The organism is Bdellovibrio bacteriovorus (genome assembly GCF_001592735.1).
GTDB lineage: Bacteria > Bdellovibrionota > Bdellovibrionia > Bdellovibrionales > Bdellovibrionaceae > Bdellovibrio > Bdellovibrio bacteriovorus_D.
Genome location: NZ_LUKE01000003.1, coordinates 230,687 through 288,357, shown reverse-complemented (window position 1 = coordinate 288,357; position 57,671 = coordinate 230,687). Strand labels below are relative to the sequence as shown.

56 protein-coding genes, 1 tRNA gene and 1 riboswitch (2 of these 58 running past the window's edge) are annotated in these 57,671 nt (G+C 45.4%); of the genes, 19 read left to right on the top strand and 38 right to left on the bottom strand.

Features of this window, described 5'->3' with window-relative positions:
- On the top strand, positions 1–284 hold the final stretch of the coding sequence (locus AZI86_RS13805) for an RNA methyltransferase (protein ID WP_253715953.1). The gene continues 859 nt to the left of window position 1, outside the view; only the last 284 of its 1,143 coding nucleotides appear in the window; its start codon lies beyond the left edge, outside the window; its stop codon occupies positions 282–284.
- Here AZI86_RS13805 and AZI86_RS13800 read toward each other — a convergent pair.
- From AZI86_RS13800 to AZI86_RS13785, 4 genes are all read right to left on the bottom strand, one after another.
- Positions 267–890 (bottom strand): RDD family protein, encoded by a 624-nt coding sequence (locus AZI86_RS13800; RefSeq protein WP_061835781.1) that lies wholly within the window; start codon positions 888–890, stop codon positions 267–269. The two genes, AZI86_RS13805 and AZI86_RS13800, sit on opposite strands and share 18 nt — an antisense overlap.
- A 9-nt stretch (positions 891–899) precedes the next feature.
- On the bottom strand, positions 900–2,699 hold the full coding sequence (locus AZI86_RS13795; RefSeq protein ID WP_061835780.1) for a hypothetical protein: 1,800 nt from the start codon (positions 2,697–2,699) through the stop codon (positions 900–902).
- A gap of 64 nt (positions 2,700–2,763) precedes the next feature.
- Positions 2,764–3,507 carry a PilZ domain-containing protein gene (locus tag AZI86_RS13790; RefSeq protein ID WP_061835779.1) on the bottom strand — a complete coding sequence of 248 codons (744 nt, stop codon included), beginning with the start codon at positions 3,505–3,507 and terminating at the stop codon, positions 2,764–2,766.
- A 137-nt stretch (positions 3,508–3,644) separates the two neighbouring features.
- Positions 3,645–5,198, bottom strand: a complete 1,554-nt coding sequence (locus AZI86_RS13785; protein WP_172798010.1) for a hypothetical protein — start codon at positions 5,196–5,198, stop codon at positions 3,645–3,647.
- A gap of 111 nt (positions 5,199–5,309) precedes the next feature.
- On the opposite strand from AZI86_RS13785, the gene AZI86_RS13780 reads away from it, so the two are divergent.
- A complete protein-coding gene (locus AZI86_RS13780) occupies positions 5,310–6,374 on the top strand; it encodes a mechanosensitive ion channel family protein (protein WP_061835778.1) in 1,065 nt (354 codons plus the stop codon).
- Complete coding sequence (gene ttcA, locus AZI86_RS13775) at positions 6,349–7,200, top strand: tRNA 2-thiocytidine(32) synthetase TtcA (RefSeq protein WP_061835777.1); 852 nt, start codon at positions 6,349–6,351, stop codon at positions 7,198–7,200. The genes AZI86_RS13780 and ttcA overlap by 26 nt, the downstream gene beginning before the upstream one ends.
- Here the strand turns inward: ttcA and AZI86_RS13770 are convergent.
- Both AZI86_RS13770 and AZI86_RS13765 read right to left on the bottom strand, forming a co-directional pair.
- On the bottom strand, positions 7,127–7,744 hold the full coding sequence (locus AZI86_RS13770; RefSeq protein WP_061835776.1) for a glutathione S-transferase family protein: 618 nt from the start codon (positions 7,742–7,744) through the stop codon (positions 7,127–7,129). The two genes, ttcA and AZI86_RS13770, sit on opposite strands and share 74 nt — an antisense overlap.
- A gap of 97 nt (positions 7,745–7,841) precedes the next feature.
- On the bottom strand, positions 7,842–8,918 hold the full coding sequence (locus tag AZI86_RS13765; protein WP_061835775.1) for a hypothetical protein: 1,077 nt from the start codon (positions 8,916–8,918) through the stop codon (positions 7,842–7,844).
- 200 nt (positions 8,919–9,118) lie between these two features.
- On the opposite strand from AZI86_RS13765, the gene AZI86_RS13760 reads away from it, so the two are divergent.
- Both AZI86_RS13760 and AZI86_RS13755 read left to right on the top strand, forming a co-directional pair.
- Complete coding sequence (locus AZI86_RS13760; protein ID WP_061835774.1) at positions 9,119–9,925, top strand: TIGR02147 family protein; 807 nt, start codon at positions 9,119–9,121, stop codon at positions 9,923–9,925.
- A 94-nt stretch (positions 9,926–10,019) separates the two neighbouring features.
- On the top strand, positions 10,020–10,598 hold the full coding sequence (locus AZI86_RS13755) for a GNAT family N-acetyltransferase (protein WP_081111937.1): 579 nt from the start codon (positions 10,020–10,022) through the stop codon (positions 10,596–10,598).
- Between the two features lie 40 nt (positions 10,599–10,638).
- Here AZI86_RS13755 and AZI86_RS13750 read toward each other — a convergent pair whose 3' ends face one another.
- The 11 genes from AZI86_RS13750 to AZI86_RS13700 all read right to left on the bottom strand — a co-directional run bounded on the left by AZI86_RS13750 (position 10,639) and on the right by AZI86_RS13700 (position 20,376).
- Complete coding sequence (locus tag AZI86_RS13750; RefSeq protein ID WP_081111936.1) at positions 10,639–11,205, bottom strand: GNAT family N-acetyltransferase; 567 nt, start codon at positions 11,203–11,205, stop codon at positions 10,639–10,641.
- A gap of 57 nt (positions 11,206–11,262) precedes the next feature.
- A tRNA-Val gene (locus tag AZI86_RS13745) sits at positions 11,263–11,338 on the bottom strand.
- A gap of 83 nt (positions 11,339–11,421) precedes the next feature.
- The gene (locus tag AZI86_RS13740; protein ID WP_061835771.1) at positions 11,422–11,973 is read right to left on the bottom strand and encodes a hypothetical protein; all 552 of its coding nucleotides are present in this window, start codon (positions 11,971–11,973) and stop codon (positions 11,422–11,424) included.
- Between the two features lie 25 nt (positions 11,974–11,998).
- Positions 11,999–12,796 (bottom strand): hypothetical protein, encoded by a 798-nt coding sequence (locus tag AZI86_RS13735; protein WP_061835770.1) that lies wholly within the window; start codon positions 12,794–12,796, stop codon positions 11,999–12,001.
- 10 nt (positions 12,797–12,806) lie between these two features.
- On the bottom strand, positions 12,807–13,385 hold the full coding sequence (locus AZI86_RS13730; RefSeq protein WP_061835769.1) for a hypothetical protein: 579 nt from the start codon (positions 13,383–13,385) through the stop codon (positions 12,807–12,809).
- Positions 13,386–13,538: 153 nt separating this feature from the next.
- On the bottom strand, positions 13,539–14,264 hold the full coding sequence (locus tag AZI86_RS13725; RefSeq protein WP_061835768.1) for an ABC transporter ATP-binding protein: 726 nt from the start codon (positions 14,262–14,264) through the stop codon (positions 13,539–13,541).
- The gene (locus AZI86_RS13720; protein ID WP_061835767.1) at positions 14,257–16,089 is read right to left on the bottom strand and encodes a branched-chain amino acid ABC transporter ATP-binding protein/permease; all 1,833 of its coding nucleotides are present in this window, start codon (positions 16,087–16,089) and stop codon (positions 14,257–14,259) included. Before AZI86_RS13720 ends, AZI86_RS13725 begins: the two co-directional genes overlap by 8 nt.
- A 5-nt stretch (positions 16,090–16,094) precedes the next feature.
- Positions 16,095–16,991 carry a branched-chain amino acid ABC transporter permease gene (locus AZI86_RS13715; RefSeq protein WP_061835766.1) on the bottom strand — a complete coding sequence of 299 codons (897 nt, stop codon included), beginning with the start codon at positions 16,989–16,991 and terminating at the stop codon, positions 16,095–16,097.
- Positions 16,992–17,004: 13 nt separating this feature from the next.
- Positions 17,005–18,180: an ABC transporter substrate-binding protein gene (locus tag AZI86_RS13710; protein WP_061835765.1), complete on the bottom strand. Its 1,176-nt coding sequence runs from the start codon at positions 18,178–18,180 to the stop codon at positions 17,005–17,007.
- An 84-nt stretch (positions 18,181–18,264) separates the two neighbouring features.
- Positions 18,265–19,062, bottom strand: coding sequence for an alpha/beta fold hydrolase (locus AZI86_RS13705; RefSeq protein ID WP_157684713.1), 798 nt, complete (start codon positions 19,060–19,062; stop codon positions 18,265–18,267).
- Between the two features lie 27 nt (positions 19,063–19,089).
- Entirely contained in the window at positions 19,090–20,376 is a 1,287-nt protein-coding gene (locus AZI86_RS13700) for an acetyl-CoA C-acetyltransferase (RefSeq protein ID WP_061835763.1), read from the bottom strand.
- 116 nt (positions 20,377–20,492) lie between these two features.
- On the opposite strand from AZI86_RS13700, the gene AZI86_RS13695 reads away from it, so the two are divergent.
- Positions 20,493–21,068: a TetR/AcrR family transcriptional regulator gene (locus AZI86_RS13695; RefSeq protein ID WP_061835762.1), complete on the top strand. Its 576-nt coding sequence runs from the start codon at positions 20,493–20,495 to the stop codon at positions 21,066–21,068.
- A gap of 8 nt (positions 21,069–21,076) precedes the next feature.
- Here the strand turns inward: AZI86_RS13695 and AZI86_RS13690 are convergent, their stop codons facing one another.
- Genes AZI86_RS13690 through AZI86_RS13675 form a run of 4 tightly spaced genes read right to left on the bottom strand, consistent with a single transcriptional unit; the run spans position 21,077 to position 27,753 of the window.
- Positions 21,077–22,009, bottom strand: coding sequence for a hypothetical protein (locus AZI86_RS13690; protein WP_061835761.1), 933 nt, complete (start codon positions 22,007–22,009; stop codon positions 21,077–21,079).
- Positions 22,010–22,020: 11 nt separating this feature from the next.
- The gene (locus tag AZI86_RS13685) at positions 22,021–23,187 is read right to left on the bottom strand and encodes a hypothetical protein (protein ID WP_061835760.1); all 1,167 of its coding nucleotides are present in this window, start codon (positions 23,185–23,187) and stop codon (positions 22,021–22,023) included.
- 2 nt (positions 23,188–23,189) lie between these two features.
- Positions 23,190–26,729: a DNA polymerase III subunit alpha gene (gene dnaE, locus AZI86_RS13680; RefSeq protein ID WP_061835759.1), complete on the bottom strand. Its 3,540-nt coding sequence runs from the start codon at positions 26,727–26,729 to the stop codon at positions 23,190–23,192.
- A gap of 58 nt (positions 26,730–26,787) precedes the next feature.
- On the bottom strand, positions 26,788–27,753 hold the full coding sequence (locus AZI86_RS13675; protein ID WP_061835758.1) for a hypothetical protein: 966 nt from the start codon (positions 27,751–27,753) through the stop codon (positions 26,788–26,790).
- Positions 27,754–28,047: 294 nt separating this feature from the next.
- Between AZI86_RS13675 and AZI86_RS13670 the strand changes: the two genes are divergently transcribed.
- Positions 28,048–28,392, top strand: a complete 345-nt coding sequence (locus tag AZI86_RS13670) for a PadR family transcriptional regulator (protein ID WP_061835757.1) — start codon at positions 28,048–28,050, stop codon at positions 28,390–28,392.
- Positions 28,393–28,408: 16 nt separating this feature from the next.
- On the opposite strand, the gene AZI86_RS13665 is transcribed toward AZI86_RS13670, so the two are convergent.
- The 7 genes from AZI86_RS13665 to miaB form a co-directional block, all read right to left on the bottom strand.
- Entirely contained in the window at positions 28,409–28,774 is a 366-nt protein-coding gene (locus AZI86_RS13665; RefSeq protein ID WP_061835756.1) for a hypothetical protein, read from the bottom strand.
- A gap of 2 nt (positions 28,775–28,776) precedes the next feature.
- On the bottom strand, positions 28,777–30,297 hold the full coding sequence (guaA, locus tag AZI86_RS13660) for a glutamine-hydrolyzing GMP synthase (protein ID WP_061835755.1): 1,521 nt from the start codon (positions 30,295–30,297) through the stop codon (positions 28,777–28,779).
- A 4-nt stretch (positions 30,298–30,301) separates the two neighbouring features.
- Entirely contained in the window at positions 30,302–31,762 is a 1,461-nt protein-coding gene (guaB, locus tag AZI86_RS13655) for an IMP dehydrogenase (protein ID WP_061835754.1), read from the bottom strand.
- Between the two features lie 65 nt (positions 31,763–31,827).
- On the bottom strand, positions 31,828–32,337 hold the full coding sequence (locus tag AZI86_RS13650) for a gamma carbonic anhydrase family protein (protein WP_061835753.1): 510 nt from the start codon (positions 32,335–32,337) through the stop codon (positions 31,828–31,830).
- Positions 32,338–32,369: 32 nt separating this feature from the next.
- Positions 32,370–34,601 carry a cation:proton antiporter gene (locus tag AZI86_RS13645; RefSeq protein WP_061835752.1) on the bottom strand — a complete coding sequence of 744 codons (2,232 nt, stop codon included), beginning with the start codon at positions 34,599–34,601 and terminating at the stop codon, positions 32,370–32,372.
- 18 nt (positions 34,602–34,619) lie between these two features.
- Complete coding sequence (locus AZI86_RS13640; RefSeq protein ID WP_061835751.1) at positions 34,620–35,177, bottom strand: bifunctional nuclease family protein; 558 nt, start codon at positions 35,175–35,177, stop codon at positions 34,620–34,622.
- Between the two features lie 3 nt (positions 35,178–35,180).
- Positions 35,181–36,542 carry a tRNA (N6-isopentenyl adenosine(37)-C2)-methylthiotransferase MiaB gene (miaB, locus tag AZI86_RS13635; protein WP_253715949.1) on the bottom strand — a complete coding sequence of 454 codons (1,362 nt, stop codon included), beginning with the start codon at positions 36,540–36,542 and terminating at the stop codon, positions 35,181–35,183.
- A gap of 83 nt (positions 36,543–36,625) precedes the next feature.
- Here miaB and AZI86_RS13630 point away from each other — a divergent pair, with 83 nt between their 5' ends.
- Both AZI86_RS13630 and AZI86_RS13625 read left to right on the top strand, forming a co-directional pair.
- Positions 36,626–37,243 carry a hypothetical protein gene (locus AZI86_RS13630; RefSeq protein WP_061835749.1) on the top strand — a complete coding sequence of 206 codons (618 nt, stop codon included), beginning with the start codon at positions 36,626–36,628 and terminating at the stop codon, positions 37,241–37,243.
- A 115-nt stretch (positions 37,244–37,358) separates the two neighbouring features.
- Positions 37,359–38,627 carry an ATP-binding protein gene (locus AZI86_RS13625; protein WP_061835748.1) on the top strand — a complete coding sequence of 423 codons (1,269 nt, stop codon included), beginning with the start codon at positions 37,359–37,361 and terminating at the stop codon, positions 38,625–38,627.
- Between the two features lies 1 nt (position 38,628).
- Here the strand turns inward: AZI86_RS13625 and AZI86_RS13620 are convergent, their stop codons facing one another.
- Positions 38,629–39,108, bottom strand: coding sequence for a hypothetical protein (locus AZI86_RS13620; protein WP_061835747.1), 480 nt, complete (start codon positions 39,106–39,108; stop codon positions 38,629–38,631).
- A riboswitch (purine riboswitch) is annotated at positions 39,102–39,199 on the bottom strand. (Overlaps the previous gene by 7 nt.)
- A 106-nt stretch (positions 39,200–39,305) precedes the next feature.
- On the opposite strand from AZI86_RS13620, the gene AZI86_RS13615 reads away from it, so the two are divergent.
- Together AZI86_RS13615 and AZI86_RS13610 are read left to right on the top strand one after the other, a co-directional pair.
- Complete coding sequence (locus AZI86_RS13615; RefSeq protein ID WP_061835746.1) at positions 39,306–39,944, top strand: hypothetical protein; 639 nt, start codon at positions 39,306–39,308, stop codon at positions 39,942–39,944.
- A gap of 130 nt (positions 39,945–40,074) precedes the next feature.
- Positions 40,075–41,583 carry a L,D-transpeptidase family protein gene (locus tag AZI86_RS13610; RefSeq protein WP_061835745.1) on the top strand — a complete coding sequence of 503 codons (1,509 nt, stop codon included), beginning with the start codon at positions 40,075–40,077 and terminating at the stop codon, positions 41,581–41,583.
- A gap of 59 nt (positions 41,584–41,642) precedes the next feature.
- Here AZI86_RS13610 and AZI86_RS13605 read toward each other — a convergent pair whose 3' ends face one another.
- Together AZI86_RS13605 and AZI86_RS13600 are read right to left on the bottom strand one after the other, a co-directional pair.
- Complete coding sequence (locus tag AZI86_RS13605) at positions 41,643–42,554, bottom strand: hypothetical protein (RefSeq protein ID WP_061835744.1); 912 nt, start codon at positions 42,552–42,554, stop codon at positions 41,643–41,645.
- Positions 42,555–42,661: 107 nt separating this feature from the next.
- Entirely contained in the window at positions 42,662–43,639 is a 978-nt protein-coding gene (locus tag AZI86_RS13600) for a DUF4097 family beta strand repeat-containing protein (protein ID WP_061835743.1), read from the bottom strand.
- Between the two features lie 83 nt (positions 43,640–43,722).
- On the opposite strand from AZI86_RS13600, the gene AZI86_RS13595 reads away from it, so the two are divergent.
- The 5 genes from AZI86_RS13595 (at position 43,723) to AZI86_RS13575 (ending at position 48,219) form a co-directional block, all read left to right on the top strand.
- The gene (locus AZI86_RS13595) at positions 43,723–44,898 is read left to right on the top strand and encodes a thiolase family protein (RefSeq protein WP_061835742.1); all 1,176 of its coding nucleotides are present in this window, start codon (positions 43,723–43,725) and stop codon (positions 44,896–44,898) included.
- A 9-nt stretch (positions 44,899–44,907) separates the two neighbouring features.
- Positions 44,908–45,609, top strand: coding sequence for a CoA transferase subunit A (locus tag AZI86_RS13590; RefSeq protein WP_061835741.1), 702 nt, complete (start codon positions 44,908–44,910; stop codon positions 45,607–45,609).
- 6 nt (positions 45,610–45,615) lie between these two features.
- Positions 45,616–46,272 carry a CoA transferase subunit B gene (locus AZI86_RS13585; RefSeq protein ID WP_061835740.1) on the top strand — a complete coding sequence of 219 codons (657 nt, stop codon included), beginning with the start codon at positions 45,616–45,618 and terminating at the stop codon, positions 46,270–46,272.
- Between the two features lie 53 nt (positions 46,273–46,325).
- Complete coding sequence (locus AZI86_RS13580) at positions 46,326–47,129, top strand: transporter substrate-binding domain-containing protein (protein WP_061835739.1); 804 nt, start codon at positions 46,326–46,328, stop codon at positions 47,127–47,129.
- A gap of 106 nt (positions 47,130–47,235) precedes the next feature.
- Positions 47,236–48,219 (top strand): Crp/Fnr family transcriptional regulator, encoded by a 984-nt coding sequence (locus tag AZI86_RS13575; protein WP_061835738.1) that lies wholly within the window; start codon positions 47,236–47,238, stop codon positions 48,217–48,219.
- Between the two features lie 37 nt (positions 48,220–48,256).
- Here the strand turns inward: AZI86_RS13575 and pyk are convergent, their stop codons facing one another.
- From pyk to AZI86_RS13555, 4 genes are all read right to left on the bottom strand, one after another.
- A complete protein-coding gene (gene pyk / locus AZI86_RS13570) occupies positions 48,257–49,744 on the bottom strand; it encodes a pyruvate kinase (RefSeq protein WP_061835737.1) in 1,488 nt (495 codons plus the stop codon).
- A gap of 2 nt (positions 49,745–49,746) precedes the next feature.
- Complete coding sequence (locus AZI86_RS13565) at positions 49,747–51,423, bottom strand: hypothetical protein (protein WP_061835736.1); 1,677 nt, start codon at positions 51,421–51,423, stop codon at positions 49,747–49,749.
- Between the two features lie 97 nt (positions 51,424–51,520).
- Positions 51,521–52,255, bottom strand: a complete 735-nt coding sequence (locus AZI86_RS13560) for a hypothetical protein (protein WP_061835735.1) — start codon at positions 52,253–52,255, stop codon at positions 51,521–51,523.
- Positions 52,255–52,932: a tetratricopeptide repeat protein gene (locus AZI86_RS13555; protein WP_061835734.1), complete on the bottom strand. Its 678-nt coding sequence runs from the start codon at positions 52,930–52,932 to the stop codon at positions 52,255–52,257. Before AZI86_RS13555 ends, AZI86_RS13560 begins: the two co-directional genes overlap by 1 nt.
- A gap of 197 nt (positions 52,933–53,129) precedes the next feature.
- Between AZI86_RS13555 and AZI86_RS13550 the strand changes: the two genes are divergently transcribed.
- Positions 53,130–53,402 carry an HU family DNA-binding protein gene (locus AZI86_RS13550; protein ID WP_061835733.1) on the top strand — a complete coding sequence of 91 codons (273 nt, stop codon included), beginning with the start codon at positions 53,130–53,132 and terminating at the stop codon, positions 53,400–53,402.
- Between the two features lie 6 nt (positions 53,403–53,408).
- On the opposite strand, the gene AZI86_RS13545 is transcribed toward AZI86_RS13550, so the two are convergent.
- Positions 53,409–53,825, bottom strand: coding sequence for a DUF4339 domain-containing protein (locus AZI86_RS13545; protein ID WP_061835732.1), 417 nt, complete (start codon positions 53,823–53,825; stop codon positions 53,409–53,411).
- Positions 53,822–55,453 (bottom strand): ChaN family lipoprotein, encoded by a 1,632-nt coding sequence (locus tag AZI86_RS13540; protein ID WP_253715948.1) that lies wholly within the window; start codon positions 55,451–55,453, stop codon positions 53,822–53,824. Before AZI86_RS13540 ends, AZI86_RS13545 begins: the two co-directional genes overlap by 4 nt.
- A gap of 84 nt (positions 55,454–55,537) precedes the next feature.
- On the opposite strand from AZI86_RS13540, the gene AZI86_RS13535 reads away from it, so the two are divergent.
- Entirely contained in the window at positions 55,538–56,734 is a 1,197-nt protein-coding gene (locus AZI86_RS13535) for a DsbA family protein (protein WP_061835731.1), read from the top strand.
- 91 nt (positions 56,735–56,825) lie between these two features.
- On the opposite strand, the gene AZI86_RS13530 is transcribed toward AZI86_RS13535, so the two are convergent.
- Positions 56,826–57,386, bottom strand: a complete 561-nt coding sequence (locus tag AZI86_RS13530) for a hypothetical protein (RefSeq protein ID WP_061835730.1) — start codon at positions 57,384–57,386, stop codon at positions 56,826–56,828.
- Positions 57,387–57,519: 133 nt separating this feature from the next.
- Here AZI86_RS13530 and AZI86_RS13525 point away from each other — a divergent pair, with 133 nt between their 5' ends.
- A protein-coding gene (locus AZI86_RS13525) for a hypothetical protein (protein ID WP_061835729.1) crosses the window boundary here: on the top strand, positions 57,520–57,671 show its 5' end (the start). Its footprint extends 961 nt past the window's final position; the window shows 152 of its 1,113 coding nt (coding positions 1–152); its start codon is at positions 57,520–57,522; the stop codon falls past the right edge of the window.

Here is a 57,671-nt window from a genome sequence, read left to right as displayed (position 1 = left end):
GCGGCGACTTTCAGCGCAAACTCTTGCAAGACTTTGCCAACTTTGATGGCGCTTTGGTCAACCCACCGCGCTCTGGGTTAATGGGCTTTTTAGATCCATTAGAAAAAATGGCCGCAGAAAAAAGGCCGAAGTTTTTTATTTACATGTCTTGTTTTCCAGAATCGATGATGACGGATTTAAAACGACTTAAAAATGTGGGTTATTCTGTGAATGACATCAAAATTGTCGATCAGTTTCCACAAACGTCGCACTATGAAGTGCTCGCTTTACTTCAAAGAAAATAGACGAAGGCCTGAAAGAACACCGGCTAAATCACGACCGAAAATCAAAGAACAAATAGGTAAAGTGATCACACCCGTAAGAACGATGATCGTACTGCGCCAAATAACACGCAAGACGTAACCTGATTTTAATCGCTCTTGAGGCTGTCCCAGACGCAATTCACAGGCCCACTCCCCAATGGTTGACCCCATCAGAGTGCGCACGCCAATCAGGTACATCCATCCGGCGACAGCAAAGATTTCGGCAAATAAGATGAGACGATGTTGATGATGAAATGTTTCTTGAACAAAAGAACCGACCGACGTGTTTACGATCAACGCGAAAGCCATCATAAACACACTTGAAAGAGAAATTAAAATAAGACCATCGATGATAGATGCCAGCATCGACCACAAAGCCAAGCGATAGCCTTTGCGTCTGGCTGAAGGCCCCCCGTGGAAGCCCGTATTTTGATCAAAATTAACCGGGGATTTTTTTGGGAAAATATCAAGCACCCCCGGAGGAACCAAAGGAGTTCTTTGAATTCCCGGGCTCTCTAACGGACGAGGGGCTTCTCTTTCCAGAGGAGCCCGCTCAAGGTTTGAAGACTTGATCTCTTCTTTATTCATCCCTGTCCTTTATTGGGTCGCTTTCATTCGAACCCCGCCACCGATATCGGTCACCGGAGTTTTCGTTCCACCCTCAGTGTCTGGCTGAACAATCACTGGTGGAGTACAGACTCCGTTAACGATGGTGTTCGGAGCTTCACAGTTTGTAGGGGGCGGCGTCACTGTTGGAGACGGGCTCGGAGTCGGCTCTAACGGTGGATTGGGCGTAACATGCGTTGGGGGATTCTTGTCGCCTTTTTTGTTTTTAAAGATCAAGAAGGCGCCAACACCCACCACACCCAGGATGGCAAGAATTGGCAGAAGATTTGATTTCTTCTTCTCTTTCTTTTCTACCGGACCTTCATTTTGGTCCATGAAAGTACAAACTGTTTGCCCATCTTTGTTTTCTTGTAAAGCGTCTTGCGGACACTCACAACCACCACCGTCAACTTGCACGGAGCCGGGTTTTTCTTCTTCACAGTTTTTGCCACCAAGATCTGGTTGCGGCGCCACCGGGAAGGCCTCTAAAGCCAAACGACGGATGCTGATCTCTTGACAAGCCGAAGCTTGGTCGTTGCGGGCTTGCTGAGTTTCGCTTAATGGCACTTGACCACACTTCGCTTCTGCCGCCCCGATATAGCTACTTAAATCATCAAAGAAACCTTTAACTTGTTCGTATTGTTCCATTGAGATGTGATTTTTATCATCAACGACAAGATTGATATCTTGTCCCTTAACCTGCTTCATGTAAGTTTCGATGATGCGTTTTTTATTCATCGCTGTTTGACGCTCATCAAGCTTGTTGCCATTCGCATCGCGATCTAGCTGTGACATGCCATTACATTTTTTTGTCGCGTATTTTGCATCGGCGCGAGACATACAGTAAGCGCCACCTTCAGGCTTAAATCCATACACCATTGGATTACATGCCAGACCGCCACCAGAACATGACGCCTTCATTTGGCTCATATTTTTTTGTAAATCAGCCCAACCGGTAGAATTACCGCCGCAAGAGCCGTTTTCACCGTAAACAGTTAAGTAACCAGCCGCGATACATGGCTGACCAGCGGCTGTGCCCGCGGTGTTTTTGGCAGCTTCAGCCTCTGTTCCGAACAAAATACGCAAAGCATATTCATGCTTTTTTTGAAACTCTTGATAAGCATTTAAGCCATAGTGAGCTTTGAAAACTCTTTCAGAAGATTCTGCGATCAAACGCAAACGTACTAAGTATTCTGCTTTTTGGCGAGCAGTCAAAGAACGGAAGTCAGCAACCGACATCACGGGACTGACGGATTTGTCGCGTTTTGGTGGTTGAACTTGGATCATCTTTTTTAAAGAAGCATCACTTTTAGCAAGTTTTCTTAAAAGAGATTCGAAGTTGTTCGTGTCCATCAATTCTTTATTGGACACCGCGACACCATTGATTTTTACCAACTGAGACATGTCACCGGTGAAAGTCGCCGCAATTGTTGAGCCGTCTTTAGCGGTAAATAACAAACGAACTTGTTCGCCATCACGGCCTTTGATTGTGGTCGCATCAATTTGTGGCATGGGGACATCGCGATTTTGAACAATCCACGCATCCATGTACTTTTGGAATTTAGCTGGGTACACCGGACGAACCATGCGCCAGTATTGACCTGCTGTAAGCTTTTTCGTAGTAAGCCCGGTCGTACGCAAATAGTGATTGATCAACTCTTTTTGCGTTTGTTCAGCGCGCTCTTTGGCTTGCGCCCCTTGCGCCAGCGGAGTTGTACACATCGTTACAACAGCTAATGTTGCAGCCAATGTTTTTGCTACTGAAAAAGGCTTCAAATTCCATTTCATCATACATGCCCTCATGCTTTTGAGTCTTTTCGGTACACTTTCAAAAATACTTAAACTTAACCTAGACTTAAGCGTTCTTTTTTACGCCTGTCTCACTATGAGACTGAAGCCAATCCAAGAGATAACCTCGACTGGCCCCTTTTAAGTCCTTAAATTTTAAGCGCAAATTATTGTCGCGATACTCCACAACACGCGCTTTGACTTTCATGTTACGAATTTCCGGAAAAATTAAATCCACATACTGAAGGTCCAGCGAAGGTCCCTCCATATTGCGTTGGAGGTGAATAAGCACCCCACTGACAGACACGGATGCCGTCACTCCCTCATAGATATCTTGCGCGACCACACTGACGGGAGTGCGCAAATTATAACGATGAGCCGCACTTAAGAACCAACCTGCGCGACGATCTAAATAAGGAAAACGCGAATAAATCGTAATCAAAAGACAACTGACAGTCGCAAAAATCGAAAAACCTAATTGCGCTTTGATACCCGCACCCATGGTGTTAAATTCGCCGTTCACCAAGCGATAAGTGTTGATGGACGTCACTATCAACAAACACACCAAAGACAAAGTCCACGTGGTTTTATGCGGTTTAAATAATAAAATACCAGTGACAAAAACCAATCCCAACCAGGCCCAATCAAGAAAGCTTACGGAACTTAAATAGCCCGCCATCACATCAAAGTGAAACCAATCCGGATCCCCACTATTTGAAAAACTTAAAAGCAGATTCCCTACGGGCGCGAAGACAAACAGAAGCGCGAGCAGATAAACTGCCGTAGGCCTTTTAAGCTGGGTTTCAGACATGGATCCTCCAATTTGTATGCTAAACGAAACGGGCTTGACTGAGGATAACTTCTTGATGCGACCTAGACCTAGGTAAGATAGAAAAACCCCGTTTTATTCAAAACAGGGTTTCTTAAAAACTTATTTGAAGCTTTTTCTTAGCGCGCGATCGAAGAACAAGACGCGATACAAGATTCACGTGCCATTTTCACGCGCGGAGCCATACACTCTGCAGTGCCCTTATGACGAACCACCGAAAGTGTTCCAACATTAGGTGTGTACGACTTGCCATCAAACTTAGCTAAACACGTATAGTAAGCGTATTTTTCTAAGCCCGTTTTCATTTTCGAACTTGTTGAAAGATAAATTTTCGCATCAAAGTAATTTAATCCAATGCCTTCTTTACTTGGAGAGCTTTGCGCCACTGTAAAATCAAACTTATCTGACGTCAGTTTTGAACAATCCGCAGATGTTTTCGCATTTTTAATCCCGAAAGGATCGGCCCCCACCTTATCGATCAACAACACATGCCCATAAACCGCCACGATATCGCCCGCCTTCATCGTGGAAGAGGAGTTGACAGAAATCTTGCTTAAACAAGTCAGACCGTTGTTTTGCGGCTCCACGTAAGAGCTAGAACCCCACGCCCAAGAGTCTGAAGCTTTCAATGCACGACCCGCCTTTAAGCGTAAACCCGCAGTTGCAAGTGAACTGAACACATAGCCAGAGCAGTCAATACCTAGCACAGATGTGCCATCGCCATTATTTTTGAACATATCAATCGGTGAATCCGCGGCGGTTGTCGCGTAAGGCTTTCCACCGTAATCATAGATCAAAGGATTTTGGCGCACGTTAAAGCAGCCTTGTCCATAAGAGGTCATATCTTTAATGTAGTAATGTGAGCTTTGAACTTTTGAAAGGCTCGCAATCGAACGTTTTCTGCCCACGCCATCAGGATGAGTTCCCACAATCGCGATCCCTTGAACGTCCGGGGTGCGCGCATCCATCGCTGGCAACTGCAAGCTTTGGCAACTTTGATAAGCCGTTGAGAACGCCCAACGTCCCCCGAAAGTCGCTAAGTTTTCGCCGCGGCTTAATGCTTGGTCTTTATGAAAGGCATAATCTCTTTCCGCAGCAGGATCCACACCCACTGGTTCTTCTTCCGAACCTGTTGAAGGCTGACCCACAGCGCCCCCCGCCGAAGAATTATCCCCACTGCCCGCGGGACAGTTTGTATCGAGGGTTTGAATCGTTTTTGAAAGCGCATTTAAATCACCGCGCACTTTGGTTTGCATATACGCACGGAACGTGGTGGATTGATCCCCGACATCCATAGCTGAAAGCAAAATCAAAAGCTGTTCCGGGGTCTCAACACGCTCTCCTTGAGGAGCTTCAACTAAAAGAGTTTCAACAAGTTTATCCAAGTTTGCATTTAGACGCTTCACGTCTTCTTTGCTGACTTGGGGGTTGTTAGCTGCAAGTACGTCCACTTGATCATGGAACGCGGCTTTTAAAGCGTCCGCAGAGGGGATGCTTTTTTGCTCGAGCAAATAGGATTTCAGTCCATCCCAAAGCTTTGTTTCCATTGTCTGGCTTTTGCAGGCAATATCGTTCACTGTATCCTTGGCAATACCGCTCACCACTTCGTATCCTTGAGGAGCGCACGCCGACATCATCATTCCGATTGATAAAATTAGTGTGTGTTTTTTCATGCTCAACTTATCGGCAGGCATTGAGAGGCGCAGGACCCCATTGAGAAAATTTTAGACTCGACTAGACTAAAACTTAGTCACTATAATCAGACTTAAAGAGGGCATTTCACGATGGCAGATAAGTTTATCAAAATCCAAGCACTTTATAGTCTTATGGAACTTGAGCCTTTTATACTTTTGGGGTGCTTAATTGCGATCACCTGGGTTTTTTATAAGTCTTTTTTAAAAGAAGCTTCCGAAGAACGTCATCGCAGCATTCGCAATCACTTTCGCACTTTGCTTCGTCATTATGTCTTTTTAAGCGGGTTGTTTTTAGTTTTTATCTTCCTGCAAACTTCCGAAGCCCAAATCGGCACTCTTGCTAAAACCACGCCCTATGTGGCTTTGGCGGCCTTTGTGTGGGGTAACGTTGTTTTCGTAAAAACCGCACGATTGATTATTTTGCAGTATCTTTTCTTGGGCTCGATGAAACATGGCGTGCCCTTGTTGCTAGTCAATATTTTTTCTTTGATCGCCTCGATCGTTCTTTTTTTCTGGGGCATCAATCATGTCTTTGGATTGCAACTAGGACCTTTGCTAGCAACATCGGCCGCAGCCTCCGTCATCCTGGGTTTAGCCTTGCAAGACACTTTGGGAAATCTTTTTGCCGGCATTTCACTGCAAGTGGATCGCAATTTTGAAATCGGTGATTGGTTAGAAGTCGTCAATGGTTTACAAAAAGCCACTGGCCAAGTGCGAGAAATCACTTGGCGTTCAACAACTCTTGTTGGCTTTTCTGATGAATTAATCACTTTATCAAATCGCTTTATGGCCAACGCACAGATTTCTAATTTCTCCCCGCCCGACAATCCGATTGTGCGTCGTCAGATCTTTAAACTGGCTTATGGGGAAAATATAGAACATGCCAAACAGGTCCTAGAGCGCACCGCTGCCGGTATCGGAGAAATCCGCGGCATCCCCGCCCCGTGGGCCTATGTGTCCGACACCACCGAAAGCTGGATTGAGCTTAAGATCGTGTATTTCGTGGATAATTACGGGGCGCAATTTGCCATTGGCGATAAGGTTTATGCTCGAGGGATTGAGGCTTTACGCTCAGCCGGCATTAAATTAGCTCGACAAGTCATCGAGGTTTCGGATAAAACTGCGGCCCATGAACACAGTCAAGAGCCCGGTTGATTTCGAGCACCCATTAGCCATTAAAATCCGTAAACAGATCGTTCAAGCTTTGAGCGAGTTTAATATGTTTGAAAATGGCGACAAGGTCATGGTCTGCGTTTCTGGCGGCAAGGATTCCAGCATTTTACTAGCGTTGCTGACCGAAATCCAAAAACGCGCCGAAATTGATTTTACAATTGAAGCCGCGATCCTAGATCAAAAACAGCCCGGCTTTGATGCGACGGCGTTTAAAACCTGGATTGAATCTTTGGGCGTTCGCTTGCACGTGGTGGAACGCGATACTTATTCCATCGTCAAAGAAAAAGTCCAAGGGACGACTTACTGTTCACTTTGTTCACGTCTGCGCCGCGCGATTCTTTATGATTATGCTCACGCCCATGGTTTTACCAAACTGGCGTTAGGTCATCATCGGGATGATGTGGTTCACACGGCTTTGCTGAATTTGTTTTACATTGGAACTTTAGGGGCGATGCCGCCCAAGTTAAAATCCGATGACGGTCGCAATATCTTAGTACGCCCGTTAACTTATGTTTCAGAGCGTGATATCGAAGCGTTGGCGGACGTCTGGAAATTCCCGATCATTCCGTGCAATCTTTGCGGATCACAAGATGGTTTAAAGCGCGTGCGCATTAAAAAACTGGTGCGTGATTTAGAAAAAGAAATTCCTAATATTTATTCATCGATCCAAACAGCGCTTGGCAATGTCAAACCAAGTCAGCTGATGGATCATGAGATTTGGGACTTCCGCGGACTTAAGCCTGAAGTACCTTCTGAACCGCAGGACGCTCTGCCACTTGACCAATCCAACGACGAATCCCGGGTGTAGCGGCAAACCAATCTGGATTGGCTTTAAAAAAGTTATTAATCCAGAAGAACATGCACATATCGGCGATGGTGTATTCGCTGCCCGCAAAATAAGTGTGACGGCCTAATTGAGTTTCTAATACCGTGATGATGCGTTTTGATTCTTTCTCAAAGCGCTCGATAAATCCGGGGTTTTCCGGCTTTAAAGACGTCTTACCGAAATAGTAGTTTCCAAACATCGGCCCGACTGCGGACATTTGATACATCATCCACTGCATGATTTGGGCTTTTTCTTCTAAATGGTGACCACCGAATTTATGGTGACGTTCAGCCAAGTAATACAAAATAGCCGCGCTTTCAAAAACCGTGACTTCTTTTTTATTCGGCCCTTCATGATCCACCATCACCGGAATGCGACCATTGGGATTCATCGCTAAGAATTCGGGCTTCTTTTGCTCCAGGTCTTTTAGATTTACTTTGTGAAGTTTGTAAGGGATGCCCAATTCTTCAAGCATAAGATGAGCCTTTTGTCCGTTGGGCGTGGCGGCGGTGTATAGATCGATCATAAAAAATCTCCTTCAAGAAAAGTATATTCCCTTTCTTGAAGAAGATTTAAATTTAACTTTTAGCGTTAGTGATTTTTTAAAACTGTGGAATCACAAATTATTTGTTTAACTTCAATCTTTCACTCGATTCAGAAAGCTTGTGGCAGTCTTTCAAGTACGACGCTAGGTCGTAGGAACCCACAGGGTAAATAGCTCCGCGGCGCGTGTCTTCATACACTTCGTAAAATTCATTTTTTGTACCATCATCAGCCAAGAGTTTTTCTACAGTCATATGCGGGATGGTTACCGTACGGCGAAGCTCTGCCTTTGCCCCTGATTTATCGCTAACCAGAGAAATACCACTATTCCCAAACGGATATGACGTGCGGATTTTGACGGAAGGATTTGTTTGGTCCCCTTCAGGAATCAAGTAAAGGAAAGTTAAGTAGCTCGTACCATCCACCTGCTTTTGAACTGAGCAGTAATAAATCTGATCTCGGTCTCCCGTTGCAAAAGAAGTATCAAGCCCGCTGTCCGACATGATATGAGATACAAACCGGCGCGTACTGACCGAAGTTGTCTTTTCTTTGATTTTTCTTTCTTGTTGGTAAAAAGCTTCATGGAGTACCAGGGCCGCCTTGTTTACGTTATCTAGTTTATTCCATAGCTTTTTATCAACTAACAGAATGTTTTCATCGTAATAAACCGCAATCTGCTTAACTTCACACCCGGCCTCCACAAAAGCCTCATTCGAATCGTTTGTGGCCTTCAAAGAAACTCCGTCATCAACAAAACGGATAAGGTTTTTAAAACCGATCATGGCGTTCTTCATCGCCTCATCTGTCGTCAGACTGGCCCATACAGGTTCACTTGCATAAGTCATATAGGCTTGTGCGACCTCACCCAAAACTTCATCCACTGACGCATCTTCCAGTGACTGAAATTTTGTATACTTCAGATCGTATAAAAGACGACCTTCATAAAGATCCAAAATCTCAAGCGTTTCCTGTCCATTCTTTTTACAAAGGACCCCTTTTCCGCCTCCGCCATTCACCGTGCCTTCGATGGTGTTGTTTTTTGAAGCCGTTGCTTCAGGGTTTGGCGTGGCGCCAGATGGAACCATTTGCACCTTAGCCTCTGGAGTACAGGCGCTAAGCATGGACGCGAATGTTAGAAGTGCGATTGTCTTTTTCATAGTGTTACCCTTCTAATTTGTTCTGCAATTTAGATACTTAAAGCAGGCTTTCGAGGGAATTCTTAAAAGCCCGCCGTTTCGTTCTGAGACGTTTTACTTAAAATTGCCGCATTGCGACAGATTTATTTGCTAAATTTATCAATATTAAATAGACTAAAACTCTATCTAATTATGTAACATACTGAATTTGCGAGACTTTTATGATTTGGAATTTTACCGATTATCGCCCTTATTTAGTGGAAAAACTGGGGTCTGAGGGTTCTAGAACCGGGCTTCGCAAGAAACTAGCAGAAGCAATTGGCGTGCACACCACCTTCGTATCCCAAGTCCTCAAAGAAAAGGGCGATTTTTCGTTAGAGCAAGGTGAATCCATCAACGGCTTTCTTTCACACACTTATGATGAAGGTGAATACTTTCTTTTGCTGCTGATGAAAGATCGCGCCGGCACTCGCGAACTAAAAAAACGTTTCCAAGATAAAATCGAAGCCCAACGCAAGGAGCGTTTGAATATAAAAAAACGCCTGGAAGTACAGACTGAAATTTCAGCCGCAGATCGTGAACGCTTTTATTCAAATCCCTATTACGGCGCTATTCACGTGCTCATCCCCATCCCTGAATTTCGTCGTGTTGAAAAAATCGCTGAAGCCTTAAAGCTTTCACGCGAACAAGTTCAAGACATGGTCGATTTTATGATTAAGATTGGCTTATTAAGTGAAAAAAACGGTGAGCTTGTTTCGGGCTCTCAACACATGCACTTGGGGAATGACTCATCGACGATTTTAAAACATCACTCGAACTGGCGCTTGCATGCCCTCCAAAACCTGCGCTTTGTGCAGCCAGAAAATATTCACTACTCGGCCTGTTTAAGTCTGTCCCGCGAAGATGCATTTAAAATCAAAGAACTGCTTTTAGCGGAATTAAAAAATCACATGAAGATCGTCGAAAAATCCCCGGAAGAAGTCGCTTACGTTTACAATTTTGATTTTTACCCACTGTTAGGAAAGTAAAACAAATCCAAGGTCTGATTCCATTTTGGAACTCGAGTTTTGGTTATGACTTAAATAAAAACATTCAATTAGACCTGCACGGCCTTAGATAGCTATGATGATTTTTAAGGACGGTGCTTCAATGATCCAAGAAAGTTTATTTTTTACTTCAAAGACAGGTCAGAAAATCGAAATCCGCACACCGCGCGAGTCCGAAGCGCAAATGACTTTAGACATGATGATCGAAGTGGCTGCCCACAGTCCGTATATTCTTTCGACCCCAGAAAGATTCCGCCAGAAGACGCTGGAAAATCAGCTGAAATGGTTTCAAGACAGTGCGACCAGTGATTCGGATATCATCCTAGCCGCCTTTCATGATTCAAAGATGGTAGGTCTTTGCAATGGGCACAGCTATAAAGACATCAAAAGAAAACACCGCGCCGGATTAGGCGTGAGCATTCACCAAGATTATCGAGGCTGCGGTTTAGGTATGAAGCTGATGAGCACGCTTATCGAAAATATGAAGCGCTTTAATCACGTTACGATCATCGAACTGGATGTCATGACAAACAACTCTGCCGCGGTAAAAATGTATGAAAAGCTGGGCTTTAAAAAAGCCGGGACCTTCCCCAATGCTTACATTCTTCCTAGCGGCGAAGCTTCAGACAACTTGACCATGTATTTGGAGGCATAATCACCACCGCAACGGTTCTGCAGCGCGAAAATGTAGGGGTTCAGTTCACTGGATTAATCCACCGATACATCATAATGTCGTCGATAAATTCACCGGGGGAAAGTTGCACCTCGCGAAATCTACGTCCCTCCTCCACAAAGCCCATTTTTTTATATAGATGAATGGCTGAGATATTGGTGGAAAATACGGCCAATCCAATTTTTCTAATTACCTTATGGGTCTCGGCCCAACTAATCAAAGCCTCTATAAGCATTTGACCAATGCCCTCATTGCGAAACTCTGGATACAAAGCCATACCAAAGACCCCGGTGTGCGCAAGCCGCTTTCTATTGGAACGACCATGGAAATCAATCATTCCGACAATACTTCCATTGATTTCGGCTACTACGGCAAGTGAGTTTTCTGACTCATTAAGCTTCGTTATCCACTTCTCTTCGTCCGCAACAGTGATGGTAAATTCCTCTGGAAGTGTGACCATGCACTTAGTTTCCGAGTTTGCCATCACGCCAAACTTGACCAAGGCCTCTGCATCTTTCAAGGACGGATTTCTAAGAGTTACTTCTCTGCCGTTTTTAGATTTTCTGTTTCGGTTAGAAATTAATGCCATTAGAGTTTACACTCGCAGTTAAGTGAGGAGAGGCGAAGCAGGATCATTGAGAAAAATTGGTGCGAATAACTGGACTCGAACCAGTGACCTCTTCCATGTCAAGGAAGCGCGCTACCAACTACGCTATATCCGCACAAGATATTGGAAGGACTAAACTAGCACCGAAGCGCATCTAGGAGCAATCCAGGATGCGCTTCGTCAATTCGTAAACTTAAGTTATTTCAAACGGCTATCCAGCTGATTTAAAGCCTTCACCATAAGATCAAGCTTATCCTGAACTACGGCCGCTTCACTAGGAGTCAACCACACCATGGCTTGTCCGACTGTAGTCGTAGCCACCGCGGCTGTTCCGACCAAAGCGCCAATGATCATACCTGCCATGATACTGCCGCCCTTGTCGGGACCCGCAACGCGGCTTCCAAATCCCACGGATTCATCAATGATGCCTAAGATGAAAATAGCGCCGGCAGCACCCACGCCGTAAAGACCGGCGGTGCGCACTTTATAACCTAAACGCTCACCATCTTGAAGTTCTGCAATGGCAAAGTCCGCGCGCAATGTCGTGATGATCGTGCGCAGGTCTTCGCGGGCCGCTAACAGCTCTTCGTTAGACATTTGGCGGATGGCTTGTTTGGCCCCTTTTTCTTCCATCAACTGGATTAGTTGTTGTTGCCGCTCTGTCAAACCACCTTGGTTTGCCATGGCCAGACTTGCACCCATCGTATGCATTGCCAAAATTCCGGCCATCAATACTGTTCTTTTTTTCATAGATTCTCCCTTTTATTGTTTTGCTTTATTTTGAATCTTTATAAAGTCCTCGACGCTCAAATTCTTCATCTAAAACCGATAGCATTTCGTCCAAGTCATCTAAGGAGTTCGTAAACTTATTTTTTTGATCTTCTTTTATTTGCTCTCGGCTTTCTTCAAAATGATCCCAGGCTAAAATTGCAAAAATCGAAACGGCAACCCACTTATAAAGTTTGGCCACAGTACGGTATGAATCCACGTTGTACTGCTTTTGTGATTCATAGAACTCGCGCATTTCGGTGCGCACAGATTCCGGCCCTTCGCGAAACATTTTTTCTAAGATCGCCGGAGGCACGGGGCGATCCGGGATGAAGGGCAATTCACCGGGATTAATTAAAAATCTTACCGCGCGGTTAGAGAAAATCTTTTTAAAGATGGTTTTAGCTTGGGCCGTCTCATAACCATACGAGCGCATGATATCTTGCACACTTTTAGATAAAACCTCGCGACGAACCCAGTCTTTTTCTAGGTAGCTTCCTTTTTCACTGACAGAACCCAGGCTTTCTGCAATTTGAATCATGCGATCCACCTGCACGATGGATTCTTGCAAGTCACGGGGGGTGGACCCGAAAGATTTATTTAATCTGCGGGCGCTGTATTTTAAAATCATTTTTTGCAGGATCGAGTGCGAATCTAAATTGTAATTTTCTTTTAAGATTTCTTGTAATTCCAAGCGCGCGGCATTTTTATTTAAAAAAATATGCTGACAGCTCGGCGCTGATGCCGCCAAACTTTGCGTTGAAATCACAAATGAAAGGGCCACGGCCCCGAAAATCTTAAACAAGATCTGACTCCTATTTCAATCGCGCTTCCAATTGATCTAAAACTTTTGACATTTTATCCAGGCGCTCTTGAACTTTGGTCGCCTGACTTGGCGTCAACCAAACCATCACCTGCCCTGTCGCCGTCACGGCCGTAGAACCTAAGATCGTTAATGTTCCTAAAAAACCACTAAAGAAAATCAACCAATTGCTTTTAAAATCTACTTTTCCTGGAGCCATTTCCGCTTTTAGTACACCGACCGCCATCATCACAATGCCAGCTCCGATACCGATGCCTCCGATATTACGAACAAGATATCCCACCTTGTCTCCATCGATAGCTTCCGCGCGATTAAGATCTACCTTTAACGCATCAACGATAACTCTAAGATCGTTCTTAGCTTGGATCAGCTCTTCGCGAGTCATGTTTTCCAAAGCGGCCTTGCCACCTTGTTCTTGAATGATCTTAACAAGCTGCTGTTGTCTTATTTGGCTGGCGACCTCTTCGGCCGTTGGGGGCTTGATAAAATCCAACGCCTGGTCAGCGAAGGCCACAGAGATTGAATTGAAAGTCAAAACCGAAGAAACCGTAAGCAACAGCGCCTTTTTCATAAGTTCTCCTTAATCAAAAGACGAAAATGCAAACAAAACACCATGTCTCAATATGAGATTAGAAAAGAAAAACCCCTTCGCGCACAAACCTGGTCGTGATAACAGAGCAAAGGGGTATCTAAAATTCAGTCAATTGACTCGCGCGAAATGTTACTAGCTGGTCTTAACGCCCAAATACGCCTCGCGCACAATCGGGTTGTCTTTAAGGTCTGCCGCCGGCCCCTCAAGGCGAATCACGCCTTGCTCTAAAACAATTCCGCGATCCGCCACTTTAAGTGCCATAAATGCTAATTGTTCTACAAGTAAAATGGTCGTGGTGCGAGCGGATTTGATTCTTTCAATTACGCGGAATACTTCTTCGATAATTACGGGCGCCAATCCCATCGAAGGTTCATCCAGCATCAAGATCTTAGGTTTTAACATCAACGCGCGTCCAATGGCTAACATCTGTTGTTCGCCGCCAGACAAAGTTCCGGCCACTTGCTTTTGGCGTTCTTTGAGTTTGGGAAAGATCGCAAACATTTCTTCGATGCTGGTCTCAATGTCTGACTTTTTCTCTTTACCAAAGCGCAGGTAAGCACCCAAGGTCAAATTATCCAAGACAGACTGCTGAGAAAATATCTTGCGCGCTTCTGGACAGTGGGCCAAACCTAAGCTGACTCGTTTATTGGCTGGCATGTCGGTGACGACCTTGCCATCGATATAAACATTGCCGCTAGAAGGATTTACCAAGCCTGAAATAGCTCTTAAAGTCGAAGTTTTCCCGGCACCATTTGAACCGATCAATGAAACCAATTCACCGGCTTTCACTTCGAAACTAATCCCGCGCACAGCTTGAATACCACCATAGTGGATGGCTAAGTTTTCAACTTTAAGCATGCCCCACCTCGGTTCCTAAATACGCACTGATCACTTTCGGATCTTTCTGCACGGCTGATGGCAAGCCTTCGGCAATTTTTTTACCGAAATCTAAAACGGTGATTTCATCAGAAACGGCTAACATCATGTCCATGTGATGTTCAATCAACAAGATCGCAATCCCGTGGGATTTTATTTTTAAGATGATCTGATTGAATTCCTGAATCTCGGAAGACGTTAAGCCCGCCGCAGGTTCATCAAGCAATAACAGCTTCGGCTTTAGCGCCAGCGCGCGCGCAATTTCTAAACGACGTGCCTGACCGTATGCTAAGTTTTTTGCTTTTTCTGAAGCCAAGTGACCCAAGCCCACAAAATCAAGCCATTGTAAAGCCTCGACCATCATGCGCTCTTCTTCTTTACGCACATTCGGAAGACCCAAGAGCACAGAAACAAAATCGGAACGGAAATGCTTATGCAATCCCACAAGAACATTTTCTAAAACCGACAGATCACCAAAAAGTTGTAAGTTTTGGAAAGTTCGGGCAATCCCCAGATGCGCGCGTTGAAAGGGTTTTAAGCGCGTGATCTTTTTGTCAAAGGCATACACATGTCCCTTGGTCGGCGTATAAAGACCCGTCACCACATTCACCGTCGTGGATTTACCCGACCCATTCGGCCCCATCAAACCACGAATGGTGCCCGGCTTTACTTCCATTTCTAAATCATTGACGGCCTTTAAACCACCAAAAGCCATTTCAACTGACTTTAATTGCAACGGAATTTTTATGTTACCTTTCTGAGAGGCAAACTTTAATGGCTCCGTCGCTGATTTTCGCAATCCTTCAATAAAGGCCTTTTCATCGCGGGCCGAGAAAGAATATTTCTCCCACCACTTGCGAATCACCCCGGCCAAACCGTCTGGCAAAAAGAAAAGGGTTAGCAATAGTAAAATACCAAACACCATCAAACGATAATCTTTAAACCAAGTGAAAAGATCCGGTAAAATCACGACCAGCGACATGCCGATAAAATTTCCTAAAGTGGATCTGACTCCCCCAAAGATCAGCGCCATTAAGACCAGCACGGAAAAATCCATGGTGAAGGTGTTGGGAGCAATATAACTGTCTAAATGAGTAAATAAAGCGCCGGCAAGCCCCGCGATCGCGGCCGACAGAACAAACGCGATGATTTTATATCGCACCTTTGAAATGCCGCAAGATTCTGCGGCGATGGAACTAAATTTGATCGCCTCAAACGCTCGGCCCCAGAAGCTTAACGCTAAGTTTTTCTTTAGCATCATGGTGAGCACCAAGAAAGGGTACACAACCCAAATCAGACGATTTCCTTCAAAAGAAAATCCTGCTAACGTCAGGCCGGCCATGCGAATGCCTTTTGTCCCGTTGGTCAGGAATTCTTGTTCGTTAATAAAGGTATAAATAATCATCCCGCTGGCAATGGTCGTGACCGCCAAGTAGGGCCCTGAGGCCTTCAGTGACGGGAAGCTTAAGAAAAAGCCCACCAACGCGGTCAACCCAATAGCCACAAGCAAAGACGCCCAGAAAGGCCACTCGTAAAAATGGGTCAAACTGCCGTCCGTATTCATACTGGCCGGCGCGCTTAAGACTGCCATGGCGTAAGCACCAATCGCAAAAAGTCCGGCATGACCAATGGAGATGTCGCCGATATATCCAACAACCAAATCTAACGACACAACTAAGATCGTATAAATAAAAATACGACCCAAGATACTTTGTACGTAATACTGATTATCCACCCATAACGGCAAAGTCATCGGGAACAATAAAACAAGATACTTTAAAGCTTTTAATACAGCTGGATTTTTCATAAACCTTAAACCTTCTTGATTGTTTTTTTGCCGAAAAGGCCTGTGGGTTTAATTAAAATAACGATGATCAATAACAAAAATCCCGGCATCTCTTTATAACCGCTGGAAATATATTTCGCCGTCAATCCTTCCGAAACCCCCAAGATCAGACCACCCAAGAGCAAGCCCCATCCGGATTCTAAACCTCCGATAATCGCCACGGCGTAGGCTTTAATACCCAAAACCGTTCCCATACTTGCAGAAACAAAGGTCAATGGCGCAACCAAAAGGCCCGCCACCGTTGCAATCGTGGCACTCATCATAAATGAAAGTTGAATAATGAATTTCTGCGGAATACCCATTAAACTGGCGGTTTCTTTATCTTCACTGACTGCTTGAATGGCTTTTCCAAAGACCGTGTAACGCTTGAATAATTCGACGCCTACGATAATTAAAATCGCGACAATCACGATTAAAATTTCTTGCGGATAAATCCCCACGCCCGCGAGACGAATCGGTTCATCCCCCAAAGGCGAAGGAAAGCGATAATCTCCGGTCGACCAAATTTGTTCCACCGCATTTTTAAGAATGATTCCCACCGCTAAGGTCGCCAAAACCCAGGTGTATTCCGATTTTAATTTTAATGATGGCTCAACCGCCCATTTATGAACAGCAGCTCCTGTTAAAACACCGGCGACCAAAACCCCCAGGATCGGCAAAATAAAGGGCATCCCTAAAAGATTGCCCGTGGCTTTATCAACATAAAGAGCAAAACCAACCACCCCGCCTAACATCAGGATATTTCCTAAAGAGAAGTTGATTGTTTTTGAAGTGGAAAAGGTCAAGCTATAGCCAAAAGCGATCAAGGCATAGATCATGCCTTGAATCGCTCCTGACACTGTCAGTTGTAAGAGCTCCGTCATCGTGAATTGTGACCTATTTTTTGGCGGCAGCAGTGGCTTCAACAACCTGTCCGTCTTTCACCATACCCATGCGAACATTGGCGTCTTTCACCGCTTCGTGATCGGTTGCCGAGAAAGGCTTTGTGTACGTGCCGGTAACGCCTTCATAAGTTTCTGCTAAATTTTCAAGGGCCGCTTTGATTTTTGGACCTTCTGTAGAACCCGCCTGCTGAATCGCCATTTTTAACAAATAAACAGAATCATATCCTTGAGCTGCAGAGACCGCCGATTGAATCGGATTTTCGTTATATTTTTTGCGATAGTCCTCCACAAACTTCTTTTGACGAGGAGTTGTCGCACTCAGTTCAATAAATGTCTGTGGCATCGTGGTGCCATTACCGTTTTTACCCGCGTTCACGATATAATTCGACATCGCCAAAGTCCAGCTGCCGATCTGATCCACTTTCCAACCGATACGATCTAAAGAATTTGAAACCGCCGCCAGTTCAGGTCCAATACCCCACACAAGTAAAACATCGGCTTTCGCCGCCTTGGCTTCTTGCAATTGCGCCGTCATGTCCGTGTCTTTGATTTTAAACTTACCGACGTAAACTGGCTTTAAGCCGTTAGATTCTAAAATTGTTTCCATTTGATGACGACCACTTTGTCCAAAGTTCGTGTCGTCACAAAGAAGAGCAGGCTTTTTAAATCCACGTTTTAAAGCTTCACCGACCACCATCTTTGCTTGCAAAGGGTCATTCGCAGCAATGCGGAAGATGTAGTTTTCAGGAACTTCTTTAAAATAATCATTTACTTTTGCGCCCGCGCTCACGTTGATGATTTGCGGCACTTTTTTCTTATTTGGATAATTCGTGCTGGCGTTTGCAACACCCGTGTTGATCGGACCAAGAACAGCGACGACTTGTTCCTTATCTAAAAGTTCTTGCATGATTTGTCCGCCGCGCTCATTTTTCGCTTCATCATCGCGGTCCACCATCACAAGCTTTTTACCTAATACGCCACCGGCGGCATTGATTTCTTCAATCGCTAATTGCGCCCCATTACGCATTGAAACACCCATCGGAGCTGATCCACCCGTGAAGGGTCCATAAACACCCACTTTGATGTCGTCAGATTTTTTTGTACATGCGGTGATCAAAGACGCCGCTGCGGCCAATAGAAAAATTCGAGTTGTGAATTGAGATTTCACTCTTAAACTCCTTCTTAAGATGATTAACAAAAGATGACGATTTAAGTCTTTAGTTTCACCCAAAAGAAGTCAAGAAACGGATCTTTAAGATTTAATAAACTCCGTCACGGCACGAAGGACTTCTGGATCACGCAAAATACGTCGATGACCCAATCCTTCCGTGCGCAAAAGTTTTGCCTGCGGCCAAACTTCCTGAATCTCAAGCGCAGATTGAAAACGGACCTCTTTGTCCTCAGTATCATGTACAATCATGGCTTCAATAGGAAGGCTCTTTCCGAGGTGACCTACATTCAGATCTTTCACATGGATTCCCACTTTTTTTTGCAGCTCGACAATAAAATATTCCTGCGCTTGAGGCGAAATCGGTAAGAGTTTAAAAAAATTAGCAAGAACTCTCTCGTATCTTGCAGGTCCCGCGATCAAAACGGCTTTCTTTACTTGCAGCCCCCGCTGAATGGCGACAATAGAACATCCAGCCCCAAAAGAGTGAGCAATCAAAGCGTGCAAAGGTCCGATATTTTTTTGAACCGCCATCAGCGCATTGGCGAACTCGCCCACATTTGTCATTTGACCGTCAGAAGCACCATGCGCGGGACCATCAATGGCAATCACTCGGAACCCCGCCTTCACCAAGGGCGCAGCAAAAGCTCCTATTTGAGTTCCCCGGCCACTCCATCCATGCACTAACAGCACGGCGGGATTTTGCGTTTCACCCCATTCAAACGCGGCAATGCCATGAGGAAATTGATATTTTTTTGCAGAATTATAAAAGTCAGCTTCAGAAGCAGGACGAGGCACACGTGTCGGGGTTAGAAATATTTTTTGCGCCCGACGAGCTCCTGCCTTGGGGAGGATCCAAGACAGGAGCACAATAAAATTCATATATAACTTTTTAGCCCAGGACATTCCCTATCTTTCGATAATTGCCGTGACACCCATGCCACCCGCCGTACACACCGAGACCAAGCCACGGCCCGAACCTTTTTGCTTTAGCATTTTTGCTAAAGACGCCACAATACGGCCACCGGTGGCGGCAAAGGGATGACCCAAAGCAAGGCTTCCACCTTTGACATTTAATTTACTGCGATCAATAGAACCTAAAGCTTTTGGTTCTCCCAATTTAGTGCGGCAATATTCATCTGATTCCCAAGCCTTGAGTGTGCAAAGAACCTGGCCCGCAAAAGCTTCATGGATTTCATAGAAATCAAAATCTTGCAGAGTCAAACCATTGCGACGAAGCATTCTTGGAACTGCATACGCGGGGGCCATCAAAAGACCTTCACCACCCACGTAATCAACGCCCGCGTATTCTGCATCTACAAAATAAGCTAAAACATCTAAGTTCTTTTTTTGTGCCCATTCTTCACTGCCCAAAAGAACTGCGGAAGCACCGTCTGTCAATGGCGTGCTGTTTCCTGCCGTCAAGGTGCCCGTGCCCGTAAAATCAAAGGCGGGTTTTAGTTTCGCTAATTTTTCAATTGTCGTATCGCCACGGACGAAGATATCTTTTTTAAGGCCGTTAAATTCAAAAACCAGGTCATTATAAAATCCCTCATCATAAGCTTTCGCCGCATTCATATGACTGCGATAAGCCAACTCATCTTGAGCTTCGCGAGAGATCATCCAATCTTTCACCATCATTTCCGTGTGCTGCCCCATGGATTTACCGGTACGAGGCTCTTGCACCGTGGGAAATTGAGGTTTTAAGTATTGCAGTTTGAATTCAGACAATTTTTTCAAACGATCCGGCAAAGTTTTCGCGGCTTGTGCGTCTTTCAAAATCCACGTGAATTCATGCGGCAAAACCCCGGCGATATCACTGTTGGTATCCGTCCCACCGCCAATGCCACTTTCAATTTGCCCCGCCGCGATCTTTAACGCAATTTGTGCAATTGTTTCTAATCCCGTACCGCAGGCACGTTGCACATCATAACCTGGTGTGTGCGGATCAAGGCCCGAGCTTAAAAGTGATTCGCGGGACATATTCCAATCCGAAGCATTTTTCATCACCGCGCCTAAAGCCACATCCCCCAAACGCTCCCCTTGGATGTTTAATTTATTTACCAGGTCTTTTAACGTTGCCGTCATCAACTCCCTATTCCCAATGCGCGCATAGTGCGAGAAAGATTTCACAAATGGAGTACGAGATCCACCAAGAATAGCCACCGGACGCATGGTTTTTGCTGCTTTATTCATAAAACATTCCCAATCTGTTTCTTTCTGAGAATAGGCTTGATTACCTACCTACTGATAGGTAGATAATAAGATAAACCAAAATTTCTTGCAAGAGAGATGAGGATTTGAGGGCAAATATGACGCAAACTTTGACACCTCCCAAGACTTATAACGAAGCTTTGAAACGTGGCCATTATTATCTCCAAACCGTGGGATTTAACGGTTTTAGCTTTCAGGACCTTGCTAACGACTTAGGGATCCGCAAAGCCAGCCTTCACTACTATTTTTCATCGAAAGAAGATCTAGGCCTAGCCTTAATTAAAGAATACGAAAAGTATTTCAATAACTTCACCAAAAAAAACGCCAAGTTGCCTGCGATTCAACAGTTGGAGGCATGGCTTAAATACTGTTATGGGATGACAAAAGACCATCAAAAACTGTGTCCAATTGGCGTGTTAACGTGTGAACTCAACACCTTTTCATCGAAGATGCATAAGAGCCTTGCTAAATTTCAAAGCAACCAAAGACGCTGGGCCCATCAAACACTGAAACAGGGAATTAAAGAAAAAGCCTTTAGAAAAAATTTAGATACTTCGTGGGCAGCAGATATTTTTTTAGAAAGCATTCAAGGCGGATTGCAAATCGCAAGATTGCATAAAAAACCCGCCCTGTTTCAAAAAACTCTTAAAGGACTGCTTAAAAGTTTTTCCTGATATTTTAATTAATAAAGCTCTACGCGGTCGTTTTCGCGAAAACCCGAGCCAGAGTGGATTACTGAAATCGCGCCATCGTTACCAAAGTAACTGATGACTTCAAGTGTCCCCTTAAGACGCCCGGGAACACGACCAATATGACTGCCACTTTCTGGATCATAAACGTCGTCCCCTTCATCGATCACCTTTAAAAGGTCACCAACCTGAAGACCCGAAACCCGGCCCACGTTTAAATAAATACGATCCCCATTGATCGCAGCAATGCGACCCTCCCAGCTGACTTTATCTAGCGAATTCATCACCTGAGGAGTGAAATCTAAAAATGCATCTTTCACGATGACTTCAACCATCTCGGGATTGTTGGCTAAAAACTTATCCGTTTCTACGCGTTCACCCACGCGAGAGCCTTTTTCTTCCACAGTGACAGTTTTGACCGTGTTAAAAACCTCTCGACCTGAGCGCCCCGTTACGACACGCACTTGCGCGACGATCTCAAAAGTCGTCGACATCTGACGAACAATCCCGACATTGTCCGCCGAGCGCTTAATGCGAATGTCTTTGATTTTCCCTTCAAGCACGGCATTAACACCCATGGCTTGAGCCGCTTTGGCGATTTCTTGCAGCTTGTACTGACCGCCGGACATCATCCGGGTGACATCCATATTGAGTTCCTTACTATCAATCGCAATCACATCCCCGGTGCGATTTAAATCCATAATAAAAGCCTGGCGAGCACGATCTCTTAAATCTTGAGGACGCTTCTCCGACTCATCTAAGAATGGCAGAACCATCAGGCGTTTTCGAGGAGAGGCATCATCCCGGCGAGCCTCATAGTTGACATCTTTGATCTCGCGACGAAGACCGGGCTGACTGCGCTCGATGATCGAGCATCCCGCCGCCGTTACTACCACCATCAATGCAAGAATCCATTTTTGCATCATCTGATTTCTCCTTATTGCCATTTAAATACGATTTCGTCCTTTTGCTCAGACACTTTGCTTAAACGCTTCCCGTTGATATCCAAAGTTTCAATTTTCGTCGCAAGTTCTGCCGGCGGCAAAGCCGTGTCGACTTCAAAGCTGACACTTTCAGAACTCACCAAACGTTCACGGATGCCTTTGACTTGCGTCAGCTGCGAACGAATTTTATCTTTTAAGGCTTCCATTTGCGGAATAGAGCTGCGACCTGAAATCGTCACGCGTAAGATGGAGGTTCCCAAAGAACCGCGTTGGGAGGCTTCTAAAACCTGCGAAGCTAAATCGCTACTTGCCGTATCCACCACTTCACGCAGGCGTTTATCAATGGCACTTTCATAACTGCCCCCTTGAGTCTCATAACGACGAGACACATCGGCAATCGCACGCCCATTGCTCACCTGAATCGCTTTCATGCTGATTTCAATTTTAAATCCATTGCCGCTGTCCGCTCGGTTGATCAAAACCTGGCCATCAATCATGACGGGCGCGTTAAAGTATTGCGCAAAAAAGGTATTGTCTTCAGAAGAGATTTTTTCAGAGTGAAAATCCGAAGGCACACTTGCACCAAGACCGGCTTCAATCGGACGAATCACATAGAAGTTATTTTTTTGAAAAGAATCTCTTAACGCATTTTCAAGCAGGCGACCATTTTTCATTAAAAAGGCTTGCGCGTTTCGATCCCCGGGGATCCACCAGCGATAGCTACGACCCTGAACACGATCCACCCAGGCAATTGTCGGCAACACGACCGGAATCGCGTCGTTTTCATTTAAAAGCGCATTTTCTTGCAGCATTTGTTTGAGATCCCGCAACGACAGCTTCATCTCGACCGACATCCTAAAACCGGCGTCATCTTGTACTAATGCCGATGGTTTTGAGTACGGAATATAGCGCGCTGAATTTTTAAAAATTTTAGAATTAATCAAAGAACGATTGCGATTATATCTTTCATCGCCAATCAGTTCTTTCACGATGTCTTCAGAAATTTTCTGCGAAGCTTGCTCTTGAATATCACGACGTGCTTCTTGAGGATTGGTTTCTTTCGAAGTTCCTGAAAAAGTGCGATCAATCAATTCACCTTGTTGAGCTGGGGCCATTGAAAAAAACAAAAGCCCCGTAATGAGTACTACTAACGCGCGCATCCTTAGCTCCTTAACTCAATAAAGTCCGTGCGTCCGAAAACGGCATGAATCCCCTCAAAAAACTCATTGCTCACGGCAATGCCTGACACATCGGGAGTGTCTAAAAGAATCTTGCGATTCACCTCGGGCATGGTGATTTCAAAATTCACCGAAGTCGCCCCCGGATAATCCCTCATCAACGAATGCAAACGAGGGTAATCCAAAGGATCCACCTTATCTAAATGTAACACCAGACTCTTGGTCTTTTTAAGCAGATCTTCTAATGGCGAAACAGTGTCGACCATGATCTTGGCCACACCCTCTTCAACCTCTAAAGAACCGCCAATCAAGACCGGCCTTTCGTCACGCAATTGCATTTCAAATCGCGCGTAAGAGTCGGGGAAAATCACCAACTCACAAGCTCCGGTAAGATCTTCGATCTTACTAAATGCCATGCGCGTCCCTTTTTTGGTAATCAACTCACGCATTTCAGTAATAAGCCCCGCCACCACGACGCGTTTTTTTCCCGCGTCACGATTCTTCCAGTCTTTTTTGGCCGCTTTTAAAGCTTCCGCTTCCGGCGAACCCGGAGGTGGCATTTGCGCGGGCAAATCAATCACCTTGCACGTCGTCCATAGCTCTGAAAGAGTATCAAAACCTTTCAGTGGATGATCACTTAAGTAAAAACCTAAAACTTCTTTTTCATAAGACAAAGAAGCCGTGCGTGTCCACGCTTTGCATTCCTCAAGCTTCACCACTGTTTCCGTGGAAGGACCTAAATCAAACAATGACGCCTGACCCAGTTCTTTATCTTTTTGTAAACCTTGTGCGCGATCTAGGTATTTTTGATAACCATTGATCAACTGGGCGCGATGCCCACCGAAACCATCAAAAGCACCGGCCTTGATTAAGCACTCAATCACCTTTTTATTCACACGGCGAAGATCGATATTGTTAAAGAAATCATCTAACGAATGAAACTTTTTATCCGGCATAGTTTCGCGAGCTTCAATGATGGCTTGAACCGCCCCTTCACCAACGCCTTTGATTGCGCCTAGACCGAAATAAATATCTTCACCACGGACATCAAACAGATAATCCGAATAATTTACATGCGGTGACTTCACCAAGATACCACGCTTTGCCGCGTCTTTAGAGTACTTAACGATTTTATCGGTATCGGAAAGCTCGGTCGATAAAAGGGCTGCGAAAAACTCGGCAGCATAATGGCACTTCAAATAAGCCGTTTGCAGCGTGACCACTGAATAAGCAGCGGCATGGGATTTATTGAAACCGTAATCGGCAAACTTATACATCAGATCAAATAAATCTGATGATCTTTGCTTATCATGACCGCGCTCAATGGCCCCTTGCATGAAGCGCTCGCGGTGCTTATCCATTTCCTCTTTGATCTTTTTACCCATCGCACGACGAAGCATGTCGGCTTCACCCAGAGAGTATCCGGCAATGCGCGAGGCAATACCCATGACTTGCTCTTGATAGACCATGATCCCGTAGGTCTCTGACAAAACCTCGCGTGTGTCTTCAAGCAAGTATTCAACGGGCGCCTTCCCGTGCTTACGATCGGTAAAGTCAGGAATGTTCGCCATCGGACCGGGACGATAAAGAGACGTGATCGCGGTGATATCGGCAAAACTGGAAGGGCGAATCTTACGAGTGGCATCGGTGATACCCTCACCCTCGAACTGGAACACCCCGGCCGTGTCCCCCCGAGACATCATCTCGAAGGTGGCCGTGTCGGTCATCGGGATCTGACTTGCAAGCAAGGTCTTACCGCGATTTTTCTTAATCAGTTTAAGAGCATGATTAATATGTGTGAGCGTCTTTAAACCCAAGAAGTCGAATTTGATCAAACCGATTTTTTCGGCATGCTTCATATCGTACTGAACAACTTGCTCATCCCCCGCCCCACGATAAAGAGGCGCATGACGTACGAGCTGTCCATCGGCGATGATAACCCCCGCGGCATGGATCCCCGCGTGACGAACCATCCCTTCGATACGTAAAGCTAAATCCCACAGTGTAGCGACCGTTGGATTCATCTCCATCATTTCATTCAGACGCGGTTCCATTTCTTGAGCGTCTTTTAAAGTGATGCCTAATTTTTCCGGAATTAATTTGGTAACGGCATCTACTTCCGGAAAGGTCATACCCAAAACACGGCCAACGTCTTTGATCGCCGCGCGAGCTTGAAGTTTACCGTAGGTGATGATTTGCGAAACGGATTCTTGCCCGTATTTTTGCGTCACGTATTGGATGACCTCTTGACGACGATCTTGACAGAAGTCGATATCAAAGTCGGGCATCGAGATACGTTCTGGATTTAAGAAACGCTCAAACAGCAAGAAGTTAGGAAGAGGATCTAAATCCGTAATTCTTAAAACATAAGCAACTAAAGAACCCGCCCCCGAACCACGGCCCGGCCCCACCGGAATGTCGTTTTGCTTTGCCCAATTGATGAAGTCTTGGACGATCAAGAAGTAACCGTTAAAGCCCATGCGATCAATAATGCCTAATTCGTATTTTAATCGCGCTTCGTATTCAGGTTTTTTTTCTTCCGGCACCGCTTCGCCACGAGCTGCGGCTTCGACGAATCTTTCCTCGAGGCCCGCTCTTGATTTACGAGCAATATCTTCCGTCAAGCTGACGCCACCTTCCGTCGGGAAGGTCGGAAGATGGTAAATCGGTTTCCCGGACTCATCTTTGATTTTAAATTTCACATCGCAACGATCGGCAATTTGTAAAGTGTTGCTGATCGCCTCCGGCACGTCGGCAAATAACGACGTCATTTGATCGGCGGATTTAAAATAGAACTCATCTGTTCCTAAACGGAAACGCGATTCATCACTGAGAGTTTTATTCGAACCAATACAGATCAAAACCTCTTGGGCCAATTGATCGTCTTGAGTCATGTAGTGAACATCATTCGACGCCACCACCGGGACGCCCACGATCTTAGAAGCTTCCATCAAGAAAGGATTGATTTGATCCCACTCAGGAACGCCCGTGCGGCACATTTCTAAATACAGACGATCATCAAAGATCTCTTTGAGCTGACGAATTTTCGCCAGGGCCGCATCCGGTCCTTCACGCAAGAAGCTTTCTGCCACTTCGCCGCGCAAGCCGCCCGTAAGGCAGATTAAGTTTTGATTGTATTCTTTGATGACCTCATAGTCGATGCGCGGTTTCCAGTAAAAACCTTCTTGGTAACCAATCGTTGAAAGCTTACAGAGATTTTTATAACCATCCGTATTTTGCGCTAAGAAAACCAAACGACGTGGACCCGTTTGCACAGCATCGCGATCTTGTTTTTTTTCATGACGAGAACCCGGAGCAATATACGCATCTAAACCCAAAATCGGTTTTACGTTATTGTCCTTGCAGGCAAAATAAAACTCGACCGCGGCGAACATGTTTCCATTGTCAGTCAAAGCAACTGCTGGCATCTGCATAGCAGCGGCTTTTTTGGCAATGCCTTTAACTCGGCAAGCGGCTTCTAAAAGAGAGTATTCAGAGTGAACGTGTAAGTGCGCAAAAGACATGACATAACAGTATCTTAGACCCCGATTTTGTTCAATAAAACGGGGCTTTAATCTTCAGCTATCGTTGCGCGTTAATTGAGACCCCAATAGGCAAAGAGGCCTTGCTCAAATCCAATTGGTCGTTCTTCACGGGAATAATTAAGGTTTTATCACCTTCACCCGCGTTGAGGACGATTTTTAACTGGACTCCTTGGACTTCCGCCGGATTATTCGACCCATCAATATTCCATAAAGTGGCCTCGCGATCGCGAAGCTCGATCTTATCACTGTTGGGTGCCGCAGGATCGGCCTCCAGCTTTACTTCCATCACGCTGATTCCGTATCCCGGGGCCACAGTCATATCCACTTGAACTTTTTGCTTTAAGTTTTCGTTGGCATACATGATTAAAGCCGCCGCTTCCTTACCCGCAGGCGGAGGCGCAAAATCTCGATCCCGTTTGCTATCTTGCGAAGTCACGCCGATAAAACGCGGACTCAAGTTTGAGTTCGGAATCGAAAGGGAGTAGGGCTGAGTGATAGTTGTGCCATCGTAACTAAAATCATTAAAAGACATCAGAAACTTGCCGTCTCTTAAATCATACATGCGATAACCGGTTAATTCTGCACAACAGCCTTGCAAGCCTGTCACCATCATCGGATAAGCCCAGTGCACATTCAGCTCCGTCGCTTGCTCGGTCTTTCCCCAAAGCTTTGTTTCAAATCGTTCGCCCCGACGGACTTCCCAGGTTATATGACCATCCACACCTTCGGCATCAAAGAAGTCGGTGATTTTCTTTTTACTGCTGATTAAATAAAGCTCTTCGTCGCCCGTGGAAGCGATATAATGCCTTCGCACATCAAAATCATTAATCAATTTCTCAATGGTGCGACCATTTCCTCCGGGGTCATCTTGAAAGATAAACTCTGAAACACCTTTTTTCTGATAAAGAATATTGGACGTCGTGGCCGCAAGAGCCGCCAACGCCGACAGAACAATAAATAAGGAAATCGCCTTAGAGATGCGGGATATTTTTATGTTTTTCATAGAGAAAACTCTAAGATCAGTTATTGCGAAGCGCGAGTTACAAACGCCTCATGCATTTTTTGAAATGGACACCCCAGACTGTCCGCGCGCGGACAGTCTGGGGACGCACGGTCTTACTTCCGACGTCGGACAAGCAGCGCGTTAACCAACTGCAATCACATCCATTTATTATTTTTATATTTTAAACTTAATTATTACTTTTATTTTTTATATTTATTAAATAATATTAAGCGTGATCCCATCACAGGGGGGGGGGCACTAAAACCCCTCTGATGAACAGACTGAAGGATAAAAATGGACTTAATGACAGAACGAGAAATTGAATACATGAGAGTCGGCCACTTAACTTACTTCCTTTTGCAGACGATTGAATCTTTGCCCAAGGTCGATATGGAGCCTTACTACGCCTTGATTCTTCAAGAAGTAGAAAAGAAAAACGGCTTGGGCTCAGGAAAAAGTCTTGTCTATCCCCGATTAAAGCACCTTTACCAAAGGGGCTATATCGATAGCACTCCCGGAGCCTCCCCAAACCCGAGAGCAAAAAAACCCGTGCAGTTTTATAAACTGACTAAGGAAGGAAAAAAGCTATTAACTCATTTAAAAAACGAGAACAAACGACTGCAAGAAATTTTGATTTAAGACGCTAATCCGGATCTTAAAGAGGAAGATCTAAAGGAACCAAAACCGTCTTTTTCTGGCCCTTGGTTTCTTCAGGAAACTTCAAGGTGCGGAACACTTTTACAAAGCACTGTCTTAAAAAGTCTTCGCGAATCGTTGAAAGCGAAGTTTCTTGATCAGCGCCAACAACCGTCCCGTCTTCCGCCAAAGAAATTTTCATCGTGACTTTACCAGGACCAAGCCCCGCTTGATTGGGGCCAGCTTGATATTTCTTAGAACACTCCTGCAAGCCCGCATTGCTTTTAAGTTCGTTCAAAGTCACTGAACTTACGGAAACATTTTGAGATTTCGCAAACGAAACGCACACGGAAAAAGTAAAAATCCAAGACAATAGGAACTTCATTATTACTCCCACTCAATCGTGCCCGGAGGCTTGCTTGTCACATCATAAACGACGCGGTTCACACCTTTGACCTTGTTCGTGATTAAATTAGAAACTTCACGCAAGAACTGAAACTCAAACGGATACCAATCGGCGGTCATACCGTCACTGGAAGTCACCGCCCGCAAAGCAAGAACATGATCATAGGTTCTCGCATCCCCTTGCACGCCCACTGTTTTTACGGGCAACAAAACACAGAACGCCTGCCAGATTTTTTCATACAACCCCGCACGGCGCAGTTCAGAGATAAAAATATCATCAGCTTCTTTAATGATTTGCAGTTTTTCTTTCGTGATTTCACCTAAGACTCGAATGGAAAGCCCCGGTCCCGGGAAGGGGTGACGCCACAACATTTGGTGTGGCAATCCCAATTGCGCCCCCAAAGCGCGCACTTCGTCTTTAAATAACTCGCGCACAGGCTCGACCAGACCCAATTTCATTTTTTCTGGCAATCCACCCACGTTGTGATGGGACTTGATAGTAACGCTGCCACCCACCGAAGAAACACTTTCGATCACGTCCGGGTACAAAGTCCCTTGCGCCAACCACTTGATTGGCAACTTGTGATCATAACTCTTATCAAAAACTTCGATAAAAACTCGTCCGATGGTTTTGCGCTTATCTTCCGGATCTGTCTTCCCTTTTAAGGCCGTTAAAAACTCTTCAGAGGCATCCACCCCTTTTACGTTCAAACCAATCTTACGATACATCTCTAAAACATTTGCAAATTCATTCTTACGCAAAAGTCCGTTATCCACAAAAACACAGTGAACACGTTCTGCCCCCAGCGCCTTTGTCAGCAAGGTTGCCACGACGGTGGAGTCCACCCCACCGCTTAAGCCCACAAGCACATGATCAGCAGGTCCCACTTTTTTTTGCACATCCGAAATCAAAACATCTTTAATATGCGGAGCATCCCAATCAGCAGGCGCTTTACACATATCTTCAGCAAAGTATTTTAAAATATCTAAGCCAAACTCGGTGTGCGCCACTTCCGGATGGAATTGCAGCGCTAAGACACCTTCACCTTGAATCGCGGCCGGATGTTGACCATCCGACATCGCAATCACGTTAAAACCGCGAGGCGCCGCTTCAACAACATCCCCATGACTCATCCATACTTTTTGCTTAGAGGGCACGCTGCCAATTTGAGTGCTCCAATTAACGTAATTAAAACCGTATTCGCGGTGATGCGCTTTTGTTACTTTCCCGCCCAGTTGATGAGTCAAAAGCTGCATGCCATAACAAACACCCATCAAAGGACTTATGTTACGCAGTTCTGCCACATCTCTTTGCGGGGATCCGGCTTCGTACACAGAGTTAGGACCACCACTTAAGATGATCCCGTAAGGTTTTTTTTTAATAATTTCTTCGGTGGGATACTTATAAGAATGAATTTCAGAATAAAAACCCAGCTCGCGCAGTCGGCGCGCAATGAGTTGAGTAAACTGCGAACCGAAATCTAAAATCACAAACCCGCGCATAGGATTAGCTCTCCATTCTATAGTTAGGAGCTTCTTTGGTAATACTCACATCATGCACGTGGGATTCTCTTAATCCCATGGCCGTAATTTGCACGAACTTTGCTTTTCCTTGCAACTCATCAATATTGCGCGCCCCCAAGTAACCCATACCGGACTTTACACCACCCACAAGCTGATGAATCACCGCGGACGCGGCCCCTTTATAGGCCACTTTACCTTCAATACCTTCTGGCACTAGCTTTTCTGCTTCATCAATATCCATTTGGCCATAACGATCTTTGGATCCACGAGCCATCGCCCCCAGGCTTCCCATGCCGCGATAAACCTTATAAGTTCTTCCTTGGAAAAGAATGGTTTCGCCGGGTGATTCTTCCGCACCCGCTAAAAGATTTCCGATCATCACTGAATTTGCACCCAAAGCTAAAGCTTTAGTGATATCACCAGAATATTTGATACCCCCGTCAGCGATAATTGTTTTTCCCAACGATTTAGCCACTTTCGCGCACTCAACCACGGCCGAAATTTGTGGCATACCGACGCCGGCCACCACCCGCGTGGTACAGATACTTCCCGGACCAACACCCACCTTCACCACATCAGCACCGGCTTCAATCAAAGCTTTCGTACCATCCGCAGTCACCACGTTACCGGCAATCACGATCACATCTTTGTGTTTTTGAGAAACATACTTTACCATTTCGATCACATTTTTAGAATGACCATGGGCTGTATCCACACAAAGAACGTCAACACCCGTGGTGACTAGTGCATCCGCTCGCTCTTTCGAGTCAGCACCCACCCCCAAAGCCGCGCCCACAAAAAGACGTCCGTGAGAGTCTTTGGTGGCTTGCGGGTAATTTTTTGCTTTTTCGATATCTTTGATTGTAATGAGACCTTTCAGCTTCCCCTTCGCATCCACCACCGGCAATTTTTCAATGCGGTGTTTTTGCAAAATCTTTTTGGCTTCTTCTAACGTTGTTCCCATTTTTGCCGTGACCATGTTTTCTTTGGTCATCAGTTTATTGATGGGCTGATTGAAGTTTTCTTCAAAGCGCAAATCGCGGTTTGTTAAGATCCCGACCAAAACTCCGTCCACCGTGATGGGCACCCCGCTGATCGAAAATTTTTCCATCAGATCCACGGCTTCTTGAACCCAATGATCCGGCCCCAAAGTGATAGGATCCATGATCATTCCAGATTCGTATTTTTTTACTTTTTCAACTTCCAGCGATTGTTTTTCAATGCTGAGATTTTTGTGAATGATGCCCAAGCCCCCGTGTTGCGCCATCACGCGGGCAATTTTATTTTCCGTCACGGTATCCATCGCGGCTGAAATGATCGGCGTGTTTAAAAATTTATCCCGAGCAAACAACGTGCGCGGCACAACTTCGGTCGGCGTGATTTCAGAATATTGAGGAACTAAAAGGATATCGTCAAAAGTAAGGGCGTAAGGGATGCGCTCCATAAACGGACTCCTGAATGTAAGGCGGTTTCCCCATGATGAAAGAAAACCGCCCCTAAATCAAGACCTCAGTACCAAGTTTTATAGAGCAAATAGTTATCAGCAGATTTCTCCAAAAGAGCGATCTCTTCTTCGGTCAAAGCGCGCTTCACTTTGCCGGGACGCCCCACAACTAAACTGCGAGCAGGAATCTCAGTTCCTTCTGTCAGTAAGGTGCCAGCTCCAATTAAACAGTGCTCCCCCACTTTCACTCCGTCCATCAAAATAGAACCCATGCCGACAAGAGTGCCTTTGCCCACTTCACACCCGTGAAGCATGACTAAATGCCCGATAGTCACCCGATCATGAAGCGTGGTGCCCCATTTACCGTAAGTGCCATGAATCACAGTCCCATCTTGAACATTAGTTTCTTTCCCGATGCGAATCGGCATAACATCGCCACGAACGACAACATTGTACCAAAGCGAAGAACGATCGCCGATTTCCACATTTCCAATCACGCGAGCATTATCAGCGATAAAAACTTCTTCACCAATAACCGGGTTCATACCCCGAGCTCTTACAAAACAGTCTGCCATGATTTCAAAACTCCTTTGCAATGCGTAAACAGTTAGGACCCTTGAGGGCTAGAAACAATCCACAACAAATCATTTTCATGCAAATGGAAATCGCCCGTGGGACCCAAGATCCGCTCATCGGCACGCTCAACACCAACAACCATGCCTCCACGAAAGTGATCACGAATACCACTGTCCCGGATAGATTTATTTAGGAAACGCGAAGTCTCGGTCACGATATACGAACTCAGTTTAATATCGCTTTCATTTTTGGCTGGCGACGCCACTTCGGCGGAATTATTTTTTTCTTCCTCAAGTGCATAGTGGAACTTCATTAAGTCTTCTTCCGCGCCAAAACACAGAACTTTATCATAAGGATAAATGACCGTGTCACCCCCCGGAGCCAAGAGACGTTTTGAACCACGGAAGATCGCAGCTAACGTCACTCCGAAGCGTTCTTTCAATTTTACTTGGCGCAAAGGCTTGCCGACGAATTCAGAATCAGCACAGATTTCATATGTTCCTAAAGACGCATCCCATGGAAGATATTTTCTGGCCGTTTCAGAGCTCACTAATTCTTTACGCTCTTTTTCCGTGAGATTTTTAAGGAAATTCTTTTCAAAAAACTTATAGGCTTTACGAACCCAGAATTGCCCAAAGACCGCCGCAAACAACACGATCCCGATCACGACCCCAGAGGCCAGTTTAAGATCAACGAACTGACTTAAGATGACACCCAAAAGACCTAAACCCAAGATGATGCGCCCGATGAAAAGCCCTAATTGCAAGCCACGCAATTTTTTAAGTTCATCGGCAGCGCGGGAACCACCTAAGTTGGGCGCCCCGATCGCCACACCCCATAAGAAGGGAGCCGTCATTGTTAAACATAACAACAATGAAATTGCCGCCGTCCATGGACTTTCTTGTAAAACTTTTTTCAGTTCTTCGATCACGAGTCCTTTAAAGGCACCCAGGATCGCAACAACCATCACCGTGTTTAAAAGAATTTTTACGCCGTAAGCTTTAAAGATCAAAGAACCAATGCGCTGTTCGCCATCACCCCCAAATGAAGAATGATAACGATCCATCGCCGCACGTATGCCTTCAGGCAGTTTCGCATCGATTTTCTTAAACAAAGGTTCGGCCACCTTGATCAAATAAGGGGTGGTAAACGTGGTCACCGCAGACACCGCGATCGCCAATGGATATAAAAAGTCACTGGTGACTTTTAGGCTGACTCCTAAAGAGGCAATGATAAACGAGAACTCTCCGATTTGCGCTAAGCTCATCCCAGCCTGAAATGAGGTTTTACGAGATTGCCCTGAAAGCATCGCCCCCAAAAAAGTAGAAATCAATTTACCCACGATCGTCACGCACGTCACCAGGATGATTAAATCCCAACGCTCCATCAAAACGACCGGATCAATCATCATCCCCACCGAAACGAAGAAGATCGCGGCGAAAAGATCGCGCACCGGTTTTAATAAATGCTCCATCTTGTGCACTTCAGGGGTTTCAGCTAACAGGGATCCCATCACAAACGCGCCCAACGCCGGCGAGAAGCCCACTTTGGCAGCGATAATCACCATCATAAAGCACAAACCGATGGCCACCAACAAAGTGGTTTCATCTTCTAAAAGGGAGCGGATTTTGCGTAAGAAAATCGGGATCAAGAAAATACCGACCACAAACCAAAGGGCAATAAAGAAAATCAAACGTAAAACCGAAAATGCAAGCTCTGGCCCCGAAACCGCCGCGGTTCCCGCCAACGCCGCTAATATCACAAGCAGCATGATGGCAACAATATCTTCGACGACCAGAATACCAAACACGAGTTCAACATATTTTTGCTTGCGCATGCCTAACTCTTGGAAGGCACGCACAATGATCGTGGTGGAAGAAACCGACAAGATCCCCCCGAAGAACAAACTATCAATCCATGACCATCCTAAAAGACGTCCAACCAGGTATCCCAAACCCACCATGAAGATGACTTCAAAGACCGCGGTAAATCCGGCAGAGCCTCCGACCTTAAATAGTTTTTTAAAGCTGAACTCTAAACCTAGACTGAATAATAAAAAGATAACCCCGATTTCAGACCACACTTGAATGCTGGCTTTGTCGGTGACGGTCGGGAAAAAGGGAACATGGGGACTGACCAGGAAACCCGCAATCAAGTAACCAAGAACTAAGGGTTGACCCAGCTTTTTAAACAGAAGCGTAGAAAGAGCCGCGATGACAAGAATAAAACCAAGATCTGTAATTAAATGAGGGAGATGTATCATGCCCCATTTTTACAAAAACTAGTTCAGATATCCAGACCCTTTGTCGAAGATTCCTAAATTATTTAATTTTTGCGCACCGCTCTCAACTTCGGTGCTCATGACTCGCGAACGGCCAATGAAGTTCTTTGTCGCAAATAGTGGCACACCTAAAAAGATGCACAACGACATTGCTTCATCCGCGCGCAGTTTCATTGAGCTCATCTCAGGATGACCGCTTAAATACAGACGCAAATACTGTGAAGATCCCTTGATCTCAACAAACACCGCCTGTTTGATCTCGATCCCTAAGGACTGCAAGAGGGTGGCAGTAAATCGATGCGGAGAAGACTCCATCACCATTTTATTAGATTGTGATAAGACCACACCCGCGTCAATCGGGCTTACCACAACTGGCAGCGTGTAAACATGGGCTTCGTCTTTTAATAACAAGAACGGACGACTTGCATCCCCGTCCATCGACAAACCATAAGGAAACAACTGCACAAGGTCATTCTGATGAAACGTTTCTTCTTCTTGGCTTTCTTGTGCAAAAACGAAACGAGTCGAAAATTTCAGAATATTAGAAACATCTTTCATGGCCTAAAGTAACTCTCCACGGAATACAGCGGGGAAGGCTTTGGTGATTTTTACGTCCACCGTTTTGCCGATAAGATCTGGTGTCCCCAAGAAATGCACAAGCTTATTGCTTGAACTGCGACCTTGGATTTTCCCATCCTCGCGGTCCACATTTTCTACTAAGACCTTCATCGTTTGACCTTCATAGCGTTTCACGAGTTCAAACGCCATTTTGTCGTGCTCGTCAAAAAGATAGTTCAAACGTCTTGTTTTTGTCTCTTCATCCACTTGGTCTTCAAATTTCGCCGCTTTAGTGAAAGGACGTGGTGAATATTTGAAAGCGAAAATAGTTTCAAAACCGACTTCTTGAACCATGGTGACGGTGTCCATGAATTCTGCTTCTGTCTCGCCAGGAAAACCCACAATGATGTCAGTAGAAAGAACCAAATTAGGGATCGTGCGTTTGAGCATCGCGATTTTTTCTAAGTACTCTTCACGCGTGTAATTGCGATTCATGCGATCTAAAATACGCGTATTACCGCTTTGGAACGGCAAATGAATGTATTCCATGACTTTATCTTGGTGAGCCGCCATGGTATCAGCCAGCTTCTGATTAAAGTCTTTCGGATGGCTTGTCGTATAACGAATGCGTTCGATATCTGTTTCGCGCGCCACTTTCGCCAGGAGGTCGGCGAAATCCACACCCTCGTCCCCTTTGTAAGAGTTGACGTTTTGCCCCAACAAAGTCACTTCTTTCACGCCACGCTTCACCAAGTGACGAACGTCCGTCAGGATGTGCTGCAAGGGACGCGATTTTTCACGTCCACGAGTGTAAGGAACAACACAGAATGTACAGAAATTATCGCAGCCCTTTGTGATATTCACGAACGTGGCCACGCCCGGATTACGAACCATGGTTTCGATGTGATACGGAGAGCGGTGTTCAAATTTTGCTTGAACTTGTTTTTTTTCTCCCTCAAAAGTTTTAGCCACAAAGGTTGGCAGATTGTCGATCTGGTCCGTACCGAAAACAAAATCAATCATCGGTTGGTTCTTAATAAGGTTGTCTTTTTCTTGCTGGCCTACACAACCGCCCACGCCGATTTTAAGATCAGGATTTTTTTCTTTCATTTTACGGAAAGTACCGACCTCAGAATAGACTTTATGAACTGGTTTTTCGCGAACGCTGCAAGAATTGATAATGATTAACGACGCGTCTTCGGGTTTTTCCACGGGCGTAAAGTTTTGCATCTCTAACAAAGAGTACATACGTTCGGTGTCGTTCACGTTCATCTGACAGCCATAGGTAGAAATATAAACACCGCGGCCTTTGCCAACATCTTGATTTTGCTGAGAGCTTGCAGTGTTTTCGATCGTTGTTTGCACGGTTCTTACCTCTTGTGTCATCAAAGAAAGTGAGTTATAGAGGAGCGCTTTCTTAATGTCAAAGTTCCAGGGAGATTTCGCCTATGAATCCACGCCTAAAAAGCTCTAAAAAATGGACCGCATTTCCAAAAGAATACTCAGATCAAATTCAAGCGGTGTTCGAAGAGAACTTTGCGCAATACTTAGACGATGCCGAGCTCATTATTGAAGGTCGCATCTATCAAGAAGAGATTATGCTGCGCGTTGGATATCTAGAAAAAGGCCGTTTGAGCCAAGCCAATTTCGAAATATCCATGAACTATTCTCGCGAAAAACAAGACGCGGTGAAACGCATTCACAACTGCGTGGATGCGGCGGCCAGCATGATGATGGATTACGTAGAAAACGAAGGCCAGGTGGATTTCCCTTACACTTGGAAAGAAGTTCCGTTTCAAGGCAACAAGATCTACATGCAATTCAATACCGAAAATTCTTCTTTAGAGGCTCAAGCCAATAAACTTTTGGGCGTCAACGAAGAATCTTTAGTCCAAGAAGACGTCAGCGAAGAAGAAGAAGATGCTTTGGCCCGCGCCGAAGAGCGTATTGAAACGGAACGCGAAGAAGATGATGTCGAGTTTGAAACTGACGAAGACGAAGATGAGGATCCCGCTCCCCGCATGTTCAGCGGAAAATCAAAGAAGAAAAAAGACGACCTTCATTAATTCTTATGTTCAGCCCGAAAGAAGACCTAGATCTAAGTATGAACATGAGAACGAATTAAACAGCTTGTTATTTTTTAATATTTCGACGGGCACTTAAACTTGCTAATATAAATGCATGAAAATAGCCCCCCTGCCCGCCAATGAAGTCGATCGCTTACACGCTCTTTTATCCTATGAAATTCTCGATACTCCCGCCGAGTTTTCTTATGACGATATCACTTTGTTAGCATCTTCTCTGTGCGACACCCCCATAGCCCTGGTCAGTTTGATTGATTCCGATCGACAGTGGTTTAAGTCTCGGCAAGGATTAGATGCGAGTGAGACACCAAGATCCCAGTCATTTTGTGCCCACGCAATCCATCAAGAGGAAGTCTTTATCGTCGCCGATGCTTGCTTAGACGAACGATTCGCGAGCAACCCGCTAGTGACTGGACCTCTGGGTATTCGCTTTTACGCCGGTGCGCCGTTAATCAATCCCGACGGCTTTGCGCTGGGCACTCTTTGTGTGATTGATAAACAACCTCGAAATCTTAATTCGCAGCAACGGAGTGCCTTAAAAACCTTGGCGAGGCAAGTCGTGAGCCAACTGGAGCAAAGGCGCCTCAATAAAATTCTTGCAGGTAATTTCATAGCCCTGCAAGAGTCCACAAAACAAGTGTGTGACCAGCAAGCAATGCTCGTTCATTCCTCGAAAATGTCAGCGCTGGGCGAACTCTCGGCAGGTATCGCTCACGAAATCAACAATCCCCTCTCAATTATCTCCGGCAAACTGTGGCGCTTACAAAAACATATTAGCGAAAATAAAATTTCGGCAAACGATGCTTTAAGCGACATCGAGGTGGCGGAAAAAGCCGTCCGCCGTGCCGCAAACATAATCAAAGGCTTAACGACATTTGCTCGTGATTGCACCAACGACCCCGCCGAAACGACGTCATTACAAAACATCTTGAATGACTTTATAGCTGTTACGACTGACACCGTTGAAACGGCCGGCATCGAGTTCCGTATTCCTGAATTTGAAGACTGCTTTATACGCTGCCGACCGGCAGAGATCATTCAGATCTTGCTGAATCTTTTAAATAACTCTGTTTTTGCGACTCAAAAATTGCCTCAAAAATGGATCGAACTGAAGGTATCAAGTGATGAAAATACCGTGCGTATTTTCTTTGTCGACAGCGGTTCTGGAATTCCCCGCGAAGTGCAAGATCGGATGATGGATCCGTTTTATACGACAAAACCCACCGGGCAAGGCACAGGGTTGGGTTTAAGTATTTCTCAAGGTATTGCAAAGGCCAACCAAGGAGAGCTTTCTTACTTACCAAAGGCGGCCAATACCACCTTTGTTTTAAGTTTCCCGAAAGCCCGCCTGGGGATGATCGCTTAGATTAAAGACCGCGAACTTCGTCTTCGATACCTGGGGCTTCGTCTAAGTTGTTTTTTGCGCGACGGATGTATTCGATCGCTCTTTTTTGACTTAAACGGCCTTCAGCCATTTTGATGCAAACTAGTTCTTCTAATTTGTCAGTGATTTGGTAAACACTCACGTGCTGAGGCCACAAGTTTCTTTCGTCATTTCCGCCCCCCGCACAAAGTGGGATGTAATGATCGATTTTGAAATCTTGGCGATTCATGCTGCGAGTGCGGTAACCGATATTATCGTACTTGCGGAAGACTTGCGCCTTTTCTCCGCCAGAAACATCGCGTTTGCAGTATTTGATTTTTTCAGGATAACGGATTTGATCCGCACTGTTGCAAAGTGACCCCGGGGTCAGTGTTGCATCTGGTCCCAGCGGAAACTCGCCTTGAGCCAGAGTTAAAGAAGAAACCACAGAAACCAAAACGAAAAGAGCAGCGCCCTTAAACATATTCCCCTCCAAATAGACCGCCATTATTGGTGGCAGGTAGAAACGTCGAACCATATTATCGACTTATACTCGGTAACTTTGGGAACGAAATATCAATGCGCCTGACCCTTTGCAATGTATTTTGTACGCGTCTCCATTTATGACGCACGAACCCCAATGAAGGCAAAAGCGATTTTTTAGGTCACAATCGAAACCCTATGAAAACCATCATCAGCCTTTTAAGCCTGGGATTTGTCATCATTATTGTGTGCTTGGTTTACCTTTTAAGGTCCGGCGTCAGCATCCGTACGGCCCCGATCATTAAACCCTCCATCGTGAGCCCCGATTTTACCAACGTACCCCAAGGGCTGTTCTTAAGATTGTTTCCCGACATTCAACAAAGCCATTACATACTGTGGAGTGTTTCTCAGAACTCAGCCGAAGTTCAACAAACTCTGTCGATCATGAAAGAGCGCGCTGAAAAAGAGCTCCGCCAACCCGTTCAGTTTATTTACAACGGCCCTAAGGCCACTCTAGAAGAAGTCAAAGCCTGCGCCCGCCCTTGTTGGATTTTGTTTCCTGAAGATCAAGCCAATGAACTTAAAAGTAACGATTGGATCAACACCCGCTTGAAGCCGTTAGACCGGCCTTACTTTACAATTTCCTGGATTGCTTTTCATCGCGACATCACCGTCCCCGAACCTTGTATCAAGGAAAAACGCTTGGATTTAGAATGCCTCAAAGTCGTTTCAATCCAAGAAGTGCGCCGAAAAATGAAGGAAGAAAGTGCGAGGTATTTTTTCATGCGCAAGTATATGGACAGCGACTACTTTCTGTTCCTTGAAGATCCTAAGTAAATTTCCGGAATTAACACCTGAAATGTTTACATTTGAAGGGCGAAAATCGGCCCTTTTCCCTCTGAATCCATGACTTCAGATTAAAAATATTTTACTCCAACACTTCCTTTTGAACGTGCTGGAGGCACCCATGAAAACAGCTATTTCGATTATTTTGAGTGCTTTGTTTCTTGCCCTTTCTGCCGGGGCGCAAACCAAACAAGCTGACTATACTGCGGCCCTAGAAGTTTTAAACTTAGATGACATGCGCACCTCCCTTCTGGCTGCGGGTGATCATGGTCTACAACCAAAATGGTATTGGACTGATTCTATGGAATCAGAATATTCCATTTCAGGCCCTTTGAGTGCGCCATTAAAAGAAAAAACCAAAGTCGCTTTCTTACGTTACTTACAGCACCTTAATTCCGGCGCTGTGAATCCTGAAACTCTGGGCGCAGAATTCAAAGTCCGTCGTAAATGGATGGTTGATAGCAAACAACTTAGCGTCATGATGCTTGCTCAAGGTTCTAATGCCCAAAGCTTGGTGGACAGTATTGCTCCCACAAATGCTCCTTATCGCGCCCTGCAAACGGCTCTTCGTCGCCTCAATGACATCTGCGGGGCGGGTGAATGGATGGCTGTTCCAAACCCTAAAAAAGCTCTTAAACTGGGTTCTCAAGACGCCATCCTGCCTGCAATCAAAACTCGCCTTCGTCAATTGGGTTATAATATCGCGACGATTGATGAACTTTACGATCAGCAAACAGTCGCAGCCGTTAACGACATTCAAGCGACCCTTCGTTACCGTCCCGACGCCGTGATTTCACCGAACGGTCGCACTTGGAAGTATTTAAATACTTCTTGTGCTTCTCGCATTGAGCAAATCAAAGTCGACATGGAAAAGCTGCGCTGGTTCCCACGTGATTTCGGCGATCGCTATATCTACGTAAACTTAGCAATGACGTATTTAACTTTGATGGATAAAGAAGCTGGCACCGTGCAAGTGATGAGAACCATCAACGGTCGCACGGCTCGTAAATCACCAACGTTAGTCGATAAAATCACTTACGTGGTAGTGAATCCATTCTGGGTTGTTCCGCCCACTGTCTTCCGTGAAGATAAACTTTCTGATCTGCGCGGTCTTTCGCCATGGCAAGTTGAAGGATACTTCAACAAATACCATTATGAAGTTTGGAACAAATCTTTCACTCGTCGCATGAGCCCGTCGGCCATCAACTGGAGCTGGCTTGATGGTGATGCGGATCTTTATATCCGCCAAAAGCCAGGCATGCACAATGCTTTAGGCGTTTTGAAATTCATGATGACCAATGATTTTGCGATTTACTTGCATGACACAAATCAACGCGAATTATTTAAAGAATATGAACGCCAATTAAGCTCTGGCTGCGTGCGCGTTGAAAAGCCTTATGACTTAGCAGAGCACCTTTTGCGCGGAACTAAATGGGATCGTTACGCCTTAGAAACTCAAACCGCACAGCCGGGACAAGTCTTAACAAAAGACACCAACGTCACGTTGCCACAAGCCATGCCGGTTTACATGATCTTCCAACCGTCACAGTTAAGCTCTGATGGCATCATAAGATTCGCCGAAGACTCTTACAATCAAACAGAACGAATTCTTTCAGTTCAACGCTTCTAAATAAAAAAGGCCTCTTACGAGGCCTTTTTTATTACTCAATTCTGATTATTCGCGTGGCGCTAGTACTCGTCGTCCTCAACACCAGAACTTGAATTTTCCCCCATTCCACGGACTTCTTCAATGTACGCGGATGTATCCTCTTCAAATTCATTCTCACCTGCTGATTCGTCGATCTCAAGCTCTTGGATGGCGCCCAAAAAGTCTTTTTCAGTGCGTAGATCGCGACGTATCATTTCTAAGAACTTATCTGGATAACGAGACGTCAATTCTTCCACGTAACGTTCCAATTTTCCATCTTGAAGGATTTTCTTACGAACTTGGATCTTCTTCCAGAAAAGAAGATAGTGATAACGACAGTAAGCATCCACGATCGCGGCTTGGTCACAGTCACGCGCCCGGCAGTAACGACGGCCTTCAGCATCTGTCAGGATGATTTCTTCATCCTCTTTAGGCTTTTCTTCGCCAGACCAGTCTTCGGTAATTTCGATTTCGTCGTCAGCCTCTTCAACGGCTTTCAACTCATCAGCGTATTCCCCGATCTCATCGCCCATACCATCGTCATCAGCGATAAAATCATCGTCTAAATCATCTTCTTCTTTTTCTTTTTTAGCCTTAGCACCCTTTTTTGGAGCTTTGGCGTCTTTCTTAGGAGCTTTTTCCGCAGCCGGTGCGGGCGTTGGAGCGGCCGTGGCCTTTTTATCGATTTTCTTAGCCGCTTCAGCTTTGGTTTCTTTCACCGTTTCTTTAGCCGCTTTGGTAGAAGCCTTTGCCGGAGCTTTCGCTTCAGGCTTTTTCTTAGCTTCTACTTTTTTTGGCGCTGCTTTGGGAGCGGGCTTTGCGGCCGCTTTTTTTACCACAGCCTTGCCTGCCGCCTTTTTGGGAGCGGGCTTTGCGGCGGCCTTTGCAGGCGCTTTTTTAGCAGGTTTTGCAGCGGCTTTCGCTGCGGGCTTCTTTTTAACGATTTTTGCCATATTTTTACCTAAGATTTATCTCCCACTTCGAATTACGCAAAGCAGGCATTTTTTCAACCCTATTATCTCTGGATTATTTGTAAGGACCCGTCAACTCATTTGTCAGATCATTTTACGGAAATTGTGCCCTCTTGGCTGCGAACAAAAACCGTGGCTTTTTGCGCATCGCCCCGCAAGCGTCCACGAACACTTTTTTCTGAGCTCAATCGAGTGACCTTTAACTCTGCAGGAACCACGATTTCGCCTTCGGTGGTTAACAAGTTAAGACTTGCACCTGAAGCCGGAGGAAGTTGAATGGAAACACGACCTGATTTGGAACGCACATCCACTTCACCTTCTAACGGCACATTGACACTCACCGCGCCTTCTTGGTTCGTGCCTTCAACACGGCCCTGGAAGCCCACGACAGTGAATGCACCTTTGCCATTTTCAAACTGCAAAGTCCCACTGCCTTGATTGATTTTACTGGTGGATGTCTGCGCTGCTAAAGTCATCACGCCACGCACTTTTTCACTTTGTAATTGCCCCCCAAACTGAGTGGCGTTCACGTCGCCTTGGATATTGCGAAGGGCCGTATTTCCCGCGTAAGAATCCGTCATCACGGCACCGTTATGGTCGGCCACCGTGATATCTCCTTTTTGCACCGTGATGCTTAAAGCTCCCGCGCCATTAGAAACATTCACGCGGCCCTGAGTCATGCTCATTTTTAAATCACGAGTCCATTTTTGCGCCACGATCGAGCCCCCACGCAAGTGGATTTCAGCTGGCACGGGCTCGCCGGAAATCTCAATACGCTTTAACTGTGACGACGCACGAGGTAATATCTCGGCCCACGACTTTTTCCCAGAAAACTCGTTCATTTTGATTTCAATGACGTTGTCACGTTTAGAAACGGTGTAAACTCCCTCTGTAGCAGAAGATTCAACTCCGTTAATTTTCAAAGGGGCTCCGGGCTGTCCCACTATTTGGACTTGCGCTTCAAAGCCTTTCAGGACCACACGATCCCCTTTAGTGACGGGGATTTCGACCACTCCGGCAAACGCCGATGAAACAAACAAAGGAAGAATGAAACTGATCGCTGACATGCGTTGACTCCTTCGAAAATTGACTCTGAATCTAAAATATAAAAAAGTATCCAGCGAATGACAACTAGTCTGAAGGGATCAATATGGAAAATGTCGTGATTGTTAGCAGCGTAAGAACACCCGTAGCCGCTTTTCAGGGAGCTTTTGCTACTCTTCCCGCCCCACGCCTGGGTGCCGTGGCGATTAAAGAAGCTTTGACTCGCGCCCATGTTTCTACAGACGAAGTTGATGAATGCATCATGGGTGAAGTTCTCACTGCTGGCGTCGGCCAAGCCCCCGCTCGTCAAGCCGCATTGTATGCAGGACTTAAAAACACCACTCCTTGCATGACCATCAATAAAGTGTGCGGATCTGGCCTTAAAGCCGTGATGTTAGCGGCAGACTCTATTGCTTTAGGAAATACGAAAATCGCCATCGCCGGGGGCCAAGAAAACATGACCTTGGCACCGCATCTTTTAGAAAACTCTCGTGCCGGATACCGCATGGGTCCGACACAAATGACAGATTCTATGGTGAAAGACGGTCTTTGGGACCCGTACAACAATTTCCACATGGGAAATGCGGCAGAGATTTGCGTAAAAGAACATAACTTCACTCGTGAACAACAGGACGCTTTCGCGATTGAGTCTTACAAAAAAGCCCAAAGCGCTTGGGAAAAGAATCTGTTTAAAAACGAAATCGTTCCCGTCGTGATTGAAGGCAAAAAAGGCAATGTCACTGTTGAAAAAGATGAAGATCCTTACAACACGAATTTTGAAAAGATCCCGGGTTTAAAACCGGCATTTGATAAAGCGGGCACGATCACTGCCGCCAATGCTTCAAAAATCAATGACGGCGCGGCGGCTCACGTGTTGATGTCTGAAAGCGAAGCTAAAAAGCGTGGCGCAAAACCTTTAGCAAAAATTGTCGCGCACGGAACTTTCGCCCACGAGCCGAAATACTTTACGACGGCTCCCGTAGGCGCGATCAAAAAAGCTTTGGCCAAAGCCAACCTTAAAGTGGGTGATATTGATCTTTGGGAAATCAACGAAGCCTTTGCCGTTGTGACTCAAGTGGCAATGAAAGAACTTGAAATCCCGGCTGAAAAAGTCAACGTGCATGGTGGTGCGGTGGCGATTGGTCATCCGATTGGCGCTTCGGGTGCGCGCATCCTAGCAACCCTGGTACATGCTCTACACACCCACAACAAACGCTATGGTTTAGCGACGTTGTGTATCGGTGGCGGTGAAGCTGTGGCTTTGATTGTTGAAAAGGCTTAAGGGAAAATTATGAGCGGAAGCAAAAAGGTTTACAAAGACGCGCAAAGTGCGCTGGCCGGTATCAAAGATGATATGACTTTGATCTTAGGTGGGTTCGGCCTGTGCGGAATCCCTGAGAATTGCATTTCGGTTTTAGCTAAATCAGGAGTGAAAAATCTGACTTGCGTTTCAAATAACGCGGGTGTGGATGATTTCGGATTGGGTTTGCTTTTGCAAAATCGTCAGATCAAAAAAATGATCTCTTCTTACGTCGGCGAAAACGCCCTTTTTGAAAAGCTCTACATGAGCGGCGAACTTGAAGTCGAATTCTGCCCTCAAGGCACCTTGGCTGAACGCATGCGTGCCGGTGGCGCTGGGATTGCAGGTTTTTATACTCCAACCGGAGTTGGAACCTTGATCGCCGACGGTAAAGAAATTAAAAAATTCGAGGGCCGTGAGTATGTTTTAGAACGCGGAATCAAAGGTGACTTTGCTTTCGTTAAAGCTTGGAAAGGCGATAAGTTCGGAAACCTTGTGTTCCGTAAAACTTCGCGCAACTTTAATCCTATGGCCGCGACGGCGGGTAAAATCACCGTCGCGGAAGTTGAAGAATTGGTTGAAATTGGCGAATTAGATCCCGATCAAATTCATACTCCTGGTGTGTATGTCCAAAGAATCTTCCAGGGTTCTGGATATGAAAAACGCATCGAACAACGCACCATCAGAAAGTAGTCGAACATGCCATTAACTCGAGAACAAATTGCTCAACGTATCGCTAAAGAAGTCGAAGACGGCTATTGCGTAAACTTAGGTATTGGTATTCCCACTTTGGTTGCCAACTACATCCCTAAGGATAAATTCGTTATGTTACAGAGCGAAAATGGCCTTTTAGGCATGGGACCCTTTCCGACAGAAAGTGAAATTGATGCCGATCTTATCAACGCCGGAAAACAAACGGTGACCGCCTTGCCGGGCGCCAGTTTTTTTTCAAGTGCAGATTCATTCGCGATGATTCGCGGCGGACATGTCGATTTAACTGTGCTTGGCGCGATGGAAGTGGATGAGACTGGCAGTATCGCGAACTGGATGGTGCCGGGTAAAATGATCAAAGGCATGGGTGGGGCCATGGACTTAGTGGCGGGCGCTAGAAACGTGATCGTGGCTATGCAACACACGGACAAAGAAGGCAATTCCAAGCTTCGCACCAAATGCACGCTGCCGTTAACAGGTGTGAATTGTATTAAAAAAATTGTCAGTGATTTTGGCGTGATCGAAGTGACGCCTGAAGGTTTCGTTTTAAAAGAATACGCTCCAGATCTGTCCCCGGAGAAAGTAAAAGCAGCCACTGAGGGCAAAATGATCATTGCCCCTGACTGCAAAGCCATGACATTCTAAGAGTTTTTCGTTTTTGTCGTTGCTTCAACCAAAGCAAAAGCTAAAGTTAAAGCATGGCATCACATCTGATTCCCATTTTAGCTGCGGTGATTTTATTTTCATCGCAGTCTTTTGCGCAAAGCAAATCTTCTTCTAAAAACTGCCATCGAAACTTTATCATCGGCCTGAATGCCGAGGTTGTTTCGAGAGACAAAGTCGGCGTGGAAAAAATCTCGGCCGATCTTTTATCTGAGATTAAAAAAAGAGTGCCCTGCTCTTTTGACGAAAGAAATATTTCTTTCACTCGCGCTTCTGAAGACTTACGCATGCGACGAATTGATATGTATGCATTTGCTTTTTCGATCCCCGAGTTTTTAGAGTTTTCCGATCCCGTGCTCCTTTATTCCGTGAACAGGTTGCTGGTCGTAAAAAAGGATTTTTACAAAGAGGGCGCCAGCGCCGAAGACTATCTTAAAAATCCTAAACTACGCTTAGGAGCGATCTCTGGGGGCCGTTTTTTCACCTCCGACAAAGAGATCGAACTCTTACAAAAGCAGGATAGAATCTCTTTTGATCCTTTTCCCGATGGGATGTTTAAGCTTTTTGAACAGGGCAAGATTCAAGCCTTCTTTATCTCCCCAACCTATTACAATCTTTATGCACAAAAATACTCTTTGAAAGAAAAGACTCGCGTCATCGCCGACAAATCCACGCTGGATCTTGCGCTATTTCTTTCTAAAACTCGGATGTCCGAATCGGAAAAATCCCTATTTCGAAATGCCATCAAATCAATGAGAACCGATGGAAGCATTAAAAAAATTCTTTTAAAGTACCTCCCGCCGTCAGAAGTCGAAAAATATTATCAGACAAAAAACTGATTCTGGGCCTTTGAGCCCTACGTCAGTCCAGCCCTAACGTTGCCCCGTCTGAATTTTCCCCTGATAATAGGCTTCATAGATCTCAAATTTCAATCGAGGTTCATTCGTGGCTGAATCCAAAAAAGTCGCTCAAGGTACGTATCTTTTCCGTGAAGGTGATCATCCCGATGCGATGTACATCATTAAATCAGGCAGCTTTGCGATCACTAAAACCAAAGGTAACACCGAAATCGTTCTAGCTGAAATCAATGCCGGTGCCATGGTCGGCGAAATGGCCTTGTTTGACAACAAACCTCGGAGTGCCAACGTCAAAGCCACCAAAGAATCTGAAGTTGTGGCTTTGCCTTACGACTCTTTGACAAAGCAGATGGAATCCCTGCCGGTCTGGGTGCGCGCCATCATGAAAACGCTCAATGAAAACATGCGTGAGGCCAATAAAAAAATCAAACTTTTAGAAAATACCAATCCCGATGAAGAGCGTTTCCCGCCCCACATCGTGAATAAGTATATTTCTATTTTGAATTTAGTGTCGCACAAATACGGAAAACCCGAAGGCGACGGCGGTTTGGTAATCACCTCGGTTCTGCTGCGCAATTACACGATTCAAATCTTCCAAGAAGCTACAAATAAAATGCAAAGTGTGGTGAATGCTTTGACCGATCTTGGCTACTTAACGCAAGAAGAGCGCGGCGATGGCACACAAAAAATCGTCAATCTTCGTCCCCAAGAACTTTTCTCATTTGTTGATTGGTATAATGAATGGCTTTTCAAACAAGAAAAAGACCGCTTACCGCAATTGTCAGACAAAGAAGTTGAAATCTTAAACGGCATTATTCTTTTTGCTAAGCGTGTAGAACCGAATCACAAAGGTTTCCGCAAAGTAAATTTGAATGACGTGCAAAATGAATCCATGAAAGAAACCGGAAACCTCATCCGCGTGGATGACGTGAATCCCTTGATCGAGAAAAAATACCTCACCGAAAAAATCATGGATGAAAAAGGTGTCTACCTGATGGTCGCTCTTGAAGACGTCGAACATCTGGCGCGCAATTGGACCATCGTCAACAGTTTAAAACGAAAACTGCGCTAATTAAAAAGCCCCTTGCAGAAGGGGCTTTTGGTTTTTACTAATTGATTTCGGGATCAGCCTGGCAGCGCAATGGCAACTTATCGTCCGGCAAGCGAGACAACTGATCGCCATTCACCGTGTGGACATAAATTGAATTGGTTTTCGCACCTTGAGCGATCGGTTGACCCAAAGTCAGAATCACCCGATCACCCGTCTTAGCCAGGCCATGAGTGATTAAAAGCTGATCAACTTGAGTCAGGATATCTTCCATCGTTTTATAAGGCTTGATCAAAAGCGTCTGAATCCCCCACATCAACTCCATGGAATTTAAAACATCCATGTGCTGAGTGACAGAAATCACACGCGCCTTAGGACGGAAATTTGAAATGATATTTGCCGTCTTACCCGAAGTGGTCAGGCAAATGATCGCCGTGGCATTCAGCTTTAATGCCGTCAGCGAAGCACTGGCCGCAATCGCCCCCGGAGTGCTTAAGTATTCACTTTCAAGCGAAAGCTTATAGTACTCCTCCTCATTGCGCTCTACTTCAGTGATAATCTCATGCATGGTACGGATGCATTTAAATGGATGTTTACCACTAGCTGATTCTGCTGAAAGCATCAATGCATCAGAACCATCCAAAACCGCATTGGCCACATCTGTGATTTCCGCACGTGTGGGACGAGGATTTTCAACCATGCTATCAAGCATTTGCGTTGCCGTGATAACGGGTTTTCCTAATTGATTACAAACTTGAATGATGCGTTTTTGAAATCCGGGTAAACGGCTTTGACCGACTTCCACGGCCAAATCTCCCCGCGCCACCATCACCACGTCACTCAAACGACAAATCTCTTCCAGATTTTCAAGCGCTTCAACCATTTCAATTTTAGCGACGATTTTAGCATTGGATTTTCTGGATTCAATGATCTCACGCAATTTACGAATATCGCGAGCATGACGAACAAAGCTTAACGCCACGTAGTCGACTTTATTTGCTAAGCCGAACTCTAAATCTTCAAAATCTTTTGGCGTCATCGCGTCCACCGGCAAATTTACACCGGGAAGATTCATTCCTTTGCGATCTTTTAAAATACCGCCATAGATCACTTCCACGTCGATCTCTTCGCCCCGAACTTGAAGAACCTGGATTTCCATCAAACCGTCATCCAAAAGAATGCGCGTTCCAGGAACACAGGCCAAAGGCAATTCTTTAAAGTCTGAAGGAATCAGTCCTGGCTTACCAAGCACTGCCGCTGTCGTAACGACCAAGCGCTCACCGGGCTTGATTTCGATAGAGCCACTTTCAAATTTACCGACACGAACTTTGGGGCCTTGCAGATCTTGTAAAATCGCAACCGGAGCACGAAGCTCTGAAGAAAGTTTTCTTAAAGAGTGGATCACCTTAAGGTGATCTTCATGGGACCCGTGAGAAAAGTTAAGGCGAGCCACATTCATGCCCGCCTTAATTGCTTTTTCTAGATTTTTTTCTTCACGCGTCGCCGGACCAATTGTGGCCACAATTTTCGCTCGACGATCTGCTAACATTTCTATGCCTTCCTGCTGTAATTACTCATTTTCACAGACAAGCTTTGCATATCTTCCTGGTGACGTCTATTCATTCTATCAAGTTGATCTTGATGCGATTGATTAAGCTGCGCAATGCGTGCCTCATATTTCATCGCCAGACCTTCTTTTTCCATCTTCGTCGCTTTATCCCGCTCATCGGACCTTTGCGCAAATTGGTTCTCTAGACGTTTCAACTCTTTATCTTGCCCCTCTTTAATCTGAGCCAAGCGATCCTCATACTTTTTGATGGTCTGCTCTAACTTAGAATTGAAATTGGCTTCCATATTTCTGAAGCGCTCCGTCATAACCTTGTTAGTGGTCACCTGATCGGCCGCGGTTTTTTCACGGTAAGCATCCATGCGATCCAAATAATTAGATTTCACGACGTCCAAAGACTCGTTATAAAGTTTTTCCGTATTAGCCTGGTTTTTATTGCTCAAGTCGGTGATCTTGCGAACGCGATCTTCGGCCGAGTTTGTCACCTGAATAATCTGATCACGATGCTGCGTCTTCATATCTTCGCGTTCGATACGATGCTTCGCATTGGTCATCATGCTTTGAGAGCGGTATTCCCGATCCGTGTTTTTCAAGAGCTTCTGGTTTTGCTCCACAACATTGGAAATGCGCTCGCCATTAAGCTCTTTCATGTGCTCTACGGCATCTTCACGCTGTTGTTCTAACAAATCCATCCGCTTTTCATAAGCTTGAGTCAAATTACGACGTTCAATACCGCGTAAGCGTTCATTTTTAGAAATTTCGTTGTTCAGCTTCCCGCTGAGGCGCTGAATCTGACTGTCCCGAGAGCGCACTTGTGAATTGACGCGCTCGTTAACCGTGTCACGGAAATTTTCGTTATTTACGTCCATCGCTTCGGATTTTTTAGCCAAAGTATTTTCGTATTTATCCCGGATCGTATTTCGCTCTTGATCCATGATCTCTTGCTTCATACGGATATTATCCCCGTATTCTTCGGATTTATTTAAAACCGTGTCCGTGTACTTTTGTGACCAACGCGAGTTGTCTGCCTCACGACGACGATCACTTTCCCGAAGTTTTGCTTCATAAGTTCGGCGCATTTCATTTTGACCACGGATCAAGGACTGACGAGTGTCTTCATGGGCGGTGATCAAAGCGTCCTTTTCTTTTTGATGAGCGTCGTTTAAGCGACGTGCCGTATTTTTAGAAGATTCTTGAGATTTAAGACGCGTTTGTTCAGCCATCTCATTAAAACGCTGGTCGCGGTTGGCCACTTCACCGTTGAGCTGACTGGTCAGGTTTTCGCGTTGGGAGTTATTAACTTGAGCTTGCTTACGTAAAGCCGCTTCATAGGAAGCCTTTTGTTCTTCACGAGAGTTGTAAGCATCTTCCATTTTATTCTTTAAAGAATCGCGATAAGTCTGGCGAACTTCTTCGATTTTTTTATTATTTTTGAAATCACGTTCACTTAAGGATTCTCTATTACGATCTTTAAGCTCAGAAATTCGCCCTTCGTAATTTTCAGAAATCCGACTGATTTCGTCATGATAGTTTTGTTCTAATCGTTTTAGTTCCGCACTGCGACGTTTAGCGTTGTCGGCTTCCCGCTGCTCATACTCTTCCCGAGTTTGGCGAATCTTTTCGTCCTGGCGCGCGCGATCTGATGATGAAATAGAAGACATCCTATCCTCCCAGGCTCCAGATTAACACGAGCCTTCGGACAAAACGTCATTTCACACTTTTCAAGAATTAAAATCAGGACCAGCGTCTAGCTTAAAACTATCTTTCAAAAGAACGCTGCCAATAGATCTGGCGCAGACGCCTAGCTTCTTCGGCTTTCTGCTTGGCGCGCAGCTCTTGGGCCTTTTGAGAGGCTTCGTCCGCGGCGATCTTGCGATTGATGATTTCTTTATAAATCGCAGCACTTTTCACCGCCAAATCACCCCAAGTGATTTTATAGCGCTCAACGTCTTTTTTGAAGTTTTCTTTGCTTCCGACATAAAGCGAATTCCATAACGGAAGATGCTCTTTCATATCGATCGGACGAATCATGCCGTAATCGGTTTTACCTTCAGAATCAACCCCGGCCACCCAAAACTCAAAGCCTTCTGGAACTTGCACGATTTTACCATCTCTCATGGTTACTGAAAGGTCGGCATCCATATTACGAATCACCACTCGGTCCTCTTGACTGATCACCCAGTATTGACCGTGCTTGGCTTTCATATCCGCATAAGCACTTTGGACTTCCAAAGATCCTTTTTCCACCCACACGGCCCCTTTTATCAAACGCCATTGCGAGCTTGAAAGGCGCATCACCGTGGCCCCGGGTGTTGCATGAAAACTTTGTGTTTTATTAGTCAGATGAAAGCCTGATTTTAGAACTTGGACGGCGCAGGTGTCCTGTCCTTGTAAACAAGCCTCGGGCTGCTGCAAAGTTTCAGTAGAAGCTCGAACCCGAACCTCCAACTGGAATGCCAAGATAAAAAGCAAAACCTTCGCGAACTTTTTCATCAGTACTCAACACTCTGAGCAAGTTTGCGAGCTTGATTGCGAAGCTCTTCGTTTTTAAAGTTTTTTGCGACCGTCTTATAGATCTCTGAAGCTTCTTCAGTTTGATTATTACTCTCACTGATCTGCCCCATGCGCAGCAAAATAAAACCTGTTAATTCATGCTGCGGGAACTGAGTCACCATTTCGTCAATTTCCGACAAAGTGCTGCGGAAATCTTTTTTTAAGTAATAACTTTCCGCGATTAAAAATCGAGCTTCTACTCCATGAGCAGACAAGGGGTACTTTTGTAATAGTTGGCTGAATTCACGAATGGCTTTATCGTACTCTTGACCGTTGAAATAACGTTTTCCTTTGGCAAATAAAACACCTGACAAATCCACGCTTTCATCACTCGCCGGCGCACGCACCACCGCCGCAAGGTTCTTCATCTCATAGTGTGCTTGGAGTTTTTTATTGTCGGGTAAAATCTGCGCCACAGACTGCTGAAAATCTTTAATCTGATACGTCAGCATTGAGTTCGCAAAACGCTCATTTTCCACTTGTTTTTCAAGCTGTGCTAAACGCGCTTCATACTGTTCGTGGCCATTAAAATAACCTACAAAAAGAGAGTACGCAGAAACAAGCCCCACAGTTAAACAAAGACTGAAAATTAAGAAAACCGCATTTTGATTTTTCATGTGTTTCTTATCGGCAAAAAACGATAGATATTGAGACTGTCTCATCCTGAAACACAGAGAACTTTACGAAAGTCTAGGGGGATTTTATAAAGGCCGCAACGCTTCTAAGGACTGGCTTGCAGATTTGCACACCCTTTTAACTTGACCATTTTTTGGGGCGAAATTAGTTTGATTTCTCTTTGAAGGATCTTGTGCAAATGAACAAAGCTCAACTAGTAGAACTTGTCGCTGAAAAAACAAAAACCACAAAGACTCAATCTGAACTCATCCTCGACGCCACCTTGAAAGTCATTCAAGACACTCTTAAAAAAGGCGACGAGGTAAAGCTTGTGGGGTTCGGCACATTTTCAAAAAGCGTTAGAAAACCTCGCCAAGGTCGCAATCCTAAAACAGGTGAAGCGGTGAAAATCCCTAAGTCCTATGTGCCCCGCTTTAAGCCCGGCAAAGACCTTAAGGAATCCTTGAACTAAATTCACCTAATTAATAGCCTCTTTGAATTCAGGTCGATCCGCAATGCGGCTCCATCCCGTTAAGCCCGCCTTCCACACAAATTGGTCAGGGCGAATTTTATTCAGCTGCAATCCCGACCGCAACTCGGCAATGGAAAAGGGTCCTTCCTGCAAAAGTCGTTTATCGACATCATGAACTAATAAAACCCACTCTTTAGCGTCGGGTACGATATCCCTACCTAGAATAAATTCTTGAGCTGCAGGAAAAAGGGGCTGTTCAAAAACTCCCCATTCTATCGCCGCCATCCAGCGCCCGTCTTCTTGAGCACAAACCAAGTCATGAGGCCCAATCTCCCCACTTCGGATTTTCTCCCTCATCTCGGGTGTAGAAATCGGCCCCTGAGGCTTCAGGTTGCGATTGTAATACCAAGAATTGAATTTCATAACTTTTCCTTTTTACTGTGAAAAGGTGCGGGTAAAGATTCAACCACTTCCATAAGATCATAGTATGCAATATTGAAGCTTTCATCTTCAACGGACTTACTTAAGAATTTGCGCACGGTCATTTCAGAGATCTGCTTTTTACGATACCCACTGTACAGCCTCTCGCCGATCATTCCCCCCAATAATGTCGCGGCCATCAGATAGGATTCTTTTTTCCTGGGCCTTGCCTGCATCTTGTGTCGAGAAACACCGGTGATCACCATCAGCTCGTGCATTTTCTGCGTCAACGCCAACTGCAAAGCCTCTTTCCCTAAGTCCACCGGCGTTCGCGAGGCAAGACTTGCTTTGATGTCTGCCAACGTGTCTGTTTTACGCTTGTGGTTGATCATCTTAGAGCCGAAATACGCCATACCTTCTAACCATATCAGACTTAAAAAATCCTTCGGCATATCCCCCTGAAGCCTTTTAGCCGAACTTAACGAAGCCCGCACATATTGCATCGCTAAAGAGGCCGCATGATTGACCGTTGCCCGGGCGAGATAAGCCGCACGTATTTCGGGCAAATAAAAAGACATCTCTTCACTAATCATGGATTCAATCCATTTGATTTTTTTGGCGTCGTAATTTTCACGCACCTGCGACCAAAAGGCGGTATCCCGCGCGGTGTAAACGGAAAGATCGGATAAGGACACATCCACGCCCAACTCTTCAGCCATGATTTTCACATAGCGACCGACATGATCGGTGTAATCTAAAACTTCGTCATCCTCATCGTCGTCATCTTCGGCCAGATCCAAATCATAGGCTTGCTCTAGGTACATTAAATAATTCTGCCACTTCACCCAGGGCGGGACACTCATCAGACAAAAAACATTTTGCGAAAGACGAACCAAGTCGGTCGTACCTTCAAGCTCTTTTTGCAAAAGCTGAAAGTAAATGGGTTCTGAATTTTGAAAGACGCGCAAAATACGTTTAGAGAAAGCCTTACCTAGGCCTTTTTCCATTTCTTGCGGAATATGTGATGAAGCCAGATGCAGATCACCATAAATCACAACAACAAGATGCTCGGGATTTTGTTCCACCAACTGGGTGATTATTTTTCCAGCAAAGACGTCACGCGAATGCAAAGTCGATGCACTTTTCTTTTTATAGCTCTTATTAAGGCCATAAACCGGAGCCTTGTGCTTTTGGGCCCAACGTAAAAGAGGACGATAATGCTCCCATGGAAATCCCCAGTCGTTTTTCCAATCAATGGCCTTTAAGAAGTCCTTTTCGCTCATTTGTCCGGCAAGATACTTATGCACCTTATCTTGATCCGCGGCCTCAAAAAACTCGACCGCCAAAATCACTTTGCGACGAGGAGCAATGTGCCGAAGTATTCTCAATTGAGCTTTTTGTGATTGATGAAGAGCGTGAAAATCCCCGATCATGATAACGCTGGATCGATCGACCTGCTCCCACAGAGCTTCTTTACTAGAGACCTGCCATTTTTTTGAGAACTCGCGCGTATAGGCTTTGCGATAGTGCATCAATTCTGGTGTATCTTCGCCTAGACGATGCCTCACCTGTCGTTCCATTTGCAGATAGAGATCTTTGCGGATGCGAATCCATTTTTGCAGGTCGTTCAATGCTGTATCTTCCTTGATCAGTTAATATTTACTTTCACATAATTTTGATTGATTTCAAGCAGTAAACTACGATTCAATGGGGGCATGAAAAACAATGCGAAAAATAGCTTTTTACTTGTCGCCCTTATTTCGACTCTTTTAGCGCTGGGTGTTTTCGGATATCTAAGCACTCACTACTATGAACTGAAGTTTGGAGCCCCCACGGAAGGCTCCATGTGTAACATCAACGATGTCATGAACTGTGATGCTGTTGCTGCCAGCAGCTTTTCGGCCCTTTTCGGCATTCCGATGGCTCTTTGGGGATTGGCAACAAACTTAGTCCTTCTGTATTTCCTCTTAGTGACTCGCTTTAACCTGGTCCAGGACAAAGAAAAAGCCTCTCGCTATACCTTGATGCTTTCAGGAATCACGCTGATCGCATCTATCGTGATGGGCCTCATCTCCACACAAATGGCGAACCTTTGTATCTTCTGCATTACCAGCTATGTCCTTTCATTGATCACCTTTATTTGCGTTCTTTTAGGAGCTTATGAGGTTTCAGTTTCAAATCTAATGAATGACTTTAAAGACATCTTCGTCACAGAACGCTGGGTTCTTGGTTTTGCCATAGCGATTCCAGTGATTGCGTTCTTAGGAAATATTATGTTTCTAGAAAGTCATGGCTATTCTAAGATTGCTAAAATCAGCGAAGAAAAAATCGCTTATTGGAATGTCGCGACCGTGCAAACTTTTGATCCTGCAGCCGGCCTTATTTTACAAAAAGGAACCGGCGAACCTGTGATGACAATCGTGGAATTTGCGGACTTCCGTTGCCCGCATTGTAAGCACGCAGCCCCTGGCCTTCATGCATTCACAAAAAGCCGCCCCGATGTGCGCTTGCAATTTAAACCTTTCCCTTTGGATGGCACGTGCAACCAAGCCATCCAAGGGGGCGACGGCATTTCTTGTGGCATCGCGGCCGCAGTTATGTGTGCTGAACAGCAGTCTAAAAAAGGCTGGGAAACCCATGACTTCTTCTTTGATACCCAAGAAACCGTGTTACGCACTCCCAACTTAGATCAAAATCTTCAAGCGGCTTCTGAAAAGCTGGGTTTGAACTTGGATGAACTAAAAAAATGCGTTCAAGATCCCGCAATGCAAGAATCAATTCGCAAGATGGCCAAAGAAGGTGCTACCGCTCAGATCCGCGGCACACCGACGATCTTCGTTAACAATAAGCTTCTTGAAGGCGGACACTTAGTTCCGGTTCTTGAAGCCGCTTATCAGAGTTTGAAAAAATAGAGGACGGTAGTCCGGAGCGACGGTTCGGCCCCGGCCGAACGCGGCTCGGCAATCCGGAGCTTCGTTTCGGCGAGAGCCGAAAGCGGCTCGCTCAAAACCCAATGACTTCGGCGAGCCAGTTGGCGAAGTGTCCGAAAGAATCATCAAAGACCACAACCGTGGTCTTTGCTAAGCCGTGGACGATTTCCAGTCCAAACGCCAAAACAATCAAAGACACCGTTGCAATCCATAAAGCGCGTACTACATAGATAGTTGAACGCACGTCTTGAACTCGCAAATCTCCGTGAATTTTCTCAACAGTTTTAAGCACATACTCTAACTCCCTAAAGTGCTCTTTGAACTTTTCGCGAAGTTCTTGCTGCTTAGCTCGAGTTAAAGAGTTGATCCCGGGAAATGAACGCTTTGCCTTAATTGCATAGATCAGATCAATGGAATGATTCACAAAACGCGTGATTCGAGGTTTAAAATTAGGATAGTCCGAGGGCTTCTCAAGAAAGTCTTTCAACTCTTCGATGGCGCGATCATAGCGCTCATCTAAAACCCACGTGAGAATATTATAGCGCAATGAATCCGGCCGCCCTAAATCAGAGCTGTCGATTTTCATATCAAAGATTTGTTCAGACTTCCCGTCTTTCAATGCTGGAACTGCCATGACTCTCTTTTCGGGCAGATCGCCCTAAGTCTTAAGCAGACATAGGTCCAGTCTTACAGACCAAGGTTTGACGGGGTCGTTTCATCTTGAGATTATAAAGTCTAGGGCGACCTAGACTTCATGGAGGAGGGCTATGGAAACCGATTCTTTCCACCAGGCACGATTATCACACTTAGACTTTGAAACTGCTGATCAGTCAGTAGGTCAAATTCCTTTGCCGGATGAACTTCCCCGATCGCAAGATTTAAGTCATCTGCCCAAAGACATTCTTAAATCTAGCACCGT

Coding starts and splice junctions, on each gene's coding strand:
- AZI86_RS13800 (WP_061835781.1), bottom strand. CDS start 890: ATGAATAAAGAAGAGATCAAGTCTTCAAACCTTGAGCGGGCTCCTCTG.
- AZI86_RS13795 (WP_061835780.1), bottom strand. CDS start 2,699: ATGATGAAATGGAATTTGAAGCCTTTTTCAGTAGCAAAAACATTGGCT.
- AZI86_RS13790 (WP_061835779.1), bottom strand. CDS start 3,507: ATGTCTGAAACCCAGCTTAAAAGGCCTACGGCAGTTTATCTGCTCGCG.
- AZI86_RS13785 (WP_172798010.1), bottom strand. CDS start 5,198: ATGAAAAAACACACACTAATTTTATCAATCGGAATGATGATGTCGGCG.
- AZI86_RS13780 (WP_061835778.1), top strand. CDS start 5,310: ATGGCAGATAAGTTTATCAAAATCCAAGCACTTTATAGTCTTATGGAA.
- ttcA (WP_061835777.1), top strand. CDS start 6,349: ATGAACACAGTCAAGAGCCCGGTTGATTTCGAGCACCCATTAGCCATT.
- AZI86_RS13770 (WP_061835776.1), bottom strand. CDS start 7,744: ATGATCGATCTATACACCGCCGCCACGCCCAACGGACAAAAGGCTCAT.
- AZI86_RS13765 (WP_061835775.1), bottom strand. CDS start 8,918: ATGAAAAAGACAATCGCACTTCTAACATTCGCGTCCATGCTTAGCGCC.
- AZI86_RS13760 (WP_061835774.1), top strand. CDS start 9,119: ATGATTTGGAATTTTACCGATTATCGCCCTTATTTAGTGGAAAAACTG.
- AZI86_RS13755 (WP_081111937.1), top strand. CDS start 10,020: ATGATGATTTTTAAGGACGGTGCTTCAATGATCCAAGAAAGTTTATTT.
- AZI86_RS13750 (WP_081111936.1), bottom strand. CDS start 11,205: ATGGCATTAATTTCTAACCGAAACAGAAAATCTAAAAACGGCAGAGAA.
- AZI86_RS13740 (WP_061835771.1), bottom strand. CDS start 11,973: ATGAAAAAAAGAACAGTATTGATGGCCGGAATTTTGGCAATGCATACG.
- AZI86_RS13730 (WP_061835769.1), bottom strand. CDS start 13,385: ATGAAAAAGGCGCTGTTGCTTACGGTTTCTTCGGTTTTGACTTTCAAT.
- AZI86_RS13725 (WP_061835768.1), bottom strand. CDS start 14,264: ATGCTTAAAGTTGAAAACTTAGCCATCCACTATGGTGGTATTCAAGCT.
- AZI86_RS13720 (WP_061835767.1), bottom strand. CDS start 16,089: ATGAAAAATCCAGCTGTATTAAAAGCTTTAAAGTATCTTGTTTTATTG.
- AZI86_RS13715 (WP_061835766.1), bottom strand. CDS start 16,991: ATGACGGAGCTCTTACAACTGACAGTGTCAGGAGCGATTCAAGGCATG.
- AZI86_RS13705 (WP_157684713.1), bottom strand. CDS start 19,062: ATGAATTTTATTGTGCTCCTGTCTTGGATCCTCCCCAAGGCAGGAGCT.
- AZI86_RS13700 (WP_061835763.1), bottom strand. CDS start 20,376: ATGAATAAAGCAGCAAAAACCATGCGTCCGGTGGCTATTCTTGGTGGA.
- AZI86_RS13695 (WP_061835762.1), top strand. CDS start 20,493: ATGACGCAAACTTTGACACCTCCCAAGACTTATAACGAAGCTTTGAAA.
- AZI86_RS13690 (WP_061835761.1), bottom strand. CDS start 22,009: ATGATGCAAAAATGGATTCTTGCATTGATGGTGGTAGTAACGGCGGCG.
- AZI86_RS13685 (WP_061835760.1), bottom strand. CDS start 23,187: ATGCGCGCGTTAGTAGTACTCATTACGGGGCTTTTGTTTTTTTCAATG.
- dnaE (WP_061835759.1), bottom strand. CDS start 26,729: ATGTCTTTTGCGCACTTACACGTTCACTCTGAATACTCTCTTTTAGAA.
- AZI86_RS13675 (WP_061835758.1), bottom strand. CDS start 27,753: ATGAAAAACATAAAAATATCCCGCATCTCTAAGGCGATTTCCTTATTT.
- AZI86_RS13670 (WP_061835757.1), top strand. CDS start 28,048: ATGGACTTAATGACAGAACGAGAAATTGAATACATGAGAGTCGGCCAC.
- AZI86_RS13665 (WP_061835756.1), bottom strand. CDS start 28,774: ATGAAGTTCCTATTGTCTTGGATTTTTACTTTTTCCGTGTGCGTTTCG.
- guaA (WP_061835755.1), bottom strand. CDS start 30,297: ATGCGCGGGTTTGTGATTTTAGATTTCGGTTCGCAGTTTACTCAACTC.
- guaB (WP_061835754.1), bottom strand. CDS start 31,762: ATGGAGCGCATCCCTTACGCCCTTACTTTTGACGATATCCTTTTAGTT.
- AZI86_RS13650 (WP_061835753.1), bottom strand. CDS start 32,337: ATGGCAGACTGTTTTGTAAGAGCTCGGGGTATGAACCCGGTTATTGGT.
- AZI86_RS13645 (WP_061835752.1), bottom strand. CDS start 34,601: ATGATACATCTCCCTCATTTAATTACAGATCTTGGTTTTATTCTTGTC.
- AZI86_RS13640 (WP_061835751.1), bottom strand. CDS start 35,177: ATGAAAGATGTTTCTAATATTCTGAAATTTTCGACTCGTTTCGTTTTT.
- AZI86_RS13630 (WP_061835749.1), top strand. CDS start 36,626: ATGAATCCACGCCTAAAAAGCTCTAAAAAATGGACCGCATTTCCAAAA.
- AZI86_RS13625 (WP_061835748.1), top strand. CDS start 37,359: ATGAAAATAGCCCCCCTGCCCGCCAATGAAGTCGATCGCTTACACGCT.
- AZI86_RS13620 (WP_061835747.1), bottom strand. CDS start 39,108: ATGTTTAAGGGCGCTGCTCTTTTCGTTTTGGTTTCTGTGGTTTCTTCT.
- AZI86_RS13615 (WP_061835746.1), top strand. CDS start 39,306: ATGAAAACCATCATCAGCCTTTTAAGCCTGGGATTTGTCATCATTATT.
- AZI86_RS13610 (WP_061835745.1), top strand. CDS start 40,075: ATGAAAACAGCTATTTCGATTATTTTGAGTGCTTTGTTTCTTGCCCTT.
- AZI86_RS13605 (WP_061835744.1), bottom strand. CDS start 42,554: ATGGCAAAAATCGTTAAAAAGAAGCCCGCAGCGAAAGCCGCTGCAAAA.
- AZI86_RS13600 (WP_061835743.1), bottom strand. CDS start 43,639: ATGTCAGCGATCAGTTTCATTCTTCCTTTGTTTGTTTCATCGGCGTTT.
- AZI86_RS13595 (WP_061835742.1), top strand. CDS start 43,723: ATGGAAAATGTCGTGATTGTTAGCAGCGTAAGAACACCCGTAGCCGCT.
- AZI86_RS13590 (WP_061835741.1), top strand. CDS start 44,908: ATGAGCGGAAGCAAAAAGGTTTACAAAGACGCGCAAAGTGCGCTGGCC.
- AZI86_RS13585 (WP_061835740.1), top strand. CDS start 45,616: ATGCCATTAACTCGAGAACAAATTGCTCAACGTATCGCTAAAGAAGTC.
- AZI86_RS13580 (WP_061835739.1), top strand. CDS start 46,326: ATGGCATCACATCTGATTCCCATTTTAGCTGCGGTGATTTTATTTTCA.
- pyk (WP_061835737.1), bottom strand. CDS start 49,744: ATGTTAGCAGATCGTCGAGCGAAAATTGTGGCCACAATTGGTCCGGCG.
- AZI86_RS13565 (WP_061835736.1), bottom strand. CDS start 51,423: ATGTCTTCTATTTCATCATCAGATCGCGCGCGCCAGGACGAAAAGATT.
- AZI86_RS13560 (WP_061835735.1), bottom strand. CDS start 52,255: ATGAAAAAGTTCGCGAAGGTTTTGCTTTTTATCTTGGCATTCCAGTTG.
- AZI86_RS13555 (WP_061835734.1), bottom strand. CDS start 52,932: ATGAAAAATCAAAATGCGGTTTTCTTAATTTTCAGTCTTTGTTTAACT.
- AZI86_RS13550 (WP_061835733.1), top strand. CDS start 53,130: ATGAACAAAGCTCAACTAGTAGAACTTGTCGCTGAAAAAACAAAAACC.
- AZI86_RS13545 (WP_061835732.1), bottom strand. CDS start 53,825: ATGAAATTCAATTCTTGGTATTACAATCGCAACCTGAAGCCTCAGGGG.
- AZI86_RS13535 (WP_061835731.1), top strand. CDS start 55,538: ATGAAAAACAATGCGAAAAATAGCTTTTTACTTGTCGCCCTTATTTCG.
- AZI86_RS13530 (WP_061835730.1), bottom strand. CDS start 57,386: ATGGCAGTTCCAGCATTGAAAGACGGGAAGTCTGAACAAATCTTTGAT.